General features: G+C 69.3%; 51 protein-coding genes and 1 pseudogene (2 of these 52 running past the window's edge). 29 read left to right on the top strand and 23 right to left on the bottom strand.

Annotated features, from left to right (window positions below; all coding sequences use genetic code 11):
- Both fdh and ABZ272_RS03155 read right to left on the bottom strand, forming a co-directional pair.
- Positions 1–2,537, bottom strand: partial view of a formate dehydrogenase gene (fdh, locus tag ABZ272_RS03160; protein ID WP_355048232.1) — the 5' portion only. The gene continues 739 nt to the left of window position 1, outside the view; 2,537 of the gene's 3,276 nt are visible here — the first part of the coding sequence; it begins with the start codon at positions 2,535–2,537; its stop codon lies off the left edge, out of view.
- 147 nt (positions 2,538–2,684) lie between these two features.
- The gene (locus tag ABZ272_RS03155) at positions 2,685–3,476 is read right to left on the bottom strand and encodes a PrsW family glutamic-type intramembrane protease (protein ID WP_355048231.1); all 792 of its coding nucleotides are present in this window, start codon (positions 3,474–3,476) and stop codon (positions 2,685–2,687) included.
- A gap of 385 nt (positions 3,477–3,861) precedes the next feature.
- Here ABZ272_RS03155 and ABZ272_RS03150 point away from each other — a divergent pair, with 385 nt between their 5' ends.
- Positions 3,862–4,113, top strand: coding sequence for a hypothetical protein (locus ABZ272_RS03150; protein ID WP_355048230.1), 252 nt, complete (start codon positions 3,862–3,864; stop codon positions 4,111–4,113).
- A 226-nt stretch (positions 4,114–4,339) separates the two neighbouring features.
- Here ABZ272_RS03150 and ABZ272_RS03145 read toward each other — a convergent pair whose 3' ends face one another.
- On the bottom strand, positions 4,340–4,900 hold the full coding sequence (locus ABZ272_RS03145; protein WP_355048229.1) for a dihydrofolate reductase family protein: 561 nt from the start codon (positions 4,898–4,900) through the stop codon (positions 4,340–4,342).
- A gap of 125 nt (positions 4,901–5,025) precedes the next feature.
- On the opposite strand from ABZ272_RS03145, the gene ABZ272_RS03140 reads away from it, so the two are divergent.
- From ABZ272_RS03140 to ABZ272_RS03120, 5 genes are all read left to right on the top strand, one after another.
- Positions 5,026–6,048: an RNA polymerase subunit sigma-70 gene (locus tag ABZ272_RS03140; protein ID WP_355048228.1), complete on the top strand. Its 1,023-nt coding sequence runs from the start codon at positions 5,026–5,028 to the stop codon at positions 6,046–6,048.
- A gap of 123 nt (positions 6,049–6,171) precedes the next feature.
- Entirely contained in the window at positions 6,172–6,582 is a 411-nt protein-coding gene (locus ABZ272_RS03135; RefSeq protein ID WP_355048227.1) for an NUDIX domain-containing protein, read from the top strand.
- 57 nt (positions 6,583–6,639) lie between these two features.
- The gene (locus ABZ272_RS03130; RefSeq protein WP_355048226.1) at positions 6,640–7,353 is read left to right on the top strand and encodes a permease-like cell division protein FtsX; all 714 of its coding nucleotides are present in this window, start codon (positions 6,640–6,642) and stop codon (positions 7,351–7,353) included.
- Positions 7,354–7,507: 154 nt separating this feature from the next.
- A complete protein-coding gene (locus ABZ272_RS03125; protein ID WP_355048225.1) occupies positions 7,508–7,912 on the top strand; it encodes a VOC family protein in 405 nt (134 codons plus the stop codon).
- Positions 7,909–8,190, top strand: coding sequence for a helix-turn-helix domain-containing protein (locus ABZ272_RS03120; protein ID WP_355048224.1), 282 nt, complete (start codon positions 7,909–7,911; stop codon positions 8,188–8,190). Before ABZ272_RS03125 ends, ABZ272_RS03120 begins: the two co-directional genes overlap by 4 nt.
- A gap of 47 nt (positions 8,191–8,237) precedes the next feature.
- Here the strand turns inward: ABZ272_RS03120 and ABZ272_RS03115 are convergent, their stop codons facing one another.
- Entirely contained in the window at positions 8,238–9,122 is an 885-nt protein-coding gene (locus tag ABZ272_RS03115; protein ID WP_355048223.1) for a LysR family transcriptional regulator, read from the bottom strand.
- Between the two features lie 82 nt (positions 9,123–9,204).
- Here ABZ272_RS03115 and ABZ272_RS03110 point away from each other — a divergent pair, with 82 nt between their 5' ends.
- Positions 9,205–10,452, top strand: coding sequence for an MFS transporter (locus ABZ272_RS03110; RefSeq protein ID WP_355048222.1), 1,248 nt, complete (start codon positions 9,205–9,207; stop codon positions 10,450–10,452).
- A 40-nt stretch (positions 10,453–10,492) separates the two neighbouring features.
- On the opposite strand, the gene ABZ272_RS03105 is transcribed toward ABZ272_RS03110, so the two are convergent.
- A complete protein-coding gene (locus tag ABZ272_RS03105) occupies positions 10,493–11,242 on the bottom strand; it encodes a glyoxalase (RefSeq protein WP_355048221.1) in 750 nt (249 codons plus the stop codon).
- Positions 11,243–11,405: 163 nt separating this feature from the next.
- Here ABZ272_RS03105 and ABZ272_RS03100 point away from each other — a divergent pair, with 163 nt between their 5' ends.
- The 4 genes from ABZ272_RS03100 to ABZ272_RS03085 are packed head-to-tail and all read left to right on the top strand — an operon-like array spanning position 11,406 to position 14,648.
- Positions 11,406–12,329, top strand: coding sequence for a hypothetical protein (locus tag ABZ272_RS03100; protein ID WP_355048220.1), 924 nt, complete (start codon positions 11,406–11,408; stop codon positions 12,327–12,329).
- Entirely contained in the window at positions 12,326–12,778 is a 453-nt protein-coding gene (locus tag ABZ272_RS03095) for an ABA4-like family protein (RefSeq protein ID WP_355048219.1), read from the top strand. The genes ABZ272_RS03100 and ABZ272_RS03095 overlap by 4 nt, the downstream gene beginning before the upstream one ends.
- 5 nt (positions 12,779–12,783) lie before the next feature.
- Positions 12,784–14,025 carry a histidine kinase gene (locus ABZ272_RS03090; protein ID WP_355048218.1) on the top strand — a complete coding sequence of 414 codons (1,242 nt, stop codon included), beginning with the start codon at positions 12,784–12,786 and terminating at the stop codon, positions 14,023–14,025.
- The gene (locus ABZ272_RS03085) at positions 14,022–14,648 is read left to right on the top strand and encodes a response regulator transcription factor (protein WP_355048217.1); all 627 of its coding nucleotides are present in this window, start codon (positions 14,022–14,024) and stop codon (positions 14,646–14,648) included. The genes ABZ272_RS03090 and ABZ272_RS03085 overlap by 4 nt, the downstream gene beginning before the upstream one ends.
- Before the next feature lie 10 nt (positions 14,649–14,658).
- Here the strand turns inward: ABZ272_RS03085 and ABZ272_RS03080 are convergent, their stop codons facing one another.
- The 5 genes from ABZ272_RS03080 to nhaA all read right to left on the bottom strand — a co-directional run bounded on the left by ABZ272_RS03080 (position 14,659) and on the right by nhaA (position 25,572).
- On the bottom strand, positions 14,659–16,449 hold the full coding sequence (locus ABZ272_RS03080; protein ID WP_355048216.1) for a gamma-glutamyltransferase family protein: 1,791 nt from the start codon (positions 16,447–16,449) through the stop codon (positions 14,659–14,661).
- A 68-nt stretch (positions 16,450–16,517) separates the two neighbouring features.
- On the bottom strand, positions 16,518–20,552 hold the full coding sequence (locus ABZ272_RS03075) for a discoidin domain-containing protein (RefSeq protein WP_355048215.1): 4,035 nt from the start codon (positions 20,550–20,552) through the stop codon (positions 16,518–16,520).
- 150 nt (positions 20,553–20,702) lie between these two features.
- Entirely contained in the window at positions 20,703–22,478 is a 1,776-nt protein-coding gene (locus ABZ272_RS03070) for an alpha/beta hydrolase (protein WP_355048214.1), read from the bottom strand.
- 112 nt (positions 22,479–22,590) lie between these two features.
- Complete coding sequence (locus ABZ272_RS03065; protein WP_355048213.1) at positions 22,591–23,577, bottom strand: LuxR C-terminal-related transcriptional regulator; 987 nt, start codon at positions 23,575–23,577, stop codon at positions 22,591–22,593.
- A 63-nt stretch (positions 23,578–23,640) separates the two neighbouring features.
- Positions 23,641–25,572: a Na+/H+ antiporter NhaA gene (nhaA, locus tag ABZ272_RS03060; protein ID WP_355048212.1), complete on the bottom strand. Its 1,932-nt coding sequence runs from the start codon at positions 25,570–25,572 to the stop codon at positions 23,641–23,643.
- Between the two features lie 129 nt (positions 25,573–25,701).
- Here nhaA and ABZ272_RS03055 point away from each other — a divergent pair, with 129 nt between their 5' ends.
- From ABZ272_RS03055 to ABZ272_RS03040, 4 genes are read left to right on the top strand one after another with little or no spacing between them, the layout of a single operon-like run.
- Complete coding sequence (locus ABZ272_RS03055) at positions 25,702–26,088, top strand: YbaB/EbfC family DNA-binding protein (RefSeq protein WP_355048211.1); 387 nt, start codon at positions 25,702–25,704, stop codon at positions 26,086–26,088.
- Complete coding sequence (locus tag ABZ272_RS03050) at positions 26,075–26,419, top strand: type VII secretion target (RefSeq protein WP_355048210.1); 345 nt, start codon at positions 26,075–26,077, stop codon at positions 26,417–26,419. The genes ABZ272_RS03055 and ABZ272_RS03050 overlap by 14 nt, the downstream gene beginning before the upstream one ends.
- Positions 26,416–27,609, top strand: a complete 1,194-nt coding sequence (locus tag ABZ272_RS03045) for a WXG100 family type VII secretion target (protein ID WP_355048209.1) — start codon at positions 26,416–26,418, stop codon at positions 27,607–27,609. Before ABZ272_RS03050 ends, ABZ272_RS03045 begins: the two co-directional genes overlap by 4 nt.
- Positions 27,606–27,932 carry a hypothetical protein gene (locus ABZ272_RS03040; RefSeq protein ID WP_355048208.1) on the top strand — a complete coding sequence of 109 codons (327 nt, stop codon included), beginning with the start codon at positions 27,606–27,608 and terminating at the stop codon, positions 27,930–27,932. The genes ABZ272_RS03045 and ABZ272_RS03040 overlap by 4 nt, the downstream gene beginning before the upstream one ends.
- A gap of 143 nt (positions 27,933–28,075) precedes the next feature.
- Here ABZ272_RS03040 and ABZ272_RS03035 read toward each other — a convergent pair whose 3' ends face one another.
- Together ABZ272_RS03035 and ABZ272_RS03030 are read right to left on the bottom strand one after the other, a co-directional pair.
- On the bottom strand, positions 28,076–28,468 hold the full coding sequence (locus tag ABZ272_RS03035) for a DUF2267 domain-containing protein (protein ID WP_355048207.1): 393 nt from the start codon (positions 28,466–28,468) through the stop codon (positions 28,076–28,078).
- 48 nt (positions 28,469–28,516) lie between these two features.
- The gene (locus ABZ272_RS03030; protein ID WP_355048206.1) at positions 28,517–28,930 is read right to left on the bottom strand and encodes a DUF2267 domain-containing protein; all 414 of its coding nucleotides are present in this window, start codon (positions 28,928–28,930) and stop codon (positions 28,517–28,519) included.
- A 436-nt stretch (positions 28,931–29,366) separates the two neighbouring features.
- On the opposite strand from ABZ272_RS03030, the gene ABZ272_RS03025 reads away from it, so the two are divergent.
- On the top strand, positions 29,367–29,624 hold the full coding sequence (locus ABZ272_RS03025; RefSeq protein WP_355048205.1) for a hypothetical protein: 258 nt from the start codon (positions 29,367–29,369) through the stop codon (positions 29,622–29,624).
- 44 nt (positions 29,625–29,668) lie between these two features.
- On the opposite strand, the gene ABZ272_RS03020 is transcribed toward ABZ272_RS03025, so the two are convergent.
- From ABZ272_RS03020 to ABZ272_RS03005, 4 genes are read right to left on the bottom strand one after another with little or no spacing between them, the layout of a single operon-like run.
- Positions 29,669–29,824, bottom strand: coding sequence for a hypothetical protein (locus ABZ272_RS03020; RefSeq protein WP_355048255.1), 156 nt, complete (start codon positions 29,822–29,824; stop codon positions 29,669–29,671).
- Complete coding sequence (locus ABZ272_RS03015; RefSeq protein WP_355048204.1) at positions 29,821–30,510, bottom strand: hypothetical protein; 690 nt, start codon at positions 30,508–30,510, stop codon at positions 29,821–29,823. Before ABZ272_RS03015 ends, ABZ272_RS03020 begins: the two co-directional genes overlap by 4 nt.
- Before the next feature lie 23 nt (positions 30,511–30,533).
- A complete protein-coding gene (locus ABZ272_RS03010; protein ID WP_355048203.1) occupies positions 30,534–33,023 on the bottom strand; it encodes a hypothetical protein in 2,490 nt (829 codons plus the stop codon).
- Complete coding sequence (locus tag ABZ272_RS03005) at positions 33,020–34,528, bottom strand: hypothetical protein (protein ID WP_355048202.1); 1,509 nt, start codon at positions 34,526–34,528, stop codon at positions 33,020–33,022. Before ABZ272_RS03005 ends, ABZ272_RS03010 begins: the two co-directional genes overlap by 4 nt.
- Positions 34,529–35,018: 490 nt before the next feature.
- On the opposite strand from ABZ272_RS03005, the gene ABZ272_RS03000 reads away from it, so the two are divergent.
- A complete protein-coding gene (locus ABZ272_RS03000) occupies positions 35,019–35,522 on the top strand; it encodes a hypothetical protein (RefSeq protein ID WP_355048201.1) in 504 nt (167 codons plus the stop codon).
- A 227-nt stretch (positions 35,523–35,749) separates the two neighbouring features.
- Here ABZ272_RS03000 and ABZ272_RS02995 read toward each other — a convergent pair.
- Both ABZ272_RS02995 and ABZ272_RS02990 read right to left on the bottom strand, forming a co-directional pair.
- A pseudogene (locus ABZ272_RS02995) lies at positions 35,750–36,000 on the bottom strand (hypothetical protein).
- On the bottom strand, positions 35,997–36,299 hold the full coding sequence (locus ABZ272_RS02990) for a DivIVA domain-containing protein (RefSeq protein ID WP_355048200.1): 303 nt from the start codon (positions 36,297–36,299) through the stop codon (positions 35,997–35,999). Before ABZ272_RS02990 ends, ABZ272_RS02995 begins: the two are co-directional and overlap by 4 nt.
- A 224-nt stretch (positions 36,300–36,523) precedes the next feature.
- Here ABZ272_RS02990 and ABZ272_RS02985 point away from each other — a divergent pair, with 224 nt between their 5' ends.
- From ABZ272_RS02985 to ABZ272_RS02945, 9 genes are all read left to right on the top strand, one after another.
- A complete protein-coding gene (locus tag ABZ272_RS02985; RefSeq protein ID WP_355048199.1) occupies positions 36,524–37,411 on the top strand; it encodes a helix-turn-helix transcriptional regulator in 888 nt (295 codons plus the stop codon).
- Positions 37,404–37,607, top strand: coding sequence for a DUF397 domain-containing protein (locus tag ABZ272_RS02980; protein WP_355048198.1), 204 nt, complete (start codon positions 37,404–37,406; stop codon positions 37,605–37,607). Before ABZ272_RS02985 ends, ABZ272_RS02980 begins: the two co-directional genes overlap by 8 nt.
- Positions 37,608–37,901: 294 nt before the next feature.
- A complete protein-coding gene (locus ABZ272_RS02975) occupies positions 37,902–40,427 on the top strand; it encodes a TIR domain-containing protein (RefSeq protein WP_355048197.1) in 2,526 nt (841 codons plus the stop codon).
- Positions 40,428–40,441: 14 nt separating this feature from the next.
- Positions 40,442–41,365 carry a radical SAM protein gene (locus tag ABZ272_RS02970; RefSeq protein ID WP_355048196.1) on the top strand — a complete coding sequence of 308 codons (924 nt, stop codon included), beginning with the start codon at positions 40,442–40,444 and terminating at the stop codon, positions 41,363–41,365.
- Positions 41,362–41,937 (top strand): hypothetical protein, encoded by a 576-nt coding sequence (locus tag ABZ272_RS02965; protein WP_355048195.1) that lies wholly within the window; start codon positions 41,362–41,364, stop codon positions 41,935–41,937. Before ABZ272_RS02970 ends, ABZ272_RS02965 begins: the two co-directional genes overlap by 4 nt.
- Complete coding sequence (locus ABZ272_RS02960) at positions 41,864–42,823, top strand: NUDIX domain-containing protein (protein WP_355048194.1); 960 nt, start codon at positions 41,864–41,866, stop codon at positions 42,821–42,823. The genes ABZ272_RS02965 and ABZ272_RS02960 overlap by 74 nt, the downstream gene beginning before the upstream one ends.
- A complete protein-coding gene (locus ABZ272_RS02955; protein ID WP_355048193.1) occupies positions 42,820–43,395 on the top strand; it encodes a hypothetical protein in 576 nt (191 codons plus the stop codon). The genes ABZ272_RS02960 and ABZ272_RS02955 overlap by 4 nt, the downstream gene beginning before the upstream one ends.
- A 285-nt stretch (positions 43,396–43,680) precedes the next feature.
- Positions 43,681–44,562 (top strand): helix-turn-helix transcriptional regulator, encoded by an 882-nt coding sequence (locus ABZ272_RS02950; protein WP_355048192.1) that lies wholly within the window; start codon positions 43,681–43,683, stop codon positions 44,560–44,562.
- Positions 44,555–44,749 carry a DUF397 domain-containing protein gene (locus ABZ272_RS02945; RefSeq protein WP_355048191.1) on the top strand — a complete coding sequence of 65 codons (195 nt, stop codon included), beginning with the start codon at positions 44,555–44,557 and terminating at the stop codon, positions 44,747–44,749. Before ABZ272_RS02950 ends, ABZ272_RS02945 begins: the two co-directional genes overlap by 8 nt.
- Before the next feature lie 84 nt (positions 44,750–44,833).
- On the opposite strand, the gene ABZ272_RS02940 is transcribed toward ABZ272_RS02945, so the two are convergent.
- From ABZ272_RS02940 to ABZ272_RS02920, 5 genes are all read right to left on the bottom strand, one after another.
- Positions 44,834–46,393, bottom strand: a complete 1,560-nt coding sequence (locus ABZ272_RS02940) for a serine/threonine-protein kinase (RefSeq protein ID WP_355048190.1) — start codon at positions 46,391–46,393, stop codon at positions 44,834–44,836.
- 21 nt (positions 46,394–46,414) lie between these two features.
- Complete coding sequence (locus ABZ272_RS02935) at positions 46,415–49,531, bottom strand: DEAD/DEAH box helicase family protein (RefSeq protein ID WP_355048189.1); 3,117 nt, start codon at positions 49,529–49,531, stop codon at positions 46,415–46,417.
- A complete protein-coding gene (locus ABZ272_RS02930) occupies positions 49,528–50,715 on the bottom strand; it encodes a hypothetical protein (RefSeq protein ID WP_355048188.1) in 1,188 nt (395 codons plus the stop codon). The genes ABZ272_RS02935 and ABZ272_RS02930 overlap by 4 nt, the downstream gene beginning before the upstream one ends.
- The gene (locus ABZ272_RS02925; protein WP_355048187.1) at positions 50,712–52,673 is read right to left on the bottom strand and encodes a class I SAM-dependent DNA methyltransferase; all 1,962 of its coding nucleotides are present in this window, start codon (positions 52,671–52,673) and stop codon (positions 50,712–50,714) included. Before ABZ272_RS02925 ends, ABZ272_RS02930 begins: the two co-directional genes overlap by 4 nt.
- 120 nt (positions 52,674–52,793) lie before the next feature.
- Positions 52,794–54,743, bottom strand: coding sequence for an N-6 DNA methylase (locus tag ABZ272_RS02920; protein ID WP_355048186.1), 1,950 nt, complete (start codon positions 54,741–54,743; stop codon positions 52,794–52,796).
- Positions 54,744–54,926: 183 nt separating this feature from the next.
- Here ABZ272_RS02920 and ABZ272_RS02915 point away from each other — a divergent pair, with 183 nt between their 5' ends.
- The 3 genes from ABZ272_RS02915 to ABZ272_RS02905 form a co-directional block, all read left to right on the top strand.
- On the top strand, positions 54,927–55,475 hold the full coding sequence (locus tag ABZ272_RS02915) for a DUF4352 domain-containing protein (protein WP_355048185.1): 549 nt from the start codon (positions 54,927–54,929) through the stop codon (positions 55,473–55,475).
- A gap of 100 nt (positions 55,476–55,575) precedes the next feature.
- Positions 55,576–57,351: a DUF6119 family protein gene (locus ABZ272_RS02910; RefSeq protein ID WP_355048184.1), complete on the top strand. Its 1,776-nt coding sequence runs from the start codon at positions 55,576–55,578 to the stop codon at positions 57,349–57,351.
- Between the two features lie 132 nt (positions 57,352–57,483).
- On the top strand, positions 57,484–57,671 hold the start of the coding sequence (locus ABZ272_RS02905; RefSeq protein WP_355048183.1) for an AAA family ATPase. The gene runs 2,296 nt beyond the window's last position; the window shows 188 of its 2,484 coding nt (coding positions 1–188); it begins with the start codon at positions 57,484–57,486; its stop codon lies beyond the right edge, outside the window.

Genomic DNA, 57,671 nt, shown 5'->3' with positions numbered 1-57,671 from the left:
CCCGCGACGCCCGAGGTGTTCGGCGGGGGACGGTACGAGGGCGCCTTGGTCTTCTCGAAGTCCGGCACGTCGTAGCCGGTCCACTCGGATTTGTCCGCGTCCCACCAGACGTACTTCTTGCGTTCGCTCCACGGGCGCCCGTCCGGGTCGGCGGAGGCACGGTTGTAGAGGATGCGCCGGTTGGACGGCCAGGCCCAACCCCATTCGGGCGCCACCAGGGACTGTTCCGCGCCGGGCTTGCGGCGGGCGGCCTGGTTGACGCCGTCGGCGTACACCCCGGTGTAGATCCAGCAGCCACCCGCCGTGGAGCCGTCGTCCTTCATCTCCGTGTAGCTCGCCAACGGCCGGCCGGTCGTCACGTCGTACCCGTTGATCTCGCGCAGCACCGACTCGGCGCTGGGCTCCGCGTGCGGACCGTGCGTGGGGTAGTCCCAGGTGAGGTCCAGCAACGCCCGGTCGCGGGGTCGGGTCGAGCGCGCGAGGCGTTCCCGGACGATGCGACCGAGGTGGTAGAAGAACCACAGCTCGGAGCGGGCGTCGCCCGGCGGCTCGACGGCCTTCTCCCGCCACTGCAACAGCCGCTGCGTCTGCGTGAAGGTGCCCTCCTTCTCCACGTGCGACGCGGCGGGCAGGAAGAACACCTCCGTCCGGCACTCCCGCGGCACGATCTCGCCCGTCTCGATCTCCGGACCGTTCTTCCAGAACGTCGCGCTCTCGATCATGAACAGATCCCGCACGACCAGCCAGTCGAGGTTCGCCATGCCGAGGCGCTGCGCCCGGCCGTGCGCCGAACCGATCGCCGGGTTCTGCCCGAGCAGGAAGTACCCCTTGATCTTCCCGTCGATCATGTTCAGCACCTGCTGGTACGTGCCGTGGTCGCCGGTCATCCGGGGCAGGTGGCCGTAGCAGTAGTCGTTGTCGGCGGTGGCCGCGTCACCCCAGTACGCCTTGAGCAGGTTCACCCCGTAGGCGCGCGCGTTGCCCCAGAAGCCCTTCTGCTCGGGATGGGCGATGCTGCCGATCCACTCGTCGAGGGTCGGGTGGTCGGCGTGGTGGGGCATGGGCAGGTAGCCGGGCAGCAGGTTGAACAGGGTCGGGATGTCCGTCGAGCCCTGGATGCTCGCGTGCCCGCGCAACGCCATGACCCCGCCACCCGGACGGCCCACGTTGCCCAGCAGGAGCTGGATGATCGCCCCGGCGCGGATGTACTGCACACCCACGCTGTGCTGCGTCCACCCCACCGAGTAGACCAGCATCCCGGTACGCTCCCGGCCCGAGTTCGCCGTCCACTCCCGCGCCAACTCCAGGAACTTGTCCTGCGGGATGCCGCAGACCCGCTCCACCATCTCCGGCGTGTACCGGGCGTAGTGCCGCTTGAGGATCTGATAGACGCACCGCGGGTGCCGCAACGTCTCGTCCCGCTGGGTCTGCCCACCCACCGGCGCACCATGCGACTCGTGCTCCAACCCGGCCGCCGTCTCCCGCTGCGTCTCGGTGTCCCGGGTGGAGATGTTCTCCGGGGCGCCCTCGTACTGCCAACTGCTCTGGTCGTAGCTGGCGTTGGCCTCCACGAAGCCGGAGAAGAGCCCGTGCAGATCCTCGGTGTCCTGGAAGTCGTCGGTCACGATGGTGGCGGCGTTGGTGTAGGCGAGGACGTACTCCCGGAAGTCCAGCTCGTTGTCGAGGATGTAGCGGATCACCCCACCCAGCAGCGCGATGTCCGTCCCCGCCCGGATCGGCAGGTACCCGTCCGCCACCGCGCTCGTGCGCGTGAAGCGCGGGTCGACGTGGAACACCTTCGCGCCCCGACGCTTGGCCTCCATCACCCACTGGAACCCGACCGGATGCGCCTCGGCCATGTTCGAACCCTGGATGATGATCACGTCGGAGTTCGACAGGTCCTGCTGGTACTGGGTGGCGCCGCCGCGACCGAAGCTGGTCCCCAGACCGGGGACGGTGGCGGAGTGTCAAATACGGGCCTGGTTCTCGATCTGCAACGCCCCCATCGCCGTGAACAACTTCTTGATGAGGTAGTTCTCCTCGTTGTCCAGCGTCGCCCCACCCAGACTGGAGATCCCCAGCGTCCGGTGCAGCGGCCGGCCCTGCTCGTCCACGTCCTCCCAGGTCTCGTCCCGGGCGGCCAGGACCCGGTCGGCGATCATGTTCATCGCCGTGTCGAGGTCGAGGTCCTCCCACTCGGTGCCGTACGGCCGGCGGTAGCGGACCGTCGTCTGCCGCAGCGGGCTCGTCACCAGGCTCTTGCTCGCAGACCCCTTGGGACACAACCGGCCCCGCGAGATCGGACTGTCCGGGTCACCCTCGATCTGCGTAACCTGCCCGTCCGCCACGAACACCCGCTGACCACACCCCACCGCACAGTACGGACACACCGACCGCGCCACACTTTCGGCGGTCTCGGTGCGGGCGGTCAGCGAGAGGGATCGGGCCGACTTCGCGGCGGCGCCGCGACCGAGCGGGTCGGTGCCGCTGAGCTGGCGATAGAGCGGCCAGCTCGCGATCCAGCGGCGCACCCCCATCGCTGCACCTTCCCGACGAAAGACCCAAAATATGAATACTCCGACAGTAGATGAGCGGACGGGCCCGCCGCAGCGGGATCAGCAGAGCAATGCCTCCCCCGGCCGGGTCACGGCGGCCGAGGGAGGCATGGTGAACGGGGGCGTCGGCTACGGATGCCCGGCGGCCAGATGGTCACCGAAGGTCCGGTATCGGCGCAGCTCCCAGAGCAGCCAGCCGATGCTGACGATCGCCACGGCGACGAAGACGAACGAACCGGTGAAGGTGTCCCAGAGCGTGTGCAGGGCGACGACGCCCACGAAGGTGCCCAGGAAGCCGAACAGGCGGCGGACGCTCGGGGTGGCCAGCAGCGCCCACAGCGCGCCGGCGGTCAACCCGGTCCAGGCGGTGTGCCCGGCGGGCGCGGTCAGCCCCCGGATGAACAGGGTCTGCTCCACCGCGCCGATGTTGCCCTTCGAGCTGAGCAGGGCGGTGAAGGCGTACCCCATCGTCTCCAGCGCGGCGAAGCCCATGCCGGCGGCCACGCCGATGACCAGACCGTCGGACGGCACCCGGCGGCGGTGCTGCGCCAGGGCCGTGAACAACAGCACCACGGGGACGATCAGCTTGGCCGACTCCTCGATCAACGCCACGAACACCATGGGCAGGGTGCCGAGGCCGCGCAGGGTGTCGTACTCCAGGGTGCCGGCCACCACCGTGCCGATCACCCCGCCGAAGAACGCCGACGTCACCAGCACCGACGCCGGCACCTGCCACCGCCCGGTACGGGCCTGGGCGAACGTCAGGAACGTCAGGGGCGCCAGGGTCGCGCCGAGCAGGATCAGCGCCGGCACGAAGTTCGGATTCTGGGTGCTGACCAGGGTCCGCAGCACCGCTATATAGAGGATCAGCCCGACAAGGAGCACACCGACCCACGCCCACCGGCGAGAACGATCACGCATACCCGGGGAGTCTGGCGGATCCAGGTTACGAAGACCAGCGTGGGTGCTGAGATGACTGCGATGACTCGCCACGCACCGCAGCGGCCACTGCTGCGCGACCGGACGGCTCCGAACGCGAAGCCAAGCAGCTCAACCAGATGCGGAAGCGGCTCGAGTGGCCCGACCTACAGGCGGCCGCGAACGACCTCGGCCGAAAGATCAAGTCGGAGTTCCCGCCCACCGCGATCGTCACTCCCGGCCTTCCCGGTGCCACCTTCGCCAACCTGCTCGCGGCGAGTTCGACAACCAACCGCCCGTATTCGTCGGAACGCGGACCTGGCGGGACGACCCGCACGGTCCGGTGGAGTCGAGTGGGTCCTTCCTCTTCGAGACGACGAAGTGGCTCGTGACGATCCCCGAGGCCGTCCTGGCCTACCGGGGCGGCAACATCCTGATCGTCGACGACTTCGTAATGTCCGGCGACTTCCTCGCGGGACTGCGGGCACGCCTCGTCGACGAGGGCGTTGCCGCCGACCGCATCCGGGCGGCATCGGTCGCCGTCACCCGGGTGGCCCGCAAGAACCACAAATCCCCCGAGTACTACTGGTGGCTCGCCGACAGCGACGACTTCTTCTTCCCCTGGGGCAGAGCCAGGTAGCCGGCAGCGGCCGCCGCGTTCCAGGGCATGACCGCCCACCCGATGACGTCCGACTGCGGCGACGCGGCTCGTGGTCGCCGTCGTCCGCTTCGGCTGCCCGCCGTGTCGATGTGCTCACGACCGCATCCGCACCCACTGGAGGTGACCGAGGATCATCGCCGGCCGCCGGCTGCGCCCACCGCCCCAACAGTCGGGAACTACCCGTCCAGAGCATCTGAAACGGTGCTCAGCGCTCGCGGCGCAGCACGGTGAACGCGCCTGCCTCGACGGCTTCCACCTCCTCGAAGCGAAAGTCGGCCCGCGCCCCGGGCGCGAACAGACGCTCGCCCGCACCGGCGATCGTCGGGAACGTGATCAGCCGGTACTCGTCGATCACGTCCGCGACGGCCAGCGCCCGGACCAAGCTGAGGCTGCCGATCACCACCACGTCGCGCCGGGTGCGCTCGTCGACGGCCCAGGCCACCGGGTCACCGTCGATCGGGGCCGAGTTCGACCAGGCCGCCGCGTCGATGCCCGTGGTGGTCGCCACCCGCTTGGGCACGGCGTTCATCAGCGAGGCGTAGCCTCCATCGCGCTTCGGCCACAGCTGGGCGAAGTGCTCCCAGGTGCGCCGGCCGTAGAGCTGGACGCCCTGCTCCATCCGGGCACCGAGGCGGAACTTGTCGCCGCTGACCGGCCCTGCCCCGTACCGGAACGCCCACCCACCGTGGTCGGTACCCCAGCGCCCGTCCGGGTCGGAGACCACGCCGTCCAGCGTGGAGAACTGAATGACGATGATGTCGCCCATGTGGATCCCTTTCACCGTGGCGGTCCAGCGCGGCCCGCTCCTACCACCACCTACCGACGCCACGCGCCGGACTCATCGGTCCAGGCTGAGAAATCTCGACCGTCTCTCGGCGTACGCTCTGGGCCGTGGTCGAGGCGACGGCGCAGGACCGGGACGGGCGGTACGAGGCGTACCGCGCTGACCTGCTGGCGCACTGCTACCGGATGCTCGGCTCGGTCGACGAGGCCGAGGACCTGGTGCAGGAGACCCTGCTGCGCGCCTGGCGGGCGACTGACCGGTACGACCCGGAGCGGTCGTCGCCGCGTACCTGGTTGCACCGCATCGCGACCAACGCCTGCCTCACGGCGCTGGCGGGACGCGCGCGCCGGCCGCTGCCGAGCGGGTTGGACCCGGCCGGCGACCCGGACGCGCCGCTCGTCCCCCGCTTCGACATCCCCTGGTTGCAGCCGTTCCCGGACGCGCGGCTCGGTGACCCGGCCGACGCCGTCCAACAGCGGGCAGGGCTGCGGCTCGCTCTGGTCGCGGCGCTGCAGCTACTGCCCGCTCGGCAGCGTGCGGTGCTGGTGCTGCGGGAGGTGCTGCAACTGTCGGCCGTGGAGGTGACGCAGATCCTCGGCGGCAGTGTGGCCTCGGTGAACAGCGGCCTGCAGCGGGCCCGGGCGACACTGCGGGCCGCTGGACCGACGCTGGAGGAGTTGCGCGAGCCGGCCGACCCCGCCGAGCGCGCCGTGATCGAGCGTTATCTGGCGGCGTTCGAGGCAGCCGACGTGGCAGGTCTGGCCCGCCTGCTCGCCGACGACGTGGTGCTGGAGATGCCTCCGGTGGCGCTCTGGCTCGCCGGACGGCCGCACTACCGACGGTTCCTGGAACGCGTCTTCGCCATGCGCGGCTCGGGGTGGCACCTCGTGCCGCTGGCGGCGAACGGCACGACGGCGCTCGCGGCCTATGCACCGGACCCCGGAAGCGGAGGCGTACGCGCGCACTCGCTCCAGCTCTTCACCGTGACGGGTGGCCTGATCCGACGATGCGTGACGTTCGTCGATCCGACGCTGTTCGGCCTGTTCGGACTCCCGCCGACCCTGCCGGGCCACGCACCCGTGCGGACGGCGGTGACCCTCGGTCGCCTCAGTCCGGGCGTGCGGCGGTGAGCGGTATACCTCAGAGGTATGAATATGACTCTGAGGTATACGGCTCAACAGCACATCGCCACGTCGAGCCGCGAAGCGGACGACCAACGTGACAGGAGCCGGGCAGGGTGCAATGGTCTCGTGGTGGCCACCTACGACGTCGCCCTCGTCCTGCTCGTCGATCCGTCCGGGGCCGTGCTCATGCAGCATCGCGACGAGCACGCGCCCGTCTCGCCGAATCAGTGGAGCCTTCCCGGCGGCCACCTTGAGCCCGGCGAGTCGCCGGAGCAGGCGGCCCGCCGCGAGCTGCTGGAGGAGACGGGCCTGACAGCCGGTGAGCTGCACCTTCTGTGGAGCGGTCCACGTCCGTACGAGGCCGGCTTCCCGCACACGGTGACGGTGCACGTGTTCCGTGGCGCCACCTTCGCGCGGCAGGAGGACGTCGTGCTCGGCGAGGGACAGGCCATGGTCTTCGTCCCCCGCGACGAGGTGTTCGATCGGAAGCTGGCGGTCTCGACCGTGGCGGTGCTGTCGATGCACCTCGGGAACGCCTGATCCCTGTCCGCGATGACGGACAGCGGCGCTGGCGGATGATCGTTACGATCTCCGCCCATGCGTCGCCTCGCCCCACCCCTGGCCCTGGTCCTCCTGCTCGGCGTGTCCGCCTGCACCTCGAAGCCCCCGAAGCCCGCGGAGTTCACCAAGGTCGCCCTGACCGTTTTCCTGCAACAGGACATCACGGCGGACCGGAAGACCACCGTGGAACAGCGGCTGAGGTCGATGCCCAGCGTCGAACAGGTGACGTTCGAGAACCGCGAGCAGGCGTACGCGCGCGAGAAGGAGGCGCTGAAGGACAGCCCCGACCTGTTGGCGGAGATCAAGCCGGAGTACGTGCCGGAACTGTTCCACGCCACGGTCACCGACGCGCCGATCGCCGAGGCGGTGGAGCTGGTGATGGCCGGCGTCGCGGGTGTCACGGATGTCGTCCTCAAGGTCGCGGACGTCGATCCCCTGCCCTCGCGGATCGGGATCGTCGTCCGGCTGAAGCCGTCCGCGACCGACGGGCAGCGGACCGCCGTGGAGCAGGCGGTACGGGCACTGCCGACCGCCCGGTCGGTCGCCTTCGAGGACCGGGCCGCCGCGTACGAGCGTCTGCGTGAGCGCTGCCAGGGCAAGGGCGACCTGACCACGCAGCTCGATCCGCAGATGGGGCACGAGTCCTGGCGGTTCGAGATGCCCTTGGACAAGAAGGGCGCGGGAGTGTCCGAGCTGAGGGAACTCGACGGCGTCGACAGCGTGCAGCTCGTGCCGCTGGCGATGCTGTAGCCACGTGCCTCGCTCGACGTGGCCCGGTCGCGAGGCGGCCTGACCACCAAGGTCCATCTGGCCGCGGAGTCGCACTGCCGGCCGATCGCGGTACCCGATCCTACGGGACGCATGCCCCTTGACGGGTCACTTGCATTTTGCAAGTATGGCACGCGTGAGCCTCTTCATCACCTGCCCGGTCGAGAGCGTCGAGCGCGCAACCGTCTTCTACACGGCCCTTGGCTGGACCCTCAACACGGAGATGTCCGACCACAATGTGTCGTGCTTCGCGATCGCCCCCGAGCAGTACGTCATGCTCGGCAGCCGCGAGATGTACGCGAGCGTCGGCGGAGTCGAAGAGCTCGTCGGCGGACCAGATACGCCCTCGAAGGTCACGGTCTCGTTCAACCTGGGCAGCCGCGAGGCGGTCGATGAGCTCGTTGACCGCGCCGGCGCCGCCGGCGGCCGGATCGGTGACACCGACGACTACCCCTTCATGTACCAGCGCCAATTCGACGACCCCGACGGCTACCACTACTCACCGTTCTGGATGAAGGCGGACGCCGATCCGACGGCGTGAGCGACCTCGCCGCGGCCCTCGACATCGTCGGAGCACGGTGGGCCCTGCTCATCGTGGAACGGCTGCTCGACGGACCACAACGCTACGGCGATCTGCAGCGCGACCTCGGCGTGCCGACGAACATGCTCGCGACACGCCTGCGCGAGCTCGAAGCGGCTGGCGTGCTGTTCCGCCTGCCCCTTCGACACAACACGCGGGCCTATGCGCTGACCGATCGCGGGCTCGCCTTACGCGAGGCGATCGTCGCACTCGGCAACTGGGGCAAGAACGATGCCTAGGGACCCGCTGTCGCATCACGGTCTGGTCCAGAGCAGGATCGTCCTCGTCAGGGCAGGAACTCGCCGGTCAGGGCGATGAGGGCGCGGGCGGCGGCGCCGAGCGGGCGGTCCACGGGCGTGGCCAGCGACGCGGTCCAGTCCAGGTCGGCGTCGGTGACGGTCAGGGTCCGGACTCCGGGAGCGTCGGCGACGACGAAGCGGGGCAGTAGGGCGATACCGAGACCGTGCCGGACGTGGTCGGCGCCGGTGGCGATGTCGGGTATCTCGATGGTGACGCGCCGGGACAGGCCGGCGGTGGCGAACGCCCGGTCGGTGACGGCACGGTTGCCGTAGCCGATCGGGGAGTCGATGAAGTCGAGACCGGCGAGGTCGCGCAGCGACACCGCCTCGTTCGCGGCGAGCGGGTGACCGTCCGGCACGACGAGGTCGATCACCGACCGGGCCAGCTCGGTGAGGTGGATCGCCGCCGGTGGCGTGCCGGGCAGCGAGACGAACGCGAGGTCGAGTCGGCGCTCGGTGAGCGCGTCGATGAGCCCCTGGGAGCCGGACGGCGCGACGCTGGTGTGCAGCAGCACCCCGGGGTGCCGGCGGTGGAACTCGCCGAGCAGGGCCGGCAGGTGCAGGAGCCGGATCGAGGTCATCGTGCCGATGCGCAGGGTGCCCCGAAGACCGCCGTGCACCTCGGCGACCGCGTCGCGGGCGTCGCGGGCCGCGTCGAGGGCGATGCGGGCGCGGGGTAGCAGCGCGAGGCCGGCGTCGGTCAGGAGTACGCGTTTGGAGTTGCGGTCCAGCAACGGTGCGCCCAGTTCGCGTTCGAGGGTCTTCACGGCTGCCGATACGGCGGACTGCACGACGTGCAGGCGGGCGGCGGCGCGGGTGAAGTTCTGCTCCTCGGCCACCGCGACGAAGTACTCGAGTTGACGCAGTTCCACGCCCCCTAGTATCACTCGCAGCGATGGTGACTAGCGTCAACTTTCGTTGGACGTGATGATCGGGTGGGGTGACAGTGGGCTCATGTCGTCAACGACCCTGCCCTCCCGCCGGCCCGTCGCCCCGGCCGGGCGTACCGAAGGATCGTCCCGCCACGGCCGTGGCTTCTGGGCGATCGCCCTGGCGTTCCTCACCGCGATGGCGTTCTGCACCGTTCCGTCCCCGCTGTACCCGCTCTACATGGCGCGGGACGGCTTCTCCACGTTCACGGTCACGATCGTGTTCGCGGCGTACGCGGTGGGTGTGGTGATCAGCCTGCTGCTCGCCGGGCACGTGTCGGACTGGGTCGGCCGCAAGAAGATCCTCATCGCGGCGCTGGCCCTGGAACTGGTCGCCGCCGCGCTGTTCCTGGGCGACACGTCCCTGCCGGTGCTGCTGGTCGCCCGCCTGGTGAGTGGGCTGGGCATCGGCATGATCACCGCGACCGCGACCGCGTACCTCCAGGAGTTGCACGCGGCGCACCGCCCCGGCGCGTCCCGGCAGCGCTTCGAGGTGGTCTCCACCGCCGCGAACATCGGCGGCCTCGGCGTCGGCGCGCTGGTGGCGGGCGTCCTCGCCCAGTACGTCGACGCGCCGCTGCGCACCCCGTACCTGGTGTTCGCCGTGCTGCTGGCCGTCAGCCTCGTGGCGGTCGCGGCGACACCGGAGACCGTGTTGAAGCGGCCGGTCCGGCCCACCTACCGGCCGCAGCGAATCAGCACCGACCACGGCGATCCCGCCGGGTACGTGGCCGCGACCGCCGCCGGCTTCGCGTCGTTCGCCGTGTTCGGCCTGTTCACCTCCGTGGCGCCGGGCTTCGTCGCCGGCGCGCTGCACCTGCCGTCGCGGGCGCTGGCCGGCGCGGTCGTGTTCGCCGTGTTCGGCGGCGCGGCCGTGGCGCAGAGCCTCACCACCCGGCTGCCCGCCCCGGCGAAGGTGCGGCTCGGGTTGCTGGCGCAGGCCGTCGGCGTGCCCGTCGTGCTGGTGGGGATGCACACCGCGAGCCTGACCGCGTTCCTGCTCGGTGGCGTGCTCGCCGGCGTCGGCGCGGGTGTGCTGTTCAAGGCCTCCGTCGGCACGGTCGCGGCGATGGCCGCGCCGGCCCGGCGCGGTGAGGCCCTGGCCGGGCTGTTCCTCATCGCCTACCTCGGAATGAGCCTGCCGGCCCTCGGCATCGGGATCGCCACCCGCACGGTCAGCACGATCACGGCCATGAACTGGTTCACCGGCCTGCTCCTCGTTCTGCTGGCCGGCGTGACGGCGCTGTTCCGCCGCAGCTGGGCGAACCGCTGACCGGGCCGGGGCCGGGCGGTGCCCGGCCCCGGTCGCCGCGTCACCGTGGATCGGACCAGAACGGTTCCAGCAGGACCGGGTCCGCGACATAGGCCGCCACCTGGGTACGCTCCGACTCCGTCAACGTGAGCGCGCGCAGCCGAGCCCCCCACTCGGGCACCCGGTCGGTCTTGCCCAGCGCCACCGACAACTCGACGAGCGCGGCCAGCGCCATCGCCTGCTCGACCACCGGGGCGTCGTCGGCCCGGCGGCGCATCCCCGAGTCGAGCGCCCGGTAGGCGGCCCGGTCGTCGGTCTTGAACTCGCGCAGGATCCGCGCGTTGTCCAGCACCCGGGCCAGTCCCTGCAATTTCGACGACCCGCCGTACTCCATGTCCTGTGGCTCGTCGCGCCGGATGAAGACGATGGTGTTGCCGCACGGGTCGACGATGCTGAACCGCGACGCTCCCGCCCGGAAGCGGGTCATCCGGGGCAGGCCCTTGACGAGCACCTTGCCGTACGCGCGGCGCATCGCCTCGGCGAACGCCGCGTGGTACGGCGCGACCGCGTCGACCATGACCAGGGCGCCGCCGGACTGCTCCCGGGCCGGGTCGAGGTCCTTCGACGCGGGCCCGTAGTGCAGGGCGAACCCGCTCCACTCGACGACCAGATAGACGTATGGTCGCAACTGTTCGTAGGTCACCTCGAAGCCGAGGGCCCGCCAGAAAGCCAGGGTCTCCTCGGGCGTCGGGCAGGGCAGCAGCGGCACGGTGGTCTCGTTCGGCTGGACACGGTCCTCGCTGGTCGTCACGGTCACTCCCCCGGTCGGCAGGCCGGCCATTGTGCCAGCATCGGCGGCGGACCGCGCCCGATCTCACCTCCTACCCAGGGAGGAGGCGGGCTCCGACCCGGGGCCGCGACCGGGGCCCGAGGTCGGACGCGTACGGCAGCGGCGGCCACGAGCATCTACAGGCATGACTACCGTTCTGCGCCGGGCGGCGCGCTGGAACCGCCCGCTGACCCTCTTCGTGGCCGCGTCGGCGGTGCTCGCCGTCGTCACCGCCGTCGGCATCCTCGTCGACCCGCGCGTCCTCACCGGGGCGCCGATCTGGCTCAAGCCGTTCAAGTTCGCGGTCTCCTTCGTCCTGTACGGCGCGACGCTCGCGTGGATGCTGTCGCTGCTGCCGCGCCGCAGCCGGGTCGCCGAGTGGGCGGCGGCGAGCATCGTCGCGCTGGCGCTGGTGGAGATGGTGGTGATCGTCGCTCAGGTGATCCGGGGTACGACGAGCCACTTCAACGACACCACCCCGCTGAACGCGATCCTCTTCGCGGTGATGGGCGCGGCGATCATGGTGCTGTTCGTCGCGCACCTCGTCCTCGCGGTCGTCCTGCTGATCCGGCGGATTCCCGACCGGGTCGCCGCGACCGCCGTCGGGTGGGGGCTCGGCCTGTCCCTGCTCGGTATGCTCGCGGCCATGCCGATGGTGCTGCCCATGCAGGACCCGGGCATCGAGGGCGTCTCCGGTGCGCACAGCGTGGGCGTGGCCGACGGTGGGCCGGGTCTGCCCGTGGTCGGTTGGAGCACCACCGGCGGTGACCTGCGGATCGGGCACTTCGTGGGGCTGCACGCCCTGCAGGCCCTGCCGCTCCTGGCGATCCTGCTGACCCGGTTCGCGTCCCGGCTGGACGCGCGGACCCGCATCCGGTTGCTGGTCGTCGCGGGCACGGCGTACGGCGTACTCACTCTGGTGTTGACCTGGCAGGCCCTGCGCGGGCAGCCGCTGCTGCGCCCGGACGCCCTCACCCTGGCCGTCGTCGCGGCCCTGGCGGTCGCGACGGCGACCGCCACCGCTCTGGTGCTCGCGCGCCGCCGCCCGGAGCTGGCGCTCGCGGCATGACCGGGGCGCTGTTCTCGCTGACGTTCGCGCTGGCCGCGCCGTTCTGGGCACTGATGATCCTGCTGCCACGCTGGTCGTGGACGGCCCGGATCGTCGGCTCGCCGCTGATCGTGCTGCCGGTCGTGGTGATCTACGCGCTGCTGGTGGTGCCGGCGTTCGGCACGGTGCTGCCCGCCGTCGCGTCGCCGACCCTCGACGGGGTGCGGGAGCTGCTCGGCACGCCCGACGGCGCGGCGGCGGGCTGGGCTCACATGATCGCGTTCGACCTGTTCGTGGGCCGCTGGGCGTGGTTGGACAGCCGGGAACGGGGGGTACCGGCGCTGGTCATGGCGCCGGTGCTGCTGCTGACCATCCTGCTCGGGCCGCTCGGCCTGGCGGCCTACCTGGGCGTACGGGCCAGGTGGCGGCGGCCGGTGGTCGCAGCCGTCGACACCGAGCACCTAGGCTGACGATCGTGGGGTGGTGGGGGCGGCTGTTCGACGCGCGGGACGCGCGGGTGCGGATGGTGCTGCTCGACCTCAGTGGGTTGGGCTACCTGCTCTTCGTGCCCCACTCCGCTTCCGTGCCCTCGCCGACACAGTGGACCCTCGCGGTGGCCGCGTTCGCCGTGGCGGTCGTGGCGTACCGCCGGCCGGTGGTCAACCTGGTGGCGCAGGCGGCGTTGCTGGCGGTCGCGATCTGCCTCGTCGACGACGTCACCATCAACCAGGTGGGTGCGAGTTGGGCTCTGCTCGAGGTCACCATGCTCGCGGGTCGCGCCCGCACCATCTGGTTGGCCGCCGGGCTGCTGACCGTGGTCGACCTGACCGCCAACATCGGTGACCCGCTGCGCCAGGTCGCCTCCGGCGTCGTCGGTCTGGGCCTCGAGGTCGGCGTCCCGGTGCTGCTCGGCCTGGTCATCCGGACCAACCGGGAGCTGAGCCGGCAGGCCGTGGAGCGGGCGCTGGCCGAGCAGCGACGCCGCGAGTCGGAGGGCCGCGCGGCGCGCGCCGACGAGCGCACGGCCATCGCCCGCGAGCTGCACGACGTCGTCGCCCACCACGTGGCGTCGATGGTGCTGCGGGTCGGTGTGGCCCGGCACGTCCTGACCGACCTCGATCCGCGGGTGGGCGAGGTGTTCGACGACGTGCACGGCACGGGCACCGCGGCCCTGTCGGAGCTGCGCCGGCTGGTCGCGGTGCTGCGCGACCCCGACGGGGTACGCGGTGACGCCGCGCTGACCGCGATCGAGCCCGCGGCGCTCCCCTCGGCGCTCGGCGCCGCCGTCGACCGGGCCCGCCAGGCCGGCATCACCGTCGAGGCCGACATCGACGCGGCGATCGGGAAGATCGACGCGGTACGGGGTCTGGCGGTGCTGCGGCTGACCCAGGAGGCGTTGACCAACGTGGCACGTCACGCGGGAACGTCCGCGCGGGCGCGCCTGGTGGTGGCGGTCCGGGACGGGGCCGTGCACTGGGAGGTCACCGACGACGGGGGTGGCCCCGATGGTGACCGCCCGTCGACGGCGGTGCCGGCCGGCGGCGGTCACGGCGTCACCGGGATGACCGAACGCGTCGAGGTCCTCGGCGGCCGGCTGGAGGCGGGTCCGACCGGTACGGGCTGGCGGGTGCGGACCGTCCTGCCGAACACCCTGCCCGCGCCGGCTCCCCGGGTCCGCGCGGCCCCGCCCGGAACACCCGCCCGGAGGCCGGCGTGATCCGTGTCCTGCTCGTCGACGACCAGCACCTCATCCGGGCGGGCCTGCGGATGCTCTGCGACGCGCAGACCGACATCGAGGTCGTCGGCGAGGCCGACAACGGCCGCGAGGCGGTCACCCTCGCGGCGCGGCTCGTCCCCGACGTCGTCGTCATGGACCTGCGCATGCCCGGCGTCGACGGGATCACCGCGACCGGCCGCATCCTCGCCGAACGTCCCGCCACCCGGGTGCTGGTGCTGACCACGTTCGGCGACGACGACCACCTCTACCCGGCCCTGAGTGCCGGCGCGTGCGGTTTCCTGCTCAAGGACGCGCCGCCGGCCGAGCTGTTGGACGGCATTCGGCGGGCCGCCGCGGGCGACAGCCCGTTCAGCCCGGAGGTGCTGCACCGCCTCGTCCAGCGCGCGGTGCGGGCCCGCGTCGCGCCGCCCCGGCAGTATGACGGGTTGACCGCCCGCGAGCAGGACGTGCTGACCCTGGTCGCCGAGGGCCTGTCCAACACCGAGATCGCCGAGCGGCTCCACATCGGCGTGACCACCGTCAAGACCCACATCACGAGCCTGATGACCAAGACCGACAGCCCCAACCGGGTACGCCTCGCGCTGTTCGCGCGCGGCGCCTGACCGGCGTCTCCTACCGGCCGCAGGCGTAGCCCTGCATCCCCCTCGGGTTCGCGCCGGCGGCGAGCACTCCGGTGGCCGGGTCCCGGGACACCGCGCAGAGCCGACCGAGGCTCCACGCGTCGGCGAGCCGCACCTCGTGCCCGTACGCCCGCAGGGCCGTCACCACGGCGGCGTCGAGCCGATCCTCCACCAGCAACACGCCGGGCTCGCGGTCACGGGGGTAGAACGACGACGGCGCGCCGAGGCTGTGCCAGGCGGGCGCGTCGATGGCCTGCTGGAGATGCTGACCGCCGACGAGGTGACGCAGCAGGAAGGGCAGCTGCCACTGGTCCTGCTGGTCGCCGCCGGGCGTGCCGCACGCCAGGATCGGCTGCCCGTCGCGGAGCACCAGGGTCGGGCTGAGCGTGGTCCGGGGCCGGCGGCCCGGGACGAGCGACGCGGGCAGTCCCTCCTGGAGCCAGCACATCTGCAACCGGCTGCCCAGTGGGAACCCGAGCTCCGGGATCGTTGGTGAACTCTGCAACCAGCCACCGCTCGGCGTCGCGGAGATCATGTTGCCCCACCTGTCGACGACGTCGACGTGGCAGGTGTCGCCCCGGGTGACCCCGTCGGACCGTACGGTCGGCTCGCCCGTGGTGGGGTCCGGCACGTCGGCCCGGTGGGTGACGCCCGACCGGAGGTGGTCCGGTAGGCGCGGCTGCGCACCGCCGGGACTCCCCGGTCGCAGCTCGCTCGACGCGCGGTCCCCGATCAGGGCCGCCCGGTCCCGCGTGTACGCCGGGTCCAGCAGCGCCGGGGCGGGCACGTCGGCGCTGTCGCCGTACCACGCCTCCCGGTCGGCGAACGCGAGCGTCAACGCCTCGGCCTGGGCGTGGATGCCGGCGGCGCTCGCCGTGTCGTACGCGCCGTGGTCGTCGAGCGCGTCGAGAATCGCCAGCGTCTGGAGCAGCACCGGACCCTGGCCCCAAAAGCCGGTCTTGGCCACCGTGTAGCCCTGCCAGTCGAGGGTGGTCGGCGTTTCCCAGGTCGCCGAGTACGCGGCCAGGTCGTCGCCGGTGACCAGCCCGGCGTGTGCGCGTCCGCTGGAGTCGCGGAACGGCCGCCGGCTGAACGCGTCGATCGCCTCGGCCACGAAGCCCGTGCCCCAGGCTCGGCGGGCCGCCTCGATCTGCGCCTCCCGGTCCCCGCCGGTCGCCTGTCCCGCCTCGACGAGTCGGCGCAGCGTGCGCGCGTACGCCGGGTTGGCGAACCGCTCCCCCGCGACCGGCGGCCGGCCGCCGCGCAGCCAGAGTTGGGCGGACGTGGGCCAGTGCTCCTCGAACAGCGACCGCACGGCCGCCACCGTCGCACCGACCGCGCCCACCAGGGGGTGGCCGGCGGCGGCGTAACCGATCGCCGGCTCCAGCACCTCGGCGAGGGAGAGCGTGCCGTGGTCGCGCAGCAGCAGGAGCCACGCGTCCACCGCGCCGGGCACGGCCGCCGCGAGCGGGCCGGCGCCCGGGACGAGGTCCACGCCGAGCGCCCGGAAGTGGGCGACGGTCGCGCCGGCCGGCGCGGGGCCCTGCCCGCACAGCACCCTCGGACGCGGATCCCGGGCGGTGGCGACGATCGCCGGCACCTCACCGCCCGGGCCGTTGAGGTGGGGTTCGACGACGTGCAGGACGAACCCGGCGGTCACCGCGGCGTCGAAGGCGTTGCCGCCGCGTTCGAGGATCCCCATCGCCGACTGGCTCGCGAGCCAGTGCGTCGACGAGACCATGCCGAAGGTGCCCTGCAGGGTCGGTCGGGTGGTGAACGACATGACAACACCTCACTGGTGGCCCGGGTGGCGCTGGGAGACCGCCGTCGGTGGCCTCCCAGCGCGCAATGCTAGGCCGCGTTGTACGCCTGGGCGGTCACGGTGGCCTTGCGGGGCAGGCCCGGCCGCGCCGGCCAGGAGATCCGGACCGCACGCGTCTCCCCGGGCAGCAGCCAGAGGTAGTTGTCGTCGTAGCGGGCCGGAAGGATCCGCTTCCCGTGCTCGTCGCGCACGGCGAGCCGGACCATCGCGGCGACCGTACGGCCCTGGTTGCGGACCGTCGTGGTGACGGTGTTCCGGCCGTCCACGACGCGTACGCCGCTCGTCGACGTCGACAGTCGGGCGCCGGCCAGGGTGGTGAGCGCCCGCATCTGCTCGGCCTTGTCGTAGCGCCAGTAGGTGTTCTCCGCGAGCAGCCGGTCCCGGCCGTCGCGCAGCTCCAACCGGACCAGGTGCAGCCCACCGCCGTCCGGCGCGGCCACGGGGAACGCGGGCGTCGTCGACGAGCGGGCCACGTCCACCCGCTGACGCTGCGCGGCGCCCAACGACCGGCCGTTGAGGTCGTACCGGCGGGCGGTGACCGTCACGCCGGTGAGCGCGGCCGTGGTGTGGTTGACCACCCGCGTCTGCCAGGTGCCCGGGTCGGCCTGGACGTGCACCGGCTCGCACCCCTTGCGGGCGCCGAAGTAGGCGCCGTTGACGTCCAGGTCGTAGTCGTACGTCTGCCAGACCGTGCTGTGCCACGCCGGGTGCGACATCCACAGCAGCAGGCCGGTGGCGTCCTGCCACAGGTTGGCGTTCCACGCCTCGAACATGGCCCGGTGGCTCTCGTAGTTGACGAACTGCGCCCGAGCGGCGAACTCGTCGAGCGAGCCGGACGCGCCGAGCCGCGTGTCGATCGCGTCCTGGTACGTGCCGACGCGCTGGTTACCGATGGTCGACCAGTCGTGGTAGTTCCACACCTCGCCGATCGGCCACTCGGGAGCGTCGCCGACCAGGTTGCGCATGCTGTCGGCCACCGACACGACGGGCATGCCGATCTCGGTGTGGAAGCCGAACGAGTCGGCCTCGTAGATCGTCTTGTCGGTGTAGGTGGTCGGGTCGACCCAGCCGTACGGTCCGCGTCCGCTCACGATGCCGCTGGCGGAGTTGGGGATGTACAGGATCTCCGGGTGCTCGGTGGCGACGGCCTGCTTGAGGCCGGCGTCGACGATCGGCGGTGGGTCGCCCTCGTTCGCGCCGCACCAGACGACGATGCTCGGGTGGTGCCGGAACCGCCGGATCGTGTCGGCGGCGATGTCGACGTAGCCGGGCGGGTTGGGCAGGAAGCCGCCGGCCTGCCAGAAGTCGTTCCAGACCAGGATGCCCTGCTCGTCGCAGGCCCGGTACAGCTCCTCGCGGTTGCTGCTGCCCAGCCAGTTGCGGATCATGGTGAAGTTCATGTCGCGGTGCATCTCGACCGTGTCGGCCAGCCGGTCGGGCAGCACCCGGCGCAGCAGCTCGTCCCAGCCCCAGTTGCCGCCCCGGACGAACACCGGCACGCCGTTGACGCTGATCTTCAGCTCGGTGATCTTGTTGCTGACCGCCTTGACGTCGGTCCACGACTGCCCGTCGTCGGACACCTGGATGACGAAGTCGCGGGCGTACGCCTGCTCCCAGACGATCGTCACCTGGTCGAAGGCGACCGGAGCACCGAGGTCGACCGCGATCCACTGGTTGTCCTCGAACGCCGACGACCACCTCGTCCGCGGGTTGCCGTCGACGGCCCGCTCCGGCCCGTTGGAGTCGCCGTCGGACGACGACGCGGTGGCCGTCCGGTGCAGCGCCAGGTCGACGTCCGGCTCGGCCTGCCGTTGCACCGACAGCCCCCACATCGAGACGCCCCACGAGGTCACCCGTGCGCCGGTCCGGATGCGCAGGTGCCGAGCGGTCCGGCTGGCGAACGTCTCGACCTGGGTGGCGCGGCTGCCCAGCGGGGTGTCGTTGCTGACCGACGTGACGTCCGTCCACTGCTGCCCGTCGGCGGAGACCTGGACGCGGTAGTCCAGGGCGTACGCCTGCTCCCAGACGATGCTGACCCGGTCGAAGTCGACGGCCGCGCCGAGGTCGACCTGGATCCACTGGTCGTCCTCGGCCTGCGAGGCCCACCGGGTCGACACATCGCCGTCCACCGCCTTGGCGGCCACGTTGGTGTCGTTCTCCGCCGACGAGGCGGTCGCGTCGCGGCCCAGCGCGAGGTCCGGCCCGCTGCCGTCGGCCACCGACAGCGCGTACATCGAGATGCCCCAGCCGGTGGCACGCTGGCCCGCCTGGATACGCACGTGCCGGGCGTGCTGCCGGGCGAACGTGACGGTCTGCGTGGCGGCCCCGTCGACGAAGTCCAGCGGCGGCTGGCCGGGCGGGGAGATCACGACGGGCTGGTGCCAGTCGTAGCCGAACTGGCGGACACCGAAGCGCACCTCACGCCGGTCGCTGACCGCGCGCTTGACAGTGGCGGTGAGCGTCAGGTCGTACAGGTGCGGCTCGCCGTAGCCGTTGGGCCACCAGAGGCGGGGCTTGGCGAGCCGCAGGGCCGGGAAGCGCTCCGGCGCGAAGGTGACCGTCGTGGAGGCGTGGGCGGGGATGGTCACCGTCGACTCGACGCGTACCTTGTCGAACTCCGCGCGCACGGTGACGGTGGTCGCGGTGGCCGTGGCGTTGCGCACGGGCACCCGGATGGTGACCTCGGCCGTGCCGGTGTCGGGCAGTTTCGGCAACGTGGTCTCGACGTGCGGATCGCCGACGACCGCGGCGCCGGTGCTGCGCAGCCGGACGTGGTCCCACAGCCCGGTGACGCGGTCCCGGACGGCGGGCATCCAGTCCCAGCCGGACACCGCCAGGTAGGTCGGCGCGTCGAGGTAGTGGTGGGCGGACTGGAGGAAGGTACGCCCGTCGGGGCCCTTGTCTCCGGGGGTGCCGACGTGCGGCATCGGGGTCACCCGGACGGCCAGGACGTGGTCGCGGTGGCCCGCGAGGGCGTCGGTGATGTCGAAGGCGGCCCGAGCGAACGGGTGCTTGACGCTGCCAACCTGCACGCCGTTGACCCAGACGGTGGCCTCGTGGTTGATGCCGTCGAACTCCAGCCAGATCCGGCGGCCGGCGGAGGTGTCCAGGCCGCGCGGCAACCGCATCGCCCGCCGGTACCACCAGGTGTGCCGCGACAGCGCCTCCGGGATGCGCAGGTTGTTGAAACCGGCGACCGGGTCGGGCAGGTGCCCCTGCTCGACGAGGGTGCCCAGCACGGTGCCGGGCACGGTGGCCGGCAGCCAGTCGCTGACGTCGACCCCGGCACGGGACAGCTCGGCGCCGTCGGTGGTGCCCGCGAAGTCGTCAATCGTCAACGACCAGCCGGATTCCAGCGCGACCGTGCCGTCCGGGGCCACCGCCAGCTCGGGCGAACGGCCCGTGTTGCCGCCCTCCCAGCTCGTCCAGCCCTCGGCCTTCGGCCTGGGTGACAGCGCGACGCCGTAGACCTGGAAGCCGTTCAGGCCGACCGGGTTGGTGTTCGACCGCTTGGTGACCGTCATCTGGACCCAGCGGGCGGTGACCGGCTGCGGGAGCTTGATGGCCTGCACGCCGCCCTGGCCGTCGGTGGTCTCGTACACCGAGCGCCAGTCGCGGCCGTCGGTGGAGACCTCGATGCGGTACGCCGTCGCGGCGCTGGAGAGGATCTCGTCGCCGTCGGTGTCGGTGTAGTTGCCGTCGAACGGCCCGTCGGCGAGGGTCGCCTCGAAGACCAGGGTGACGGCCTCGACGCGACACGGCCCCTGGAGGTCCACCGAGATCCACTGCGGATCGCCGTTCGCGGCCCGCCAGCCGCTGCCCCGTACACCGACCTGGGGCATGCCGTCCACGGCGAACGCGGCGGGGGTCGGCGCGTAGTCGGTCGAGGAGACCGCCACCGGGCGGTATCTGGCCAGGTCGGTGGTGGTCGACGGGCCGCCGGCCGACGGCGCGGCGGCGGCAGCGACCGCGTCCGGCAGGACGGCGGTCACCCCGACCGACGCCAGCAGGGTCGCTCCGGCGGAGAGGAAGGTACGCCGCGAAACGGGCGATGGCTCGGACATTGCGCCTCCAGGGTGGCAACGTTGTCAGGTGGTCGGGGGTGGTGGTGACAACGTTGTCAGATGGTGGCCCGATGTTTCCCGGGAGTCAAGAGGCGGTGTCCTTTCCACTGGGGAGCGGGCGGCAGCTCGCCGCCCGCTCCCCGATCGGCGTCACTCCGGGTACGACGGTCCCGGCTCGGTGCGCAGCATCCGCTTGAGCATCCGGTTCGCCGCCCGCATGTCGTCGGTGATCAGACGGGTCCGGACCGTCCCCTTGCCGGTCAGCTTGCCGCCCACCTCGAACACCGCGCTCTCGCCCGGCAGCGGCACCGCCTGGCAGCCCGTGTACGTCTCGGCGGGCAGACGACCGTCCAGCAGGTAGGCGTAGACCGGGTCGTCCACGCACGGGGTGTAGTACGGGAAGACACCGTGGCTGCCCTCGTTGTCGACGCTGATCATCGACGCGCCGGGGAGCTTCTTCGAGGCCGCCAGCGCGCCCTCGTACGCGGTCGCCACGTCGAGTTCGTCCTGGAGCATCAGCACCTTCGGGAAGGTCTTGCGGTCGAACTTCGGCATCCGGTTGCTGGTCGGCCAGTACGCGCACGCCGGCGGGTTCTGCAGGTACGGGGCGACCAGCGGCGCGTCCCGGGTGAGGCGTCGACTGAAGGCGTTCCAGTGCGCGATGCTGTCGTTCCACTGCCCGTCCTGGCAGCGGATCACCTCGAAGACGTAGTCGATGTCGTACGTGTACTCGTCCGTGCCCTGGGCCAGCAGGGACCGGTCCCGCTGGGTCTTCAGCGTCGCCTGGGCGGCGACGCGGGACTGCTCGATGTACGCCCGGTCGTCGGCCGTGATGCCCGGCGCGGCGAGCAGCTTCGCGGTCGCGGCGCTGAGGATCTGCTCAGGCGTCCAGCCGTTCCACTCCTCGTAGTACTGGATGACGGTGTTCACCGCCGCCGCAGCCGTCGGATAGTTCTGGGTGTCGTAGAGCGCGCCCAGGATGAACCAGCCGAACATGAACGGCCCCATGCCGACGCGGGTGCCGCCGGCCCGCTCGAACATCTCCCGGATCTTCATCGGGTCGCTGCCCCGGCCGTACAGGTCGTCGTGGCGGGCCATGTACGGCAGCAACTGCTCCTGGAACGCCCGGTCCCGGGTGAACGGTTGCAGATCCCAGGTCTCCTGCAGGGTCGGCGAGCCGACCGCCGCCACCGAGTCGAGCACCATCCGGCCGGTCCGGCTTCCGAACGTCGCCGCGTACCAGGTGCCCAACCACGTGCCGTACGAGTAGCCGAGGTAGTTGAGCTTGCGCTCCCCCAGCAGCACCCGGATGAAGTCCATGTCGTACGTGGTCTGCTCGGTGGTGATGTACTTCGTCAACTCGGTGCTGCGACACCCGCGCACGTTGGCCTGGGTGATCAGGTCGTTGGTGTTGTCGGTGTCGCGGTAGGTCACCGTGCACAGCAGCGGGGTGCTCTGCCCCACCCCGCGCGGGTCGAAGCCGATCACGTCGTACCGCTCGGCGAGGGCGGGCGCGGACCGCGCCACGTATGGCGCCAGCGACAGGCCGCTGCCGCCGGGGCCACCCGGGTTGACCAGCAGGATGCCCGCGCGGTCGCGGCCGGACGCGGCGGTGCGACTGATCCGGACCTGGATCGTCCTGCCGTCGCGGGGGTTGTGCCAGTCGCGGGGCACGGTGACCGTCGCGCAGGACAGACCGAGCTGCGCCTCGTCCTCGGGGCTGACCTCGGCCAGCCCGCACGGCTCCCAGGTGAGCCGCTGGGTAGCCAGCGGCGCGGCCAGGGCGGCGGTGTCCGGCTCGGCGGCCGTGGCCGCACTGGCCGGGGTGCCGGCAGTCAGGGCGGCCGCGACCAGCGTCACGGCGAGCAGGGCGGCCGGCCGGCGCACGCGGCGTGGGTGGCGCGACCCGGTCGTGGGATGGGGCATCGTCCCGTCCTCTCGTACAGCGATTGATCGAACGGCATTCACCCTGGCCCAGGAGTGTTTCGCCGCCGCCGTCCCGGCGTGACGAAGACCCGCCATGGCAGGATCCGGCCAGTTACAACCAGCCGCGCCGGGTGGCCTGCACGCCGAGCTGGAACCGGCTGCGCGCGCCCAGCAACTCCTGGAGGCGGCTGACCCGCCGGTGCACCGTACGGTTGCTGACGCCCAGGTCACGGGCGATCGCCTCGTCGGTCAGGCCGGCGGTGAGCAGCGCGAGCAGCCGCTGGGTGGCCACCGTCGGCTCGGCGTCCGGTTCGGCCGTGTCGGCGGTGGCGTGGATCGGCGCTCCGAGTCGCCAGAACACCTCGAACAGCTCGGACAGCCCCTCCAACAACCGGGAGCGGTGCACCAGCACCGCGTCGGCCTCGTCACCGCTGGCCCGGGGCAGGACGACCAGACCACGGTCGGCGTCGACGAGCATCATCTTCAGGGGCAGCTCGGGAAAGACGCGCGCCTGCTCACCGGCGGCGACCGTGGCGCGCACGGCCGCGAGCATCGCCTCGTCGTGCAGCAGCTCGCCCTCGTACACGCAGCGGTACCGCCGCCCGCGGCGCAGTGCGTCGTACTGCACCTCCTCCGGCACGCGGGTGGTGTCGCGCAGGTACGGCCCGCGTTCCAGACCGCGCACCTCGGCGCGGGCGCCGGCCTGCAACTGGCGGAACAGCTCGCGGACGGCGTCCTTGCCCTCGATGACCTCGACGAACGCCGCGCCCGCGCCGTGCACGGCGGTGTAGAGCCCGGACAGCGTCTCGGCGGCGGCGCGCGCCCGGACGGCCTCCATCTCCCGCAGCGCGGCCCAGTTCTCGAGGGCGGTACGCGGTGGCCGGACGTGCAGCACGCCGGCGTCGTCGCGGTGCACGGCGCCGCTGCTCAGCAGGCCGGCGAGCGCGCGCGTGGCCCGTGGCGACGCGGTGGTCAGGAACGTCCGCTGCGCCACCGGCGCCACCCGAAGGAGATTCTGGTAGACGTCCACGGCGTCCGCCGTGAGCGGGAGCGATTCCACGTCCAGGGCGGGCGTCACGGCGGGGGGACCGATCCGCATGCCGGCGATCGTAGAGCGCATCGGCGTCGACGGTTCACGCAGGTCGGAGCGCATTTATTGCGATCATTCCGGGGCCGCGTCCCCACCCTGGCCGGGCTCGCGACGGTACTCCGGTTGCAGCCGTGCGCTCGTGAACGCCGACTTCACCGCCGCCTTGAGCGCGGCGATGTCGTACGCCCCGTGGTGGCGCTGGCCGTTGATGAAGAAGGTCGGGGTCCCGGTGACGCCGCTGAGGTCGGCCGACTCGACGTCCTCGGCGATCCGGTCGACGCCCATCCGCTTGGCCATGTGCTCCCGGAACGGATCGAGCTCCAGGCCGAGCTGCTCGGCGTAGCGCATCAGGTCGGCGGGATTGAGCGCGTCCTGGTGGGCGAGCAGCAGGTCGTGCATCTCCCAGAAGGCGCCCTGTTCGCCCGCCGCCTCGGCGGCCTCGGCGGCGAGCTGCGCGTGCGGGTGGACGTCGGTGAGCGGCAGGTGCCGCCAGACGTACCGGACGTTGGCGAAGTCGGCCAGCAACTCCCGGACCACCGGCTCGGCCTGCCCGCAGTAGGGGCACTCGAAGTCGCCGTACTCCACCACCGTCACCGGCGCGTCGAGCGATCCGCGCAGGTGGTCGCGCTCCGGATCCACCGGAAGTTTCAGGTCGACGATTCCCATGGCCATGCCGAGCAGCGCACGGGCGCGGCGGGTCGGCGAGAGCCGGGCGACGATCCGGAACAGCAGCCAGGTGAGGACGGACGCGCCCACCGTCGCCACGAGGATGCCGAGCTTCGCCTCGTCCAGCGCCGGGCCGTGCAGGGCGTGGTTGGCGATCAGGAGCGCCACGGTGAACCCGATACCGGAGACCGTGCCGACCCCCACCACGGCGACCCAGCCGACCGGCGGCCGGAACCGCTCGCCGCTGAGCCGGGTCACCAACCACGAGGTGATCACGATGCCGACCGGCTTGCCGACGACGTACGCCGCCACCACGCCGAGCGTGACCGGTGAGGTCACGGCCCGGCCCAGCAGCTCGCCGTCGATGACGATCCCGGCGTTCGCCAGCGCGAACAGCGGCACGATCACGTAGCTCGCCCACGGGTGGTAGAGGCTCTGTAGTCGTTCGTTCGGTGACAGCGCGGCGGTCAGACCGGCCTGGGCCATCCGGGCGAGCTTGGGGGTGGGCTGTTCCCGGAAGAGGCGGAACTGGTCGCTCGCCCACTGCAGGTCCTGGCGGCCCGGGTCGTACGCGTAGGTCAGCAGCCCCATCAGCAGGCCCACCACGACCGGGTCGACGCCGGACTCCGACACCGCGAGCCAGGCCGCCACCCCGAGCAGCGTGTAGAACCAGCCGTGCCGGATCTTCCAGACCCGCAGGAGCAGCACGACGGCGAAGATCAGAGCCGCGACGAGCAGCGCCCTCGGCGAGGAGTGCGACGGGTAGGCGACCGCCAGCACCGCGATCGCCACCAGGTCGTCGACGACCGCGACCGTCAGCAGGAAGGCCCGCAGCCGGTCCGAGAAGCGCGGCCCGAAGACGGCCAGCGCCCCGAGCGCGAGGGCCGTGTCCGTGGCCATCACCGCACCCCAGCCCACGGCGGTGGACCGCCCGGCATTGATCGCCAGGTAGATCCCGATCGGCAGCAGCATGCCGCCGAACCCGGCCAGCATCGGCAACCACAGCCGACGCCGCTCACGCAGCTCACCGATGTCGAACTCGCGGCGCAACTCCAGCCCGGCGACCAGGAAGAAGAAGGTCATGAGGCCGCTGTTGACCCAGGTACGCAGGTCGTGCGAAACGGGCCAGTCGCCGAGCCGGATCGACAGGGTGGTACGCCACACCGACTCGTACGACGACGGATGCAGGTTGGCCCAGGCCAGGGCCACCACGGCGGCGACCAGCACCACCCGCGCGCCGCCCGTCTCGGTACGCAGGAACGCGCGCAGCGGGGCGTTGATCCGCCCCTGCCAGGCCGTCCGGGCGGACCACCCTCGGAGCGGATTGTTGCTCGTCACGGAGGCAATCTTCCTCGGCCCGACCGTCTCGTGGCGCGGATTCGGGGCATGCACGGAGCGCCACCGGTTGGTAGCGTAGCGGTGATCTCGCTGGCGGTGGTCGGCGGTGGTCCCCTGGGGAGGGTCAGCATGTGGGCGGACGACGCCGCGCTTGGCGCGGCGGAGCGCCGGCTCGACGAGTGGGAGTCGTCGCTCGCCGAACGGGCGGAACGGGCCAAGACGTTGTCGACGCGGATGCGCGAGCTGACGGGCACCGCCCACACCCCCGATCGGGCGGTCCTGGTCACCGTGGACTCGGCTGGCCTGCTGATCGACCTGCGGCTCGACGAGCGCACCCGGCAGCAACCCGCGGCACGCACCGCCCAGCAGATCCTGGACACCACGAGAGCCGCCCGCGCCGACCTGCTGCGGCAGGTCGCCGACTCTCTCGGCGACGACGCCAGCGCCCGGGCCATCATCGACTCCTACCGCGATCGACTGGGTCACGACCAGGGGCCGAACGATGCCGGGCGGTGAGGGCATCCAGGTCGACCCGGACGACCTGACCGCCCACGCCGCACGCCTCGACCGCTGCGCCGGCAGCCTCGACACCGCCCAACAGGCGGGCCAGCACGTCCGGCTGGGCACCGAGGCGTACGGCCAGCTCTGCGCACTGATGCCGATGTTGCTCGACGGCCTCCAACGGACCCTGGTCGACGGCATCGGCACCGCCGCGGGCTCGGTGCGGGACACCGCCGCAAAGCTGCGGACCAGCGCCGACCACTATCGATCCTCCGACGCCCATGCCAAGCACCTGCTCGACGAGGTGCGGCAGCGCCCGCTCGACGAGGTGCGGCAGCGCCCGTGACGTCCAACCCGCTCGTCGCCGCCGCTGCGGACACCCCGCCCAGCGCCTGGGCGGGCGTGTGGATCTGCGAGGACATCGAACTCATCGCGCAGGGCGTGCGCAGCGGCAGTTGGATCGACGGCAGCCTCGGTGTGGTCAGCGCCGGCCTCGACGCCCTCGCGTTCGTCTCCGACCCGGTCGGCGCCCTGCTCCAGTACGGGATCGCCTGGCTCATCGAACACGTCAAGCCGCTCAGCGAGGCGCTCGACTGGCTCGCCGGCGACCCGGCGCAGATCACCGCACACGCCCAGACCTGGCGCAACGTCGCCGCCTCGCTCCACGAAGAGGCAGCCGAGCTGACCCGCGCCGTCCGCGACGACGTCGCCGGCTGGGGCGGCAGCGCCGGCCCCGCCTACCGCGCCTGGGCCGCCGAACAACACCAGGTCATCACCGGCCTCGCCCAGGGCGCCGACACCATGGCCGCGATCACCGAAGGCGCCGCCGGCCTGGTGGCCGCCGTCCGGCTCCTGGTCCGTGACGCCATCGCCACCTGCGTGTCCCGCCTCATCACGTACGCGGGCGAACTCGTCATCACGGGCGGACTGGCCACACCGCTGGTGGTCGAACAGGTGACGACGGTAGTGGCGTCGTGGGGGGCGCGGATCGCGCGGATGCTTCGTGCACTGCTGGCCAGCCTGCGACGGCTGATCCCGGAGGTGCGCCGTCTCGGCGACCTCATCGAGAAACTCAAGCAGGCGCTCGGGCGACTCCAGAAAGGAGAATCGCCACCGAGTCGGAACACGCCCGAACCTGAGCCGCCCCGCGAGCCGCCAAAGCCTGCGGTGACCGAGCAGCAGCGGATACACGATCTCGGCATGGATCCAGCGACCGGGAAGTTTCGTCCGGGCGAGGCGGAGACAGCGGTCCGGCTAGAGCAGGAATTGAGCGTGATACTCCACCGCGCTCCCCCGGCCTCCTCTGCCGACTGGGTGGACGAGGCCGGACAGACCTACGATGCGGTGGGCAACTTCCCGGCGCAGTTCTTTGACCGTCAGTGGCCCCAGCTGCAGTATCAGATCGAACGACACTTGGACAAAGCTGACCTGGTGCCGGTGGACGTGTCTAAGTTCAATCCGGAACAGGTTGCACGGATCGAACAGTTCATCACGGATCGAAACCTCGGTCCGCGAGTATTCATCGTGGGGAAATGATGGCTGGCCTTATCGTGCTGAAACCCGGCGTCGACTGGACTTCATCGGGAGGGCTGTTCGAATGGACGCTGGAGTTCTTGATTGCCCGCCTCTCAGACAGGCAGACCGCTGACCGCTTGCAGGAGATCGTCGACAACAACCTCGGATCGTTGTGGGTCGACGACCTGCCCCCCGCAGCACAGCTGGAGATCGTCAGCCACTGGCGGAACGATCTGGTGACGGCCGGCGAACGGCAACTGCCGGAGACCGAGCACAAGGTCGACGTCATCCGCCGTCTTCAGGAGCTCGTGGAGGCAACCTACTCAGCCGGGATCCCCGGCTGAAGCAAGCCTGGTAGAAGATGACGCTGCGGGCCCCATCCCGAAGGACCTGGGCGCAGACTCCCGCACCGTCCCGGGATCGGGGCGAACGGGCCGCGGCGGGCATCCGGCCTCTCCACCCGGATCCGGCCAGGAGATAGCTCGGTTCAGGCCCCGACGCTGCGATCCACCGGACGGAGCAGCCGCCGGAAGTCCTTCGGCAGCTCGGATTCCAGCTTCTCGAGGCCTTCCGCGCTCACCGTCTCGCGCAGGGTCGTCAACACGGCCCGGGCCCCCTCTGCGGTCCGCTCGTCATCCGTTCCGGCGCGGGCCCCTACCTCGTTCAGGAACTCCACGAGGTCGATCCGTTCGGCGAAGTCCACGTCCTTGTGCAGGTAACCCCGCAACTCCTCGGGGACCTGGCTGGCCAGGCGCCGTGCCTCGCCACCACTGATCCCTTCCGCCAAGGTCGTCAGCGTGGCCCCGACGACGTTCGCCGCCTCCGCCACCGGCATTCGCGCCCGCTTCCCCACCGCTTCGAGAAATTCGGCGTAGTTCACCAGCGCTCCTTCCGGACCAGTTGGGGTGCCTCGCGGAATCCGTGCGTGCTACCCGCGGCGCTGCCGGCTACCGGTACCAACCGGTTCGGCAACCTGCCGGAACTCGTTCGGAAGCTGGGCCATCGCGTCCTCGAACTCGTCAGGGGAGACAGCCTCACGCAACGTGGTGAGCACCGCGCGAACCCCGGCATCGGCAATCGCACGGTCGATGGCCGGGTGGTCCGCCACCCGCCGCACGAACTCGTCGAGCCCGAACGGCTGGGCGTGTTCCTGCCTAAGCGGTGGCTGTTTGCGCAGGTGATTGTCGAGCCCGTCGGGAAGCTGGTAGGCAAGGTCCTCCGCCTGGCCGGCGCTGATCCGATCCGCCAATGTTTCCAACGTCGCGCGGCTGAGCGTCGCCGCTTGATCGGTCGAGACCTTCGCCCTCGTGGCCACTAGGTTGATGAAATCGTCGTATTCCACCTGATTCTCCTCTCCGGCCCGATCGCCGTCGAACGGTCAGCTAGGTGTGCGCCCCAGACCTGAGGTTTGGTGCATTTTGCTCACACAAGGGGCAACGTGTGCGACCCGGCTGACCCGTTGGGTTCCCGGTGGCGGCGGAAGGATTCCCTGGCGTTCCCGCTCCTTGCACTACTCCGTGATCCCGAACTGGTTGTCGAGCAGCACCCTCGACCTCGACAGCCTCTCGGAAACGGGGTGACGGCGCCTCATCCCGATCGGGCGAATCAGGAGTGGTGGTTTCTCCGGCTGGTCCGGATTCGGCACGCTCCCACGCCACCCGTTCGGCCCGTTCTACGCAGGCCACGCCGACGGATAACCTGACTTTCATCAATTTCGATGTCCCGGTGTCGACTCGGCGCGTAGCCGTGCACTGCGGACGGTGATGGAAGGAGACTCCATGCGCGCACGCAGATGGGCGACGCTGGCGGTGGCGACGACGCTCGCGATCGGTGGACTGGTCGGGGCCGGCGCCGCCCCGGCGGCAGCCGACCCGCAGGGCGGCACGCTCCGCGGCGTCTACTACGACGGCCAGTTCTGCAACAGCTACGGCAGCGAGGGTGTCCAGACCGGCCAGTGGAGCTGGTACTACTGCGAGTACCGCCAGTACGGTCCCAACGCACCCGGGTTCTACTTCCTCTGGAGCTTCACGTACTAAGCCCCGGTTCCGCCGCTGGCCCCGCTCGGCCGGCGGCGGCTCCCTCATCGGCGCAAGCGGCGGGAGCACTCGCCGTCGTGGCCGTCGCGCAGCAGGCAGCGCCGGCCGCCGGGCAGCAGCAGCGTCCAGCGGCCGATGACGCGAGCCGGGCACTGCGCGGCGGCGACGGTCAGGTGCGCAGTCCGATGTACAGAGCTCACCGATACTGACGCTGCTGGGCAGCGAGAATGTCCGACCTCACGTCCGTTGGCAGCTCGACCACCTCGACTTCCACCCCGAACCGGCGCAGCGCCGCGGCGGCCCAGGAGCGCGCGGTCGTGAAGTGGTGGGCCGCCTGCGGGTCGCAGAGGCAGAGCACCAGGCGCGGCGGAGTCGGCAGCGACGACGCCGCGAACATCAAGCGGAACGCGTCGGCGAGCACCTTGTGCTTCTGCGCGGACTTCGGCGGCCCCTGGTGCGCCCACGCCTCGACGAGAACGGTCAGGTTCTCGTCGACCCCGTCGACCTCGACCCAGGACCCGTCCTCCAGCATGAAGCGCCGGGGACTGAGCGCGCAGCCCAACCGGACGCCGAGCAGCCCGAGCATCACGCTCTCGGCGTGCCGTTGCACCGCGCTGTCGCCGGCAGCCGGTCTCGGCCGGGCTTCCTGCCCCACGATCGGCGACGACGTGCCGTCCTCCGGCGGGAGTTCGTTCACGATCTTGCCGGAAGGGCCACCGTATCTGCGGAGCCGACGGGTCTGCTCCAACCGGCGGCACACCTGGTTAATCGTCTGCCGCGGTTGCACGCCGAGCCGTCGGGCGAGTTCGTCGTCGTCGAGCGGCTTCCCGGCACGCAGCAACTCCTGCACGATCCGCTCGGCGATCGTGAGGCTCCTCATCGACATCTGGCGCCCTTCGACTGGCTCGCTCACGGGCCGGCCGCCTGACTTCCGAAGGCGTCGTCCGGCCCGGAAGCCGTCCAGCGCCGGTCAGGCGGGCGCAACGGGGTGCCGCGCGAGTAGGCGGCGATACCGGTCATCAGATTCGACCAGGTCTCGGCCCGCCACGTGGCACCCGTCCGGGTGACCAGTAGCAGGCGTCTCCCGTTCCACCAGCCGTGTACCGTCGGCTCACCTTCCGATGCCACCTGGACGTCGGGGAAGTCGCGGAGGCCGTCGAGGGCGGCGATTACCGCCTGACGGGTGGTCCGGCCTCCGGTGACACGGACCACGGAACCACTGTCGAGTTGGGCACCGGTGAGCCGGTCCACCGCGTCGTGCAAGGCCGAGCGTCCCAGGATCCAACCAAGCTCGGCCACGAAGTCGGTCTGCCCGAACAGCAGACCGAACGTGTGTCCGCCCAGGCCGCTCGCGTATCGTCGGACCGTCTCGACCGGCACCGCCGCGAGCCAATCGGCCCATTCCACATACGCCTGCCGTAGGTCCTCGAACTGCTCGACGAGTTCGCTGTCCGGCTCGGGCCGGCGGTCGAGACCGCTGCGTAGCGCCACGAGCCCGATGGTGGCGAGGGCCGCGTGCTCGTCGTTCAGACTCTCCTCCTGGTCGGTCATCCAGAGTTGCAGCACCACCCAGTAGAGACGGTCGGACCAGTCGGTCGGATCTTGCCAGAGCCCGCCGGCGACCAAGGTCAGCACCAGTCGGCTGACGGCCAGCTTCGCCGGTAGCGACCACCTCTCCGACGCGTGGACCAGTTCTTCGACCTCACGCTGTCGTCGCTTGCGCTGGTTCGGCGTGAGCGCGTCCAGCACCGTCGCGACAGTCTCCGCCCGGGCCGGGGGCCGCTCTGCAGTCCTCCCCCGCTTCTCCTGCCCGCTCCCTACTGGCGAGGCGCCGTTGTCCTTCTCCAGATCGTCGAAGATTTCTTCGTCGACTGACGTCGGTCGGTTCCGGTCATCCACGCCGAGGGTGAAGCGCAGCAGCGCCGGCCCGACGGCCGCAGTGATCCGACCTTCCACCTGACGCCGCCGGTCGACGCCGGACGGGGTGGCAATGCCGTCCGGGCGGACCGCGGCCAGCTGGGCGAGCGCCTCGAGGAGCGCGGCCAGGTGCGCCTGGTCGGCGATGACGAGCGGCAACGACGTGTGTTCCAGCGGGGACGGGCGGTCGATGCGCGACAGCGCGGCAGTCACGTCGGTCACCACCACGTCGCGGACTTCGACGCCCAGGTCCGTCTCCACGCTCACGGTCGCTCGCCCACCGGATAGGAGAGACCAGTCGGCAGCCGGGACACCGATGTAGCGGTGGAGTTTGCCGTCGCTGTGGTCGTGGTCGAGCCGCAGCCCGTCGACCATGAGCCATCCCGGGGCCAACTCCGCGTCGACCAGAACCGTGGCCTCCACCCGCTCGGCGTCGACCCGTACCCCGAGCACGCGCAGGGTCGCCTCCGACGGGGCGCGTGCGCCGGGTTCCCGTACGTGCAAAATCGCCGGCTGCGCCAGGTCCACCTCGTCGGCGGTTCCGGTGTCGATCAACGGAGCCGTCTCGGTGAGCAGGCCGAGCTCGCAGTTGCCGCCCGTGGCCATGGTCTTGACCAGGGCAGCCACGCTGCAGTTCGCGCTGCCGGTCAGCGCCCAGGACTGGTCGCCCGTTCTCCATTCCACGATCTTCGCGTGGTGGTAGCGGCTGCTCTTCGGGGTGGCGACGACACTCGTCGGCGAACGCTTGACCACTCGGGCGAGGGCGTCCGGGTCGCACTGGACGTCGCGCGTGACAAGCAGGTGCAGCTCGTCGGGTCCGAAGCGGTCGAGCAGCCGGCTCAGCGCCTCCGCCGGCGCGTCGAAGAACGGGGCGGCGACGGCGAGCGACACGACGGGCGTCTTCGGCACCGGCAACTGCTCGACGATCGGCCGTACCGCCGTCGTCACCAACACCGGCTGGCCGGACGCCTGCTCGGCCGGACGGGCCGTGAGCAGCGCCGCGACTCGGTCGAGGCGCTCCCGACCGAGGTTCTCCACCCAGACCGCGGCGGGCAGTCGACGCAGCCAGGCAGCGAGGTCGTGGAACAGCTGCGGCACGGTCTGGCCTTCGCCGCGCAGCAGCGTCCAGACCTCTGCGTTGTGGTGCCACCCCGACGGCGTGGCGTTGCCGGAGCCGATGGCAACCACGGCGTCCGTCTCGGAGGCGATCACCACGAGCTTCGGGTGGAAGGCCCCGCCTCCCTTGCAGACGACCGGCAGAGCCAGGTAGTCCGCCCGGCGCGGCCCCTGGGTGACCCGGTCGGCGTCGTACAGGATGGTGGTGCGGGCGCGGACGGCCTGCGCTTCGCGCAGGCAGACGTCCTCGAAGAAGGACAGGTCACAGGTGTACGTGAGGACGAGGACTTCTTCGGCGTCGGCGAGGGGCCGTTCGCGCAGCAGCGTCGGCGGAGCGGCTCCCCGCAGGCCCTCCCACGGCGTCACGACGTCACCGCCGGGGCGTGCCGGCCGGGACGCCAGGTGCCACCGTCGTGCGCGACAACGTCCAGTTGCCGCATGACGTTGGTGAAGGTCGGCAGGCGGAGGGAGACCGCCCCGCGGCCTTCCCGGCCCTCCAGCCGCCACCGATCGCCGACGCGGCGCAGGCGGGTCGGCAGGCGCAGGCCGTACCTGGTCCACTGCATCTTTTGCCGGCTCACCGATTCGGCGCGATGGAACAGCGCGGCAGCGAGGTCGGAGACGGCGTCGGCCAGCGGTCGTTCGGCGTCGCGGTCGAGCCAGGCGGCGACGTAGCCGGGGCCCAGGTCGTCGGAGAACGTGCCGACGAAGGCATCCCGGGTGACCGGGTCAAGATGGTCCAGCCGTCGGGCGCCGACGGCGAGCAGCCGCAGCATGCCGAGCACCGTCCAGTCGTCAGCGTCGAGCGCGTCGTCGTACAAGTCGTGCTCTACCGCCAGCGGGGTGCCGGCGTGGTCGACCACGGGAGGGAGGCCGTCGACGAGCGCCTCACGGACGGTTGCGTCCGGCAGTGCGCGGACGAACTCGGCGATCGCGTACTCAAGGGTTCCGGTGCTGGACAACGGCGACACCAATCGCGCCCAGATCAGCCGCCACGCCCAGACCGACCAGTTGCGCAGCAGCGCACCACGCCAGACGAGGGCATGCGGGTGCAGGTCCGCGCCCACCAACTCCAGCAGCCCGGACCGGAAGCAGCACCACCGATCCATGGACATGTCGATCGACTCCCCGTCGACCTGCTCGCCGGTGAGCGCCCCCACCAACAGCGCGGCGCTGCGCCGATGGGTTCTGGCGTAATCGAGGTGGCCACGGTCACCGAAGTAGGCGTTCCGCACGCACGCGCCGTCGGGAGCGTCGCCGATGGCGCACACGCACAGGTGACGCAGGGCGTCGAGGTCCGCCACGGAAACCGGCCTCCTCCGTTCCGCCACGCTCAGCACCTCGTCGAGGGCGGCGAGTTGGTCGGCGTCGGCCGCCGAACCAGGAAGGGGGATCCGCCCTCCATCGGTGAGGCCGAGCACCGCCTCGATTCCCGCGTACGTCTGTAGGTAGCCGCCTGGCACTCGGCTGTACGCGTCGGCCACCCGACCGACATCGACGGCACGTTCCCGGTCCAGTTCGGGTCGGATGGTGTTCACGCCGTGTGACCCGAAGGAGCCTGCCCGTAGGTGGTGCTCGTCGTCCGCCTCGCCATGCGCGACGGACACCGCGCCCAGTACGACCTCGGCGCGACGGACCAGCGCACGAAACTTATCCAGGTCCGTCTTGTCGGTCCAGCCGCGCCGCTGCGCCTCGATCGCGAGGCGGGCGTGCAGGGCCAGGTAACGGGCGTGGGGGGTGGTGGTGATGACGCCGGGAATCAGCGCCGCAGCGTGCGTCCCGATCACAGTCTCGACGGCGAGCGGCTGGCGACCGGTGTCCTCCGGACTGTCGGGCTTGAGCGTCCACGCCGGACCCAGCATCGCGGTCACCAGCGCTTCCCCACGTTCCTCGGCTGGTCGATGAGATCCATCGCGCTACGGAAGCAGACCACAACGACGCGGGCGGCGAAGTGACGGATAGCCGACATGCTGGTGTTGTCAGCGGCGTGTACGGCGGCCAACCAGAGCGGCTACGACGTTCCCAGAGGTGAAGCGCCGGGTGGTGACAGTCCCAATCCGGTACGACGGCTGCTCCGCAGAAACCGCTGCGCCAGTCGACGTTGTCCAACCGATCGGAGAGGGCACCGACGGGAGGCCATCGGAACCATCTCGGGCTGCGACCGTCAGAATCTCCGAATTGCTTCGGCAGGAATTGCGGATCGACGGCAGATTTGTCAACTCCGTCCACAACGCCCGGCCAATAGTTGTCTGACATGCGACCAGGGCAATTCGGGCCGGATAGACGACAGCGCGCTTTGTCGCCCATCAGGCTAACCTCCTTTCGTCCGCCAATGAGGCAGCGAGCCCGGAGGTGCATGTCATGTTCATCGTGGCGACCCAGGACCCGAATACCCGCCGTGCGTCTGAGGGAGCCGAATCGGGAGCAGCAGCATGGGGTGCCCTTCTGCCCATCGATGCAGGGCTCACGCAGGCGGAGGCGGATCGGCAGTTGGCTACCTACCTGGCCGGAGTACAGGCTGGTGAGCCTCTGTGCATCCGCGCGCACGGCAACGACGAGGAGATCGGTGACGCCGAGGCAGGTGCCAAGGACTGGGGTTGGACCTACAAGAAGCTGGCCCGGATGCTGGCCACCCACCTGACCGCCACCCCGAGCGTGGTCCTGATCCGGTCGTGCGCCGAGAAGGTGACCAACTTTCCTACTCGAATGGCGGTCCGCCTCGAGTCGGACTGGCCGGGCGCGAACCACCTCGACGGAGTCGCCATCTACGGCTACAACCTGTCTGTCAACATCAGCACGCCCGTCCCCTCGCCTCAGCAGCTGACCAAGAACGTCCAGGTCCAACCGGTCGTCGTCTCGTTGTGACTGGCAATTCCACCGCGAAATTCATCCCGAAGGGCGCCCGCTTCCAGAATTGGGGACGATTGGCAACTTGCCCTGACGCTGGATCACCTGGCTGCCGCGCTTCGCGAAGGCATCGCGGCGTCGCCTCCGTCAGGGGCGGACAGGTCCGTCGAGTAATGACCCGCGATGCGGCGGACCCGGGTTCCATCGTGGATCTTCCGCTCCGCCTATCTCCGGCTTCGCACCCTTCATCGACGCAACCGCCGAGAGCAGTCGCCGTCGTGGCCGTCGCGCAGTAGGCAGCGCCTGCCGCCGGGCAGCCGCAGGTCGCAGAAGACCCGGTGGCGCAGGCACTGCTGGTCCTCCTCGGAACGGTCGTCTCCCCCGGGTCCGTCATCGGCAGCACCAGCATCCGGCGTCCGATGACCCGGGCCAGGCGTTGCGCCGCGGGCAGGTCGGTGGCGACGACGGGCAGGTGGATGACGTACCGCTGGCTCATTGGACCTGGTCCCGCTCGTTGCGGGCACCGGCCTGGTCGGCCTGCCGGCGACGCAGGCCGGCCTTGATTCGGGCCGTCTCGAGACGACTCTCGGCGAGAGCGGCGTAGACGGCGGCCATGTCGACGGCGACCCGGTCGAGGAAGGCGTACACGTTGTCGGGGTTCAGACCGCGACGCCCGAGCCCGGCGGGCGGGAAGCGGCGCTCGCGCACCTGCCAGGGCAACAGACTGGTGTACGCGCCGGAGCGGTAGGTCGCACCACCGCGCGGCGGGTCCGGTCGCTGGTTTCTGGCGTTCATGTCTGCCTGCCTTCCGCCGCGCAGGGATCTTCGGGGATGCACGGCGGCCGTTCGGGGGGACCGGCCGGCCGCCGTGCTGTGATCAGCCTGCGACACTCCGCATCGGAAATGCAACGTTCGATACCGAGATTTCCCTGTTGTGCATTGACTTTCTTCTCTGAAACCCGTAGGAGTTGCAGGAGCAGGTCACGCAGTGTTGCGCGTTGGAACCAGGGAGTGTGCGGATGCCCGACGACATCGGATCGACCGTGCCGCGCCGGCAACTCGGCCGGCTGCTGCGGCAGTTCCGCAACGAGGCCGGAGTGACGCTCGACGCCGCCGCCGAAGCTCTCGAGTACAGCCGGCAGAAGATCTGGCGCCTCGAATGCGGCCAAGGCTCGGTCCGGGTGCTCGACGTCAAGGCGATGTGTGAGCTGTACGGGGTGTCGCCCGAGATGACCGAGGCGCTGCGCGGGCTGGCCGCCGAGACGAAGTCGAAGGGCTGGTGGCACGCGTACGGCGACGCGGTGCCGAACTGGTTCGAGCTGTACGTCGGCCTGGAATCCGCCGCCGCCCACCTCCGCCGATATGACGAATCGCTCATCCCCGGGATCCTGCAGACCAAGGAGTACGCCCGCGCGCTCTACCGCCTCGGCGGGATGCTCAACGAGGAGGAGCGCGAGCGAGCGGTACAGGTCCGACTTCAACGGCAGGCATTGCTCTTTCGACGCTTGCCGGCAGCTCCCAGGCTTGAATCCGTGCTGTCTGAGGCGGTGCTTCGGCGGGGTGTTGGTGGCTCACAGGTCATGACCGAGCAGCTCGCTCACCTCACCAGACTGTCCGAGCTACCGAACGTCATCGTCAGGGTGCTACCCCTGACGGCAGGCCCGCAGCCCGGCGCGGTAGCGGGATCCTTTGTGATCCTCGACTTCCCCGCGACCAAGGGCGGTCGTACCGCGCCGGAACCGTCAGTGGTCTACAGCGAGTCGCTGACCGGTGCCCTGTACCTCGACAAGCCCGACGAACTGGCAGCTTACGAGCGCGTCTGGCGAGGACTGGATGCGCTGGCCCTCGGCGAGGCAGAATCGATGGACATGATCAAGCAGATCGCTGGGGAGATGCGGCATGACTGACCTGAGTGGCGCCATCTGGCGCAAGAGCACCCGCAGCGGCGACAACGGTGGCGACTGCGTCGAGGTCGCCACCAACCTCCCTGGCATCGTCGCGGTCCGCGACTCCAAGGATCAGGCCGGACCGGCCCTCACCTTCACCGCCCAGGCATGGGCAGAGTTTATTGCGGCCACTGGACGCGGACGACGCACCAGCTAACTCCAGCATCACCACCGCCCACTGGCGAGCCACTGTCAAAGACGACGCCGAACGCCTACTCGGCGAGGTAGCGACACGTCGGTGAAGACCTCGCCCAACACCGCGTACGTCCGGCGCATTGCTTCGCCCTTGCGGGATTTTCCGAGTTGCCGGTCAATGCCATCCTGGACATTGTGCTCCGGGGCGCACGGCCAGTCAGCAGCCGCGAAGGATGACCGTCCGCATCTGAGATCTGTGCCGCCCGCCAATCGACACCGAATCAGTCTCGACCGGCTAGCCAGCACGATGCTCGGAGTGGAGGTCGTGATGTCCCGGACAGTCCGACTTGGCGTGGCGGTAGCGGCGGCTGCCGCACTGGTCGCCGTCTTGGCGCTGGCCGCGAACACGGCCACCACGCGTGGGCATCTCGCCGTCGCCGGGGGCGGCCTGTCACTTGCCACGGCCGCCGTCCTGTGGGCCACCGCGAATGCCCGTCGGCGGCCCAGGACACCCGATGTCCCAGAACCCAGCCCAAGAAGACACGCGTTCGTCAGCTACTCCCGCAGCGACATCGGGTACGTTCGACGGCTCGTCGAATTTCTTCGTGAGTTCCACATTGACGTGTGGATGGACAACCAAATCCCCAACGGAACTCGATGGGACCAGGTCCTCAAGGAGAAAATCGATACCGCAGCCGTGGTTGTCCTGGTCATGTCCCCTTCGGCAGAGGAGTCGGATTGGGTGAACGCTGAGGTTGACCGAGCGCGGGCGCAAGGCAAGCCGCTCTTGCCGCTGCTACTCAAGGGCAACGTCACGTTTGGTCTCAGCCGCATCCAGCATGAAGACGTGACGGGCGGACGGATGCCCAGCACGGACTTCGTACGCCTGCTGCGTGAACTCACTGACGGCGAGCAACCACCGCGCTCGGTACCGCCACCGGACAACGCCCCCCGACGGTTGCTTCCGATTCCCAGTGCGAAGCACGTGGATGTCGGGCAGTTCCTGGCCGGACTCGCCGGTAGCCGTCACCGCCGGATCGACGTGCTGATCGGCATCGACGAATCAGGGAAATCAACGCTGCTGCGGAAGCTGGTCATGGACTATCGCGATCAGGGCGATGAGGTTCGTTACCTTGATCTGTCGCTGATCGACTGGCACCAAGCCCTGCTGACGCAGCCGGCAGCATCTGTCGTCTTCATCGACCACCTTGATCGAATCACGGAGGGTGAACGGTTCCGGGTCGCCTTCGACATCTTCGACCGGGTGCTACCCGCGCTCTTCTCGGCAGGGCTGTCCCGTCTGATCCTCGCGCTCAGCACGGACTGGCGAGCGGGCTTCACCGAAGTCTACCGACTGCCGCCGGAGGTGATGCTCAACAAGGCTATGCCCGACGTGCCGTTCGAGGCTCACTATCTCCGTACATATTCGGACGAGGAACTCACGACACTCTGCGACGAGCTCGGCCTCGACGCCGACGAATTTCGTGACGTCTCGCTTCGCCGGGCTGGAGTCTTGGCGATGGCCTCGAACACGTCTGAACAGTGGCCACACGCGACTCCATCTCGCATCCGTGACATCTTGGCGGCGCGGTGGATCGAGGCAGGCAACGGCTCGCTCGACCGGGACGCGCGCCGTGCTATGTGGGAGCTGGTGGGAGCACTTACACTGCGGGGCGAACTGTTCGTCCTTGGCCTGGAACAGCTCGCTCACCTGCTAGGCGATCGGTTCGACCGCGCGCATCTGCGCGCCCAGATCGGCGGTCCGTTGCGTTGGGAGGCCGAGCACGTGGAGCCAGACTCGCCCGCGTGGGCCGACCTCGCGGCCGCCCGGGCCCTGCGTAGTGTCATCGGCGAGCGCACCACCACTCCGATCATCACGCCGCTGCGCACTTCCGTCCTCGACACCCTGAGGGACTTGTACGATCCGGGCGACCTGACCACCCAGATCGACCGGAAACTGACCTCGATCGCCGGAGCGGATTTCACCGCGATGGGATACCTGGGTCCGGTTCTCGCTACGCTCCGTGCACACTTGTCTCCAGGTCAGCTACTCGTTTTCCGTGACTTGTCCTTGCAGGGACCGGACCATTCCGAGGTTCGGACGATCGGCCCGCAGGTAGCTGCCGCAGTCGAAGAGGCGCTGTTGCACGCGATGCGGCGCTCACTGCCCGACCTCGTTGGAATGCTGAATGACGTTCCGCCCGGCGAACGCAGCGCGTACCGGGGCGGTAGTCGTATCTGGCTGACCGCTCGGGCGTGGGCTTCCGAGCTGCCACTGCGAGCCTCAGCTGAGTCGACCCTCGCGGAGCTGTTGCCGAACGACAGCTCGTGGCGCTACGAAGACATTCTCGATATCGCGGTGACCGGAGCGACTACCAAGTTGATGGACGGGAATGCGACAGCGTTACACGCGTGCCTGAGTGGCCGCCACGACTCGGCTGAGCAGTACCTCGCGGACGTCTGGGATGGGGTCAACGACGGCGCGTGGGACCAGATCGACGCCACAACGCGGGCCTATGTCGCGTCACTGGACCTGCCTCCCGCCATGACCGGCAGTCTGACGGCGATCGACTGTCGACTGCAGCGCGCCCACCTGGGTGCTCAGGACGTCCAGGCGTGGCGGCTCATTGACTGCGAGCTGCTGCTCGCCGACTTTCGCTCATGCACGAACGTCGAGCTGGCTGATTTCAGTGGCTCCAACTGGTGGGCCGCGATACTTCCACCACCAGCGCGTTACCACCTGTCGCGTTCCTCGACCGATCCGCGATTCCTGGCCTGGTGCACGGCCCCGCCATGGAGTAATCCTTACTACACAAGTCAGTGGCCCACACCCTTCGACTGAAGGGACCACATCCCATGCCTACGCTGGCCAACGAAAAGATCCGCCTGATCGTCACCGCCAAGTGCAATCTCGACTGCTTCTACTGCCACAACGAAGGTCAGGCCAAAGAAGAGACCTTCATCTCGCCGGAGCAGGTCGAGGTGATCAGCGGTGCACTCGACGCAGCCTCGCTGCGGGCGTCGGAGGTCACCATCAGCGGCGGCGAGCCGTTACTCCACCCGGACTTGGCCGAGATCATCGGGCTCGCCGACACCTTCGCCGATCACGTCACGATGGTCTCCAACGGTGTTCTGGCACGCCCGGCGCAACTTGAGATCCTCGCTCGCAGGGGCCTCCGGAAGCTGCGCCTCGGCATAGATTCCCTCGACGACACGAAGCCGCGGCCGTCGCCCGGCAGGCTGGCGGCACCATTCCGGATTCCGGATCTGGTGGCATCGGCGCGGGCGCTCGGGCTCCTTGTCGACCTGAACACCGTAGTGACCCGGTATAACCGGAATCAACTCGGTGACTTGACGCGCTTTGCAGTCGAGAACGGAATGTCGATCAAGTTTTTCGAGCATGTGGAGGTCGACGAGTACGGCACGGTGAACAGCGTCGGCGAAATGCTGCCGCGACCGCAGGTGCCGGTGGAGCACGTGGCGCAACAGATCAACCAGGCTCTGGGGACTACTGTCCAGCTGGTCGCGACACCCGAGTTCGGGGAGTCCAACCTCGCGTGCTGGGTAGACGGCGTGGAGATCCGTTACTGTCGTTACCTCTGCACGTTCGGCCTTTGCTGGCTGACTGGCACTCGTATAGATCCGCAGGGGTTCGTCTACAACTGCATGGTCAATCGAGGGCTGGACCGGCTAGGGGATCCTGCACCATCGACTGTTCTCGGCGTGCTGAACCGGGCCTCTGCCCGACCGTGCAAGGCCAGGATCCGGAGCGGCTCGTGATTCTCGCTGTCGAGGGTCTGGACGGTGTTGGTAAGACCACCGTGTGCCGGCTGCTCGCCGCACGACTCGATGCCGCATACATCGGCCTGCCACCTCCCGAACTGCTACTGCGGACATCAACTCTGTTCCGCCGTCACGACTCGCTCGCGCGGTATCTCTACTACCTGAGCGCGGTCGCCGCGACCGATGCCGCGACCCAGCCGGATGTGCTCGTGATCGCCGACCGGTATGTCGCGTCGGCCCACGCGTTACACCTTCACGTGGCCGGGGAGGCCGCCCAGATCCTGCGCGATCTGCCACTCCCGGCCCCGACGCTCACGTTCTACCTCACCGCCGACGAGCGGAGCAGACGTGCCCGCCTCAGCAGTCGATCCGCGCCCCTCGACCCCTTCGAACAGGCGCTCAATGAGAGCGAGTCCTTTCGAACGGCCGTCGCGCAGCGGCTGCAGTCCGGCCCGAACACTCACGTGATCGACACGACCGGGCAGACGGCCGACGATGTGGCGGATGCCGTTGTCAAGATCTGGGACAGGGCGGTTCACTGTGGCCGGGATGCCAGCGCAGAACACTAACCAGGAGTTCTACTGCGGCGTGCAGTGCATCGTGCTGCAACGCCCGCAGCATGTTGCCTCCGCGCGGGTCCTTCTTGGCCTGCGGTATCGCACGGCGGGCGAAGGGCAATGGGCCCTGCCCGGCGGGCATGTCGAATGGAACGAGTCCCCTGTCGAGACGGCGCGGCGGGAGCTTCTTGAGGAGACTGGCCTGCTCGGGCAGGCCGCAGTCATCGGGCCGACGTTCTTCACCTATGGCACCGAAATTCCCTATGCCCACGTGCCTGTGCTGTTCGAGTCGACGCTCGGCACGCACCGGGTCGTACCCGAGGAGCGCTTCTCGGCACTCGACTACTTTTCGCTCGATGCGCTCCCGAGGCCGCTGTTCGAACCATCCAGACTCGCCCTCAGCGGGATCGCGACGACACCCTTCAACGCGCACTTCGGGGGAAGCACCGGTGCCTCCGTCCTGAAGGTCGACATGGCACTGCTCGACCCGGACCACCACCACAATCGCGCCTACACCGCGCTACTCCTCTGTGACCAGGCTCGGAGCACCGTCGCTTCGACATGGAGTGACCCTCAGCGGCGGGCTCGCCCGTCACAGCGCTCCAGCTATCCGACGATTGACGAGGGCATCAAGAGGTTCCAGCAGCTCATCCGGCGCAAGCTGCGACAGAACTACTACGTCACCGGCGTTGGGGGCGACCTGCCGGTCGAATGGATACTGGGCCTGTTGTCCGATGGTGACGACCTTCAGATCGTCAGCAAGGCACTGCTGCAACGCCTCGTCGAGGACGACGAGTTCCGGCGACTCTTCATGAAGGACGCGCACCTCTACACGCCGGGCATCGGAGACCCCATCGACCCGCACGGCGCCAAGCAAGAGGTCTTGTTCGAGCTGTGATCCCAGACCGGGTAGGGCGCGTCGGGAATCACTTGAGACCACGAGGGGCAGATTTCGTAGCCGGTGACCAGCCGGGCGAAGCCGTCGGTGCACAGCAGTATGCGGTCGACTTGCATCCACCAGCCGCAGCGCTCGTCCTGACCCTCGCCGGATGCTCCGACGGCACCCCCGATGACGAGCCGACAGGGAGGGCCGCCAGCGTAAGCCCCACACCGGTACGAACCGACCGGGACCCGATCGCCAAACGGTTTCCGCGCCTCGGCGACTTCATCGAAGCCCACTGGCAGGCCGCAACGGCCGGGGGCAGCGGTCGCGACACCGTTCCAGGCCCGACCGACACGCGCATCGAGGCACTCGTCGTGCTGCGACCCGACACCCTGGCCACAACCATCAAAGGGTACGAGTGGCAGCCCGCGCCACCCGACTGGGACGCACCGCTGAGCGGCGAGCTGCGCCCGTTCCTGCCCACCGGCACCGGCGGCACCTGGCAGGTCAGCGAGGAGTACGCGTGCGGACGGCACAGTACAACAGCACCGTCTACCTCGACGCTGGCAGCGGAACGGTCTTCCTGAGAGTCATCGACAGTTGATCCGGCCCGACAACCCTCTCGGCAGGCACCAGCCCGCGCCACGAAATCTAAAACTCACCCAAAACCATTCCACCCCCGACGGTACGCAGGAAGACAGCGCGTGGGAATTGCGCGCCGACGGCTCCCGTCGGGGGTTTCTTGTATGGTCAGAGGCGTATTGATACTGCGTGTCAGCGCCTATAGGAATTGATTGTTGGGAGCAACGATCACGCGTTTCACCGATGGCGTCCGGATGTAACAAAACGCAACACGGAGAGGGCGGGAGCCGATGGCCGACGACATGGGATCGACAGTGCCGCGACGGCAGCTCGGGCGAGCGCTGCGCGACCTACGCACCGAAGCGCGGATGACGCTGGACGGCGCGTCCGAGGCGATGCAGTTCAGCCGACAGAAGCTGTGGCGCATCGAGACCGGCCTCGGCCCCGTCCGCTCCGTGGACGCCAAGGCCCTGTGCGAGCTGTACGGGGCGACGCCCGACCTGACCGGCGCCCTCAGCGCCCTAGCCGCCGAGACCAAGGCCAAAGGCTGGTGGCACTCGTACGGCGACGCCGTCCCCGACTGGTTCGAACTCTACGTCGGCCTGGAATCCGCCGCACACCGGCTACGAGGGTACGACGAGTCGCTGATCCCTGGCCTCTTACAGACAGAGGCATACGCCAGAGGCGTTTTCCAGAACCGCACCGACATGAGCGATGACGAGATAGACCAGCACATCAGCATCCGGCTACAGCGGCAGGGCCTCCTATTGCGACGGCTGCCGAAGGCACCCCAGCTCAGCTCAGTGCTTGCCGAGTCGCTGCTGATCAAGCAGATCGGTGGCCGCAGGGTGATGGCCGACCAGCTCCGACACTTGAACGACCTCGCTGGTCTACCGAACATCTCCATCCGGGTCCTGCCGCTGTCCGTCGGGGCGCACTACGGCGCGCTCGCCGGCACCTTCATGATTCTCGACTTCCCATTGACCAACCGAGTCGTCCCGGAGCCGTCCGTCGTCTACAGCGAGTCACTGACCGGTGCCCTGTATCTCGACCGGGCCGAGGAAATCGCTGCCTACGAGAAGGTCTGGGCGAGTCTTACGTCCCTGGCTCTCGATGAGCAACAATCGAGGCAACTCATCAACAAGATCGTCGAAGAGGTCCATCATGGCTGAACTGACCGCTGCCCAGTGGCGTAAGAGCACCCGCAGCGGCGACAACGGCGGTGCATGCGTCGAGGTCGCCGACAATATGCCCGGCCTCGTTGCCGTACGCGACAGCAAGGACCCGGCCGGGCCCGCCCTCGCCTTCTCCCCCGCCGCCTGGACCAGCTTCGTCCGAGCCACCAAGTCTGGGCACTGAGCCGTACGCCAGACGGGAGCGCGGCCCGTATCCCTGCCGGACGCGCTCCCGTTGCCCCAACAGACCCGGACGTCGCGGTCTTCGCTAGAGGTCGGGTCCACGTCTGATTTGGGCGATCCGCCGGTCCAATGTCCTGACGTGGGCGGAGTCCAACCCGTACTCCGCGACGAGTGTCGGCCGAAGCGCCTCAAGATGCTGAAGGCCCTCGCTGGTGCGGCCGACGGCGGGCAGCATCATGCCGAGGCGGTAAGTGGCGTCCCGGTGCAGGGGGTCGTACGGCTCGGCGAGGGCGAGGAACTCGGTAAGTTGCTTGACGGCCTCGTCGATGTTGCCGATCTCGGCGTGACTGACGCCCGAGTAGTAGTAGAGAACGGTCAGCTCGTCCCCACCGTCGACCTTCGGGAGAATCTCGTCGAGGACGGCCGCCACCCGACTGAACTCGTCGGCGAACCACAGCGTCGATGCCAGAGCCACCTGCATCTCCAGCTTCAGTGCCGGCTCGGCAGCAGCCCGGCCCACCGCCTCGTCGAGCAGATCGATCGCCTGCTGGAACTGTGAATCCTGGACCAGGTGGCCGACCTGCTGCTGGATCTCGATCGCCTCGTCGACGCTCAGCGGCGCCGAGGTCGCCGACGTCGGCTTCGGAGCGGGGGCGGCTCCGCGCTGACGCGGCGCGGGCGCGAGTGGGCGGAGGAAGGGCCGGCGCGGGTCACGGTTGCCGCCGGGTCCGGCGGGACCGGGCTGGGCGGCGATCGGGAGCAGCGTCTCGTAGACGTCCTCCGCTGAGGGGCGGTCAGCGGGCCGCTTCGCCAGCATTCGTGCGACCAGGTTGTCGAGGTCGGAGGGCACGTTGGCACGCAGCGCCCACGCCGACGGCGCCGGGGTGTTGACGTGGTGATCCTGGTAGGAGCGGCTGGTTGTCTCCACGAACGGCACCCGCCCGGTGAGGGCCTCGTACAGGACACACCCCAGCGCGTAGACGTCGCTCGCCGGCCCAACAGGGTTGCCCAGGGCCTGTTCCGGCGGCATGTAGGGCGGGCTGCCGACGGTCAGGCCGACCTGGGTCAGTCGTGGGAGGGCACTCGCGCCGCGCAGGATGGCCACCCCGAAGTCGAGGACCTTGACCACTCCCCCGTCGCTGACCATGAGGTTCGTGGGCTTGATGTCGCGGTGGACGACGTCGACCCGGTGGACGTCGACGAGGGTGGCCGCCACCTGGGCGGTGATGGCGACCGCCCAGGTGACCGGCCACGGGTCGGCGGCGTAGGTCCGGGAGGCGATGAGCTCCGCGAGCGTCTGCCCGTACACGAGCTGCATCACTAGGTAGATGCGGCCGCTCGACTCCTCGATCCCGAAGTCGTACACCGCGGGGATGCCGGGGAGTTCGAGGCGGGCGGTCGTGCGGATCTCCCGCAGGAACCGCTCCCGGTCTGCCGCCACCGCCTCGTTGAACGCCGCGCTCTCCGCGCTGCCGAACGTCGCCGCCGGGCCGGGCGTGTTCCGCATCAGCTTGATCGCCACGCGGCGGTCAAGGTGCCGGTCGTAGCCGCTCCAGACGGCACCCATGCCGCCAGTGCCGATCGGGGCGTCGACGCGGTACCGGTCCGCGAAGACCCACTCGTCGGCCGGTTTCACGTCGCTCACCGCGCGCGTTCCCCCGAATCGTCACTCGCCGCTGGTCGCTGTCGCACGCTGCTCGTTCGCCCCGGAGACCTGGCTGCGGAGCTTGCGCAGCGCTTCGGCGCGAGACGGGCTCAGGATCAGCCCGTACGCCCGACGCCGGGCCTCCGCCTTGACGGCAGCCTGGAACTCCGGGTTGTCGAAGTACCGGCCGACGAAGGTGGTGTTGCGATCATGGTTGCGGGCCACGATGTTGTCCAGCTCTGGGTCAGCCACCTGACCGAACCGTTCGATATCGTTGTTGAGCGCGACCTGTTGCATCTTCTCGTCCTCAGCCAGTGAGATGATCTGCTGCACGAGCAGGATCTGATCGGACGAGCTGAGGTCGTAGCCGAAGCGCTCATTCAGCTCCTCGATCACCTCGCTGAGCGGCTTCTCCTCGACCTGCCGGGCGGCGCCGCCGTCCGGCGAGAAGCCGGGGATGAGGTGCGCGCCAGACGGTTGCAGCGACAGGTCCTCCTCAGCGCGCTTGCGGATGCGCAGGTGGCTCAGGGTGGCCGCACCGATGTCGACGCCCGCACCCGGCTCGGAGGGTAGCCGTCGGAGCAGGAAACGGCTGTAGAGGTAGAGCCGTTCCAGGTCCTCGTCGCCGTATCCGACGACCTGGGCCAGGAAGCCGTACGCCCGGACGTAGTCGCTCACCGACGAGCGGAACGCCTCGGCGCGGTCCCGGTCGTCCTTGGCCAGGTGGGTGAACCGGTCGACCGCCGGCTCAAGGAACCGGTAGAGCGCGGCGTGCGCCTTCTCCAGCTGCCCGGTGGTCATCGAGGGCTTATCGGCGGCGAGCAGGGCTCGGGCGAAGGCGTCCATCTCCGACTCGACAAGCAGTTGAAAGTCCATCACCTCGCGCTGCTTGTCGTAGAGCAGGTTAGGGTCGGTCGGCTCGGTGATGGTGGTCTCGAAGTACGGCTCGAACCACTTCTGGATGTCTTCGGCCTTGTTGGCGAAGTCGAGCACGAAGACGTCGTCCTGCGTCTTGTCCGGGTGGGTGCGGTTCAAGCGGGACAGGGTCTGGACAGCCGCCACGCTGGCGAGCGGCTTGTCGACGTACATCGCCGCGAGCAGCGGCTGGTCGAAGCCCGTCTGGTATTTCTCGGCGACGACCAGGATGCGGTATTCGGTCTGGTTGCGGGCCGTGGCCTGAGGGTCGCCGACCTTCGTGTACGCGAACGCGTCCGGCAGGGCCGCCTCGGAGAACCCGTTGAGCTTCGACTCGGAGTAGTCGATGCCGTCGAGGGTGAGCGTGCCGGAGAACGCCACGATCGGCGCGCAGTCGGTGACACCACGCTTGTCGAGGTACTTGCGCATCGCCTGGTAGAGCCGCAGCGCGTGCTCACGGGAGCGGGTCACCACCATCGCCTTGGCCCGCTCGCCGATGCGCTCGCTGACCTCGGTCCGGAAGTGATCGATGATGATCTGCGCCCGCTGGTCCTGCGACTCGGGGTGCAGCTCGGCGGCCCGTACCAGTTTGGCCTTTGCCTTCTTCGGATCGACTTCGGGGTCGGCGGTCTCCACGGCCTCGACCGCCGCGCTGGCCAGCCGCCACCGCGCCTCGTACGTGATGTAGTTGCGCAGCACGTCGAGGATGAAGCCCTCCTCGATGGCCTGGCGCATCGAGTAGACGTGGAACGGCTCCATCTGGCCGGTCTCGGGGTTGCGGGTGCCGAACAGTTCGAGCGTCTTCTGTTTCGGCGTGGCGGTGAAGGCGAAGTAGGACAGGTTGGCGTGCCTGCCCCGCGCCAGGGCGGAGGCGGTCAACAGGTCGCCGTCGGCGTCGATGTCGTCCGAGCCGAGCCGGCCGAGCGCCTTCTTCAGCGCGTTCGCCGACTCCCCCGACTGCGACGAGTGCGCCTCGTCGATGATGACCGCGTACCGGCGCTGGCCCAGCTTGGCGACCTTGTCCAGCACGAACGGGAACTTCTGCAACGTCGTGATGATGACGCGGGCGGCCGAGCCGGTGAGGGCGTCGGCGAGCTGCTGGGAGTCCTCGTCGATCTTCTTGACGACGCCGGCCACGTGGTCGAACTGGTAGATCGTGTCCTGCAACTGCCGGTCCAGCACCACTCGGTCGGTGATGACGATGGCCTTCTCGAAGACCGGTTGATTGTCCGCGTCGTGCAGGGTGGACAGTCGGTGCGCCAGCCAGGCGATGGTGTTCGACTTACCCGAACCGGCCGAATGCTCGACCAGGTAGTTGTGACCCGCCCCATGGTCCGAGGCGTGCTCGACCATCTTCCGCACCGCGTGCCACTGGTGGTAGCGCGGGAAGATCAACGGGCTGGCGTGAGGGGCCGCCTTGCCCTTCTTGGGCACCTCGACGTGCACGAACCGTTGCAGCAGTTCGAGGAAGTTGTCCCGCTGCCACACCTGCCGCCACAGGTAGGAGGTCTGGTAGCCGTCGGTCGGCGCGGGCGGGTTCCCCGCACCGCCGGACACCCCAGGCCCGTTCGAGCCGACGTTGAAGGGCAGGAACCGGGTCTGTTCCCCGGCGAGCCGCGTCGTCAGGAAGACCAGGTGCGGGTCAACGGCGAAGTGCACGAGGGTACGCCGGGCGAAGATCAGTTCCTTGGGATCGCGATCCGTGCGGTACTGACGCTTTGCGTCCTCGACGTCCTGGCCGGTCAGCGTGTTCTTCAACTCCGCCGTGGCGATCGGGATGCCGTTGACGAACAGACCCAGGTCCAACTCGCCGGCCGTCTTCGCCGAGTAGCGCAACTGCCGGACCACGGTGAGACGGTTCGCCTGGTACTCGTCGAGCGCGCCGACCGCGAGAGTGTGACCGGGCCGGAAGTAGCAGAGCTGAATGGTGACGCCACGGTCCTTGACCCCACTTCGGAGCACGTCGAGCGCGCCCCGCTTGTCGATCTCGACCGCGACACGCTTCGCGAACTCCCGCTGAGCGGTGGCCAGATCGCCGTAGGCGGTGATGAGCCGGTCGAACTCCTTCTTCTGGGTCGCCCCGATGAAGGTGTCCAGCTCACCGGTGTCGAGGCCGAGGTCGGGCCGGTAGCCGTTGGACAGCCCTCGATGCCAGCCGTGCTGGAGGAGTTCAGCCTCGATCGTCGCCTCGAACGCCTGCTCCTTGTACACATGGGTGCTCACGACAGGTCCGCTCCCCTCCCGGTCGTCACGTCAAACTGCCCGGTGACCGCCGCCGTAATCAACGCCTGCCGACGCTCGGCCAACAATTCAATCTGCCGCTGCATTGATACGCGAGCCAGCTCCATCTTGGCGTCGATCTCCGCCACCTCTCGGACGGCAGCCGCTTGCTCCACCGAATCGACTCTCGGAATCGGCAATTGCTTCATAGCTGCAACGTTGAGGTGAGATTGGATCGTACCAACTGATGACTCGTTGATGTATTGGCGCGCAAACTCCGAATTAAGAATTATCTCGAGAAACTTAGGATTCACACCTGACGTCGGCCTGACTATTACCAGATCAATGCAGTTGGCGCCATTCAAGGAGTCAGGAACTACCGCTGCAACGCCCGCCTTCCCCGTCCTCACCACAACGACATCGCCCGCCCGAAGCCTTGATTTTGCGTGTAACGCGTGACCCTCATCGCTGATCTTGACGGTGTCACTCAGGTCAATCGCTCCGGGTCTGACATTCAATCCACGGAGGGCCGTCACACCCTCCCCATCGACGTACCATTTCGCCGGAGTGACGACGATTCCAACCGTCACGGACGATGCAAGGCGCTTTAGAGGAACAGTCCTCATACGCCCGTCCACCACCGGCTGCACGCAGCGCAGAACGTTCAAGGTTCGACGCTCTTCGAGAAGAAGGAGCGCCTGCCGAACGAGAGTGGAGAGATTGTCAATCCGGGCGGTTTCGACGTCGAGGAAGTCGGCTATCCGCCGCTGCTCCTCGACCGACGGGAGCCACAGCGGAAAATCACCCACAGCCTCCCAAGATGTCCTCGGCATCTTTGAGCCATACGAGGTCATCTCAGCCCAGTCGAGCCAAGGACGCGAGAGAGTGTTGTAGAAGAGATATCGCGGATCGATTTGCTCGCTCGGACGCAGAACTAAGAGTTCTCCAGTTCCCGTCCCCGACTCGCGCGCCAGAATCGACTTCGCAAGGTATGGCCGGAGCTTACTAAAGAGCACGTCACCTTGACGATGACGTAGGCTATCCTCTGCCCGCTTCGTTGGAAGATCGCTTACACTTAGGCGACCCAGACCACCGTCAATCGACTCAAGGCCGATGAAAGGCGACGGGAAGCCATCGGACTTGTCGACGACATTTTGGGCTACAAGCTTCGTACGTAGCCGCGTCACGACGTCACCTCACTGAGCAGCCCTTGAATCTGAGCTTCGAGTTCTCGCAGCTCAGCGTCGATCTCGGAAAGCGGCCTTGGCGGCTTGTAGACGTAAAAGTGGCGAGTAAACGGGATCTCGTACCCAATCTTGGTCTTGGTTTCGTCGATCCAGGCGTCGGCGACGTGCAGGCGGACCTCGCGGTCGAAGTACTCGTGGATGTCCTCGGCGAGCGGCACGTTCTCGTAGTCGCGCAGGTCCGCGTCCGGAACGACCTCACCCTTGACCTTCTGCACCTCCCCGTCCGGGTCACTGATGGAGACGCTGTCCATGATGGCCTTCCCAGGGGCGCCGGTCGGCCACAGCGCACCCCCGGCGACCGCCGCCGCGTGGAGCGCATCCTTGGCTTCGGCTTTCGTGCGCCACACCGTGCCGAGCAGCGGCTTGAACGCGCCGATCAGCTCGTCGCGGTGCGCGTACCGGGAAAGGGGTTTGCTCTCCGCGAGCGCAGCGAGCGTCTCCTCGGTGATCTCGAAGCGGAGCTTGAGCGGCCGCTCCACGGTGATCCGCTGGTAGCCGAAGTCCGTGGTCTGGAAGACCTTGACCTTGCCGTGGTCCGGGTGCGACTCGTCCGACGCGATGGTGAGGGCCTGACCGTAGAGCCGGGTGATGTGGGTGACCTGGTCCTCGGAGATCATCTTGCGCTTGTCACCGAGGCTCTTGCGCATCTTGACCCACTGGTCGCGGGCGTCGAGCAGGATCACCTTGCGCTTGAGGTTCTCCGCCTTCCGGTTGGACAGGATCCAGAAGTACGTGGAGATGCCGGTGTTGTAGAAGAGCTGGTCGGGCAGGCCGACGATGCCCTCAAGCAGGTCGTTCTCCAGGATCCAGCGGCGGATGTTCGACTCGCCGGACTCGGCGGCGCCGGTGAAGAGCGGCGAGCCGTTGAAGACGATCGCGATGCGGGACCCGCCCTTCTCCGGCGGCTCCATCTTGGAGATCATGTGCTGGAGAAAGAGGAACGAGCCGTCGTTGATGCGCGGCAGGCCGGCACCGAACCGGCCCGCGTGCCCGAGCGTGGCCTCGGCGTCGACCTCGTCCTTCACCTTTTTCCACTCCACCCCGAAGGGCGGGTTGGCCAAGAGGTAGTCGAACCGTTGGCCCTCGTGGCCGTCGTCGCTGAACGAGTTGCCCAGGTGAATGTTCGACGGATCCTGGCCCTTGAGCATCATGTCTGAGCGGCAGATGGCGTACGACTCGGCGTTCAACTCCTGGCCGAAGAGGCGCACCGTCGCGCTCGGGTTGAGCGATGAGATGATCTCCTCCGCCGCCGACAGCATTCCGCCGGTGCCGCAGGCCGGGTCCAGGACGTTGATCACCGGGGCTCCGGTGAGGTGCTCGTTGTCCGGGCCGATGAGCAGGTTCACCATCAGCTTGATGACCTCGCGTGGCGTGAAGTGCTCACCGGCGGTCTCGTTCGAGATTTCGGAGAAGCGCCGGATCAGCTCCTCGAAGACGTAACCCATCTGGTGGTTGTCGACCCGCTCTGGGCTGAGGTCGATGTCCCGGAACTTCTGCACCACGGGATAGAGCAGCTTGGCCGACTGTAGGCGGGCGATCTGGGTGTGGAAGTCGTACTTGTCGATGATCTCGCGGGCGTTCGGCGAGAAGCCGTTGATGTAGTCGGTGAGGTTCTTCGCCACGTCCGGGGCGGACGCGCCGATGGTGTCGAAGCTCTGCTTGGACGTGTTGTAGAACGGCAGGCCCGCCGCGAGCCGGAGCAACTGGTCCTTGTTGGTGAGCGTCAGCGAGGCGTCGCGGTCCCACACCGCTTTGCGGGTCGGTGCCATGACGCAGTCCAGGCGGCGCAGCACAGTCAGCGGAAGGATCGCCTTGCCGTACTCCGACTGCTTGTAGTCACCGCGCAGTAGGTCGGCGACTGACCAGATGAAACTGGCCAGACTCTGGTGGGTGCTCACGTCAACAGCTCGCTTTCACTACTCGTCGGGGCGGGAGGGGCCCCTGGTCCCAGCAGAATTCAGTCACGTGGGGGTCTCACCGTAGTCGCGTCACCGCGAATGGTGACAGCCCAAGATCGGTCACGCTTGCTCCTCGTCCGGTGGAAGCAGCGCTCCGCCGGTCAGGCCGATACCGAGAGCGTCTGCGGCTTCGTCGGCGAGTCGGCTCACCGTGTCCGCCGTGTCGCGCAACTCCTGCACCTGGCGGAACGCCCGCCCGTACCGTTGCTGATCTGGCAGCGTCATGACCGGCACCTGCAACCGGCGGACGTCAACCCGCACGATGGTGCTCCCGGTGGCGGCCGCGTTGACGTTCTCCTCCGCACTGAGGAACCCGGCGAGGAACCACGCGTCCAAGCGCTGCGGGTCGGGACGCAGCAGGAGGTGCTGCCGGCCCAGCGGTCGGCCATCGTCCTCGGCAGCGGCGACGCGGGCGCGGTAGGGCCGGGCGAACAGCTCCGGCAGGATGACATCCCCCGCACGGATCTCGACGTCTGAGTCGACGGTGGCAGCGCGACCAGCGGGTACCGCGCGCAGCAACGTCAGCGCCCCGCCTCGAAGCAGGTCCGCGACAGCCGTCGTACGCCAGGTCTGCGGCTGTTTGCCGGCGGCGGTCCACCGCTCGCTCCGCTCCGTCACGCCGATCAGCGAGTCCGCAGCGTGTCGCAACTCGGCGTGTGTCCGCCGCACCTGGCGCAGGTGATCCCCGGGCCGGATGGCCACCGTCACCGACTGGACGTGCCGGGCCGGAGCGAGGTCGGTCGGCCCGGCGAGCAGATCGACGACTGGCACCGCCCGCGCCACCGAGGGCACGGCCTCGAACACCCCGCCGTCGTACGCCGACCAGGCACCGAGCACGGCGTCGCGGACGGACTCCCAGCCCTGTCGGCCTGGCCCGGCTGCATCGACGAAGAGCACGGTGTCGGGCGCCGCGTGAGCTCCGTCATCGGGTCGCGTCAGGATCCACAGGTTCAGGCCGATGTGCGGGGGTGGTGCGGCGCCGGCCGGTAGCGCGATGACCGCTCGGAGCGCCCCGCTCTTCACCAGCTCGGCTCGGATCCGGCGACCGGAGGCGCGTTCGGCGGTCGCGGGTGGCATCAGCAGGACTGCCCGACCACCGGGTGCGAGGTGGGCGAGACAGTGTTGGACCCAGGCCAGCTCCGGCTCACCCTTCGGTGGCAGACCGTAGACCCAGCGCGGGTCGTACGCGAGGACCTCCTGGCCCCAATCGCGGTTGCCATACGGGGGGTTACACAGCACTCCGTCGACTCCCAGGTCTGGGAATGCGTCGTCGCGCAGACTGTCCCCACCTCGGATCTCGGCGCGGACGTTCCCGTACTGCAGGCCGAGGCGTGTCGCGGCCTGCGCCGCCTGAGTTGGCAGCAGATCCTGCCCGTACAGTCGGCGAGCCCCACGACGGGCAGCCGCGGCAAGCAGCCCGCCGACCCCGCAGGCAGGGTCGTACACGTCGGCGGGGAAACGCTGATCGGGGCCGGGCAGCAGGTCGGCCATGAGATCCGCCACCTCCGCCGGTGTCCGGTACGTGCCGGTCGTGGTCGAATCGTCAGTGCCCCGCTCGCCGATAAGGTCGGCGGCGACGAGCGCGCCGTCTACACGCACGGACCGCAGCAGCGCCCGCAGGACCGGGGCCTCGTCGCCACCGTAAGTCACCGCATCGCCCGTGAGGTCGGTGGCACGCCGGACCAGATCCCTGTCGGGTAAGTCCAAGACCCTGTCGACGTTTGCGGGGGCGAGCCGGTGCGCGGCGAGCACCAACGGCAGCAGTCGTAATGGCTCACCCCTCTCGGGGCGGTCACGCAGAGCCGCTCGCAGATCCTCCGCCGGCGTTTCGGCCGGCAGCTGGCCTCGACCACTGAGCCAGGAACGGACCGCGTCCAGGTCGTACGCAGGGCTTGCCTCGGTCCCGCCGGAGGGCGACGGGAAGTCGGCGTGGCGGCGGCGCCAGTTGCTGACAGTCGCCCGGCTGACGCCGGCCATGCGGGAGATCTCCGCAGCGGTGACCTGTGGCATGTCTGCTCCTCTTTGACAACCAGTCAGCCCAACCCTAGGGCAGCGAGCGGTTGATGACAACATTGTGGTTGACAGTGTTTTCACGCGGTGCTTTACTTTCGTTGCTTTCGCCGCACTGGTTGTGGCGTAATCCATCCCCTGCGGCCTTACTGAGCGCCGCCACGCTCCAACTCAGGAGAAGCCATGCGGAAGACCACCACCTTCGCTCTGCTCGCCACCGCTGTCGTCGCCCTCGGCTGCGGCGCTGGTTCGACGGACAACGCGAGCGACTCCAGCAACGACGCGGGCGGCACCAGCAACAACGCTGGCGGCGCCAAGGGCGACGACAAGCCGAAGACCGCCAAGGTCGGCGAGCCGGCCCGGGACGGGAAGTTCGAGTTCACGGTCAAGTCGTCCAAGTGCGGCGTGGCCAAGATCGGCAACGACGTCCTCGGCGCCAAGGCGCAGGGCCAGTACTGCCTGGTCACGGTCAACGTGAAGAACATCGGCAAGGAAGCGCAGATGTTCGACGGCAGCAGCCAGAAGGCGTACGCGGCCGCCGGCACCGAGTACTCCGCCGACACCGGCGCGGCCATCTACGCCAACAAGAACGCCGAGACGTTCCTCAACGACGTCAACCCCGGCAACCAGGTGACCGGCGTCGTGGTCTTCGACATCCCGAAGAACGTCAAGCTCACCAAGCTCGAGCTGCACGACTCGCCGTTCTCCGGCGGCGTCGACGTCACCCTGTGAGCTGATCACCCGCGCCGAGGGCGGGACCCGCGAAGCCCGCCCTCGGCGCACCCCTCCCCCGCACCACCGCCACCCCGATTCTCAACGCGAGGAGATCGACGTGCGCCGTGCGAGCCAGCCGACCACGACCAGAGCCACCACGAGCAGACCGACCAACCGCCGTGGCGTCCGCGAGGACGTCACCCATCCGCCGTACGACGCACCCACCCTCTTCGACCTCGATCTGCCCGAGCGGCCGGAGAACACTTACCTGACGTCGGTCTACCAGCTCGAACGGGTGACGCCGACCATCGAGGGTCTGCACGACGCGGTGAACCGCCGCTACGTGCGACAGCACGACTTCCTCATCGAGGAGCGTCTGGTCGCCGGCGCGCCGGCGCTGCTGGTGCATGGGACGGTGCCGCGTCAGCGGGCCGACTGGTGCGAGGTGCTCACCCGGCTCACCGGGGAGGAGACCGAACTCGGGTTCAGCAGCGGCGGTGCCGCGCTGCTCGTCGCGGTGGACGAGAACGTCTACGCGCTCGCCTACGGCACCGTGGGTCGTCACATGGTCGACCTGGACCTGGTCAATCCGGGCTTCGGGATCGGCTTCGCGGTGCGGTCGCTGGCGCCCGACGAGATCAAGCAGGTACGCCGGCGGGTGTTCGGCACCACCGGCCGGGTCGACCGCAACATAGTTCCGGGCGGCCAGCACATCCGGATGTACGGCATCGACAAGTGGGGCGAGATCGTCGGCCAGGTCTGCGGGCGGACGTTCAACCCGAACCTGACCGCCTGCCGGTCGACGGGTAGGGCCACGCCGGTCGAGGGCAGTGACGCCCTGCGCATCCACCTGGGTGTCGAACCCGCGAGCCTCCTCGCCGACCTGCGGGAGATCGACCGGGTCCGCAAGCAGGAGGCGCCCTTCGCTGACCTGGAGTTCATCACCCAGATCCGGCCGGTGTCGGCGCGGGATGCCCGGCTGTCGCAGGTGGAGGAACAGTTGGACCGGCTGCTCAGGTTGCCGGACCCCGCGGACGTCGGGCTGGCCGTGCCGGGGCGGGTCTTCAGCGAGATCGAGCGGGTCCGGTCGTACAAGCTTCGGGTGCCGAAGTCCGGCCTCCGTCCGGCGCGCCTGCCGGAGCTCACGTTGGCGGACGTGCTCGCGCAGACCGAGGGCGTCCCGGACGGTGAGCGGTGGGCGTCGCTCTGCACCGGGCGCATCACCCTCTACGGCGATAAGCACGGCCAGGAGGAGATCGACTCCACCGCCGCGTCGCGGTGGATCACGGCGCAGCTCGCGCACGGTGAGAGCCAGCTCCTGCTGCACGAGGGTGGCTGGTACGAGATCGGAGACCGGCACCGGGAGTTCCTCCGCGACGAGATCCGGCAGATCCTGGCGGTCCCGGCCAGCTTCGCACTCCCCGCCTGGACCGCTGAGCTGGCGGACGAGGAGGCGTACAACGCCCACGCTGCAAAGGTCTGCGGGCTGACCCTGCTGGACCGGAAGCTGCTGCGGACCAGCCAGCACCCTCGACGTATCGAGGCCTGCGACCTGCTCGGGCCGAACAACGAGCTGATCCATGTCAAGCGAGCCACGGGCAGCGCGGCCCTGAGTCATCTCTTCGCGCAGGGCGCGGTGTCGGTCGACGCACTGCGGTACGAGGCTGACGCCCGCGCCGCGCTCGTCGAGATGGTCAAGCGACAGCCGTCCGGACGGGTCATCGACCCGGGCTTCCAGCCCCGCAAGGTGATCTACGCGATCGCGCTCGGCTCCGGAAAGCCGCTCACGGTGGACTCGCTGTTTACCTTCGCCCAGGTCGCGCTCTACCGGGCGATGAAGTCCCTGCGCAACGAGGGCGTCGAGGTCGAGGTCGTCAGCATCCCGTCGGTCTGATCCGTCTACGACATCAGCTCCACAGGTCCCGGATCGGTGACCTTCCGCTACGCGCCTCACCCTTCCCGCCGCACATCTCGCGGGGCGGCCGTCCCTGGCCGCCCCGCCGCGATCACCCGTTTGGAGTTGACCATGCCTGTCCCCCGCCAGACCTGCGCCGGCACGTCGGCGCTGCCGAACCGCAACACCCCACCGGTGATCGAGCTGATCTTCGAGCGGCTGGCCGCCGCTGACGTGCCGACCGAGACCGCCGAGCTGGTCCTCGCCGCCCTCACCAGCGACGACGACCTAACCGCCGCGCTCGCCGGCACCCCTACCCG

Source organism: Micromonospora sp. NPDC005979 (assembly GCF_040614415.1).
Taxonomy (GTDB): Bacteria; Actinomycetota; Actinomycetes; order Mycobacteriales; family Micromonosporaceae; genus Micromonospora.
This window is presented reverse-complemented; position numbering and strand designations above follow the sequence as displayed.

Bases quoted from the DNA above. Each gene is read 5' to 3' on its own strand.
- ABZ272_RS03070 (WP_355048214.1), bottom strand. From the start codon at position 22,478: ATGCCCCATCCCACGACCGGGTCGCGCCACCCACGCCGCGTGCGCCGG.
- ABZ272_RS03110 (WP_355048222.1), top strand. From the start codon at position 9,205: ATGTCGTCAACGACCCTGCCCTCCCGCCGGCCCGTCGCCCCGGCCGGG.
- ABZ272_RS02970 (WP_355048196.1), top strand. From the start codon at position 40,442: ATGCCTACGCTGGCCAACGAAAAGATCCGCCTGATCGTCACCGCCAAG.
- ABZ272_RS03095 (WP_355048219.1), top strand. From the start codon at position 12,326: ATGACCGGGGCGCTGTTCTCGCTGACGTTCGCGCTGGCCGCGCCGTTC.
- ABZ272_RS02985 (WP_355048199.1), top strand. From the start codon at position 36,524: ATGCCCGACGACATCGGATCGACCGTGCCGCGCCGGCAACTCGGCCGG.
- ABZ272_RS03015 (WP_355048204.1), bottom strand. From the start codon at position 30,510: ATGTCGATGAGGAGCCTCACGATCGCCGAGCGGATCGTGCAGGAGTTG.
- ABZ272_RS02950 (WP_355048192.1), top strand. From the start codon at position 43,681: ATGGCCGACGACATGGGATCGACAGTGCCGCGACGGCAGCTCGGGCGA.
- ABZ272_RS02920 (WP_355048186.1), bottom strand. From the start codon at position 54,743: ATGCCACAGGTCACCGCTGCGGAGATCTCCCGCATGGCCGGCGTCAGC.
- ABZ272_RS02980 (WP_355048198.1), top strand. From the start codon at position 37,404: ATGACTGACCTGAGTGGCGCCATCTGGCGCAAGAGCACCCGCAGCGGC.
- ABZ272_RS02990 (WP_355048200.1), bottom strand. From the start codon at position 36,299: ATGAACGCCAGAAACCAGCGACCGGACCCGCCGCGCGGTGGTGCGACC.
- ABZ272_RS03100 (WP_355048220.1), top strand. From the start codon at position 11,406: ATGACTACCGTTCTGCGCCGGGCGGCGCGCTGGAACCGCCCGCTGACC.
- ABZ272_RS02945 (WP_355048191.1), top strand. From the start codon at position 44,555: ATGGCTGAACTGACCGCTGCCCAGTGGCGTAAGAGCACCCGCAGCGGC.
- ABZ272_RS03080 (WP_355048216.1), bottom strand. From the start codon at position 16,449: ATGTCGTTCACCACCCGACCGACCCTGCAGGGCACCTTCGGCATGGTC.
- ABZ272_RS03075 (WP_355048215.1), bottom strand. From the start codon at position 20,552: ATGTCCGAGCCATCGCCCGTTTCGCGGCGTACCTTCCTCTCCGCCGGA.
- ABZ272_RS03025 (WP_355048205.1), top strand. From the start codon at position 29,367: ATGCGCGCACGCAGATGGGCGACGCTGGCGGTGGCGACGACGCTCGCG.
- ABZ272_RS03130 (WP_355048226.1), top strand. From the start codon at position 6,640: ATGCGTCGCCTCGCCCCACCCCTGGCCCTGGTCCTCCTGCTCGGCGTG.
- ABZ272_RS03145 (WP_355048229.1), bottom strand. From the start codon at position 4,900: ATGGGCGACATCATCGTCATTCAGTTCTCCACGCTGGACGGCGTGGTC.
- ABZ272_RS03040 (WP_355048208.1), top strand. From the start codon at position 27,606: ATGATGGCTGGCCTTATCGTGCTGAAACCCGGCGTCGACTGGACTTCA.
- ABZ272_RS03065 (WP_355048213.1), bottom strand. From the start codon at position 23,577: ATGCGGATCGGTCCCCCCGCCGTGACGCCCGCCCTGGACGTGGAATCG.
- ABZ272_RS02960 (WP_355048194.1), top strand. From the start codon at position 41,864: ATGTGGCGGATGCCGTTGTCAAGATCTGGGACAGGGCGGTTCACTGTG.
- ABZ272_RS03155 (WP_355048231.1), bottom strand. From the start codon at position 3,476: ATGCGTGATCGTTCTCGCCGGTGGGCGTGGGTCGGTGTGCTCCTTGTC.
- ABZ272_RS03000 (WP_355048201.1), top strand. From the start codon at position 35,019: ATGTTCATCGTGGCGACCCAGGACCCGAATACCCGCCGTGCGTCTGAG.
- ABZ272_RS02915 (WP_355048185.1), top strand. From the start codon at position 54,927: ATGCGGAAGACCACCACCTTCGCTCTGCTCGCCACCGCTGTCGTCGCC.
- ABZ272_RS03050 (WP_355048210.1), top strand. From the start codon at position 26,075: ATGCCGGGCGGTGAGGGCATCCAGGTCGACCCGGACGACCTGACCGCC.
- ABZ272_RS03055 (WP_355048211.1), top strand. From the start codon at position 25,702: ATGTGGGCGGACGACGCCGCGCTTGGCGCGGCGGAGCGCCGGCTCGAC.